This window comes from Streptomyces sp. PA03-5A, assembly GCF_033792725.1.
Taxonomy (GTDB): Bacteria; Actinomycetota; Actinomycetes; order Streptomycetales; family Streptomycetaceae; genus Actinacidiphila.
The window spans coordinates 1-57,671 of the sequence record NZ_JARAVL010000022.1 but is presented as its reverse complement, the minus strand read 5'-3'; the positions used below and the strand labels follow the sequence as shown (position 1 = coordinate 57,671).

Annotated in this window: 42 protein-coding genes and 1 riboswitch (1 of these 43 running past the window's edge); of the genes, 25 read left to right on the top strand and 17 right to left on the bottom strand. The window is 71.9% G+C overall.

What is annotated here, in order from left to right; all coding sequences use genetic code 11:
• The 4 genes from guaB to PV410_RS26270 form a co-directional block, all read left to right on the top strand.
• Positions 1–1,446: the 3' portion of an IMP dehydrogenase gene (guaB, locus tag PV410_RS26285; protein ID WP_500328102.1), read on the top strand. The gene continues 57 nt to the left of window position 1, outside the view; only the last 1,446 of its 1,503 coding nucleotides appear in the window; the start codon falls outside the window, past its left edge; the stop codon is at positions 1,444–1,446.
• A gap of 109 nt (positions 1,447–1,555) precedes the next feature.
• Entirely contained in the window at positions 1,556–2,677 is a 1,122-nt protein-coding gene (locus PV410_RS26280; RefSeq protein WP_499513468.1) for a GuaB3 family IMP dehydrogenase-related protein, read from the top strand.
• A gap of 369 nt (positions 2,678–3,046) precedes the next feature.
• Complete coding sequence (locus tag PV410_RS26275; protein ID WP_500328100.1) at positions 3,047–3,880, top strand: glycosyltransferase family 2 protein; 834 nt, start codon at positions 3,047–3,049, stop codon at positions 3,878–3,880.
• Positions 3,881–3,934: 54 nt separating this feature from the next.
• The gene (locus PV410_RS26270; protein ID WP_500328099.1) at positions 3,935–5,149 is read left to right on the top strand and encodes a cellulase family glycosylhydrolase; all 1,215 of its coding nucleotides are present in this window, start codon (positions 3,935–3,937) and stop codon (positions 5,147–5,149) included.
• A gap of 22 nt (positions 5,150–5,171) precedes the next feature.
• On the opposite strand, the gene PV410_RS26265 is transcribed toward PV410_RS26270, so the two are convergent.
• The 8 genes from PV410_RS26265 to PV410_RS26230 all read right to left on the bottom strand — a co-directional run bounded on the left by PV410_RS26265 (position 5,172) and on the right by PV410_RS26230 (position 15,782).
• A complete protein-coding gene (locus tag PV410_RS26265; protein WP_500328098.1) occupies positions 5,172–6,341 on the bottom strand; it encodes a glycosyltransferase family 4 protein in 1,170 nt (389 codons plus the stop codon).
• Positions 6,338–7,627, bottom strand: a complete 1,290-nt coding sequence (locus PV410_RS26260) for a polysaccharide pyruvyl transferase family protein (RefSeq protein ID WP_500328096.1) — start codon at positions 7,625–7,627, stop codon at positions 6,338–6,340. Before PV410_RS26260 ends, PV410_RS26265 begins: the two co-directional genes overlap by 4 nt.
• Positions 7,624–8,949: a lipopolysaccharide biosynthesis protein gene (locus PV410_RS26255; RefSeq protein WP_500328095.1), complete on the bottom strand. Its 1,326-nt coding sequence runs from the start codon at positions 8,947–8,949 to the stop codon at positions 7,624–7,626. Before PV410_RS26255 ends, PV410_RS26260 begins: the two co-directional genes overlap by 4 nt.
• A complete protein-coding gene (locus PV410_RS26250; protein ID WP_500328094.1) occupies positions 8,942–10,081 on the bottom strand; it encodes a glycosyltransferase family 4 protein in 1,140 nt (379 codons plus the stop codon). The genes PV410_RS26255 and PV410_RS26250 overlap by 8 nt, the downstream gene beginning before the upstream one ends.
• On the bottom strand, positions 10,078–12,633 hold the full coding sequence (locus tag PV410_RS26245) for a DUF2206 domain-containing protein (protein ID WP_500328092.1): 2,556 nt from the start codon (positions 12,631–12,633) through the stop codon (positions 10,078–10,080). Before PV410_RS26245 ends, PV410_RS26250 begins: the two co-directional genes overlap by 4 nt.
• Positions 12,630–13,739 (bottom strand): glycosyltransferase family 4 protein, encoded by a 1,110-nt coding sequence (locus PV410_RS26240; protein ID WP_500328091.1) that lies wholly within the window; start codon positions 13,737–13,739, stop codon positions 12,630–12,632. The genes PV410_RS26245 and PV410_RS26240 overlap by 4 nt, the downstream gene beginning before the upstream one ends.
• Before the next feature lie 6 nt (positions 13,740–13,745).
• Positions 13,746–14,333, bottom strand: a complete 588-nt coding sequence (locus PV410_RS26235) for a hypothetical protein (protein WP_500328089.1) — start codon at positions 14,331–14,333, stop codon at positions 13,746–13,748.
• Positions 14,334–14,684: 351 nt separating this feature from the next.
• Positions 14,685–15,782: a LamG domain-containing protein gene (locus PV410_RS26230; RefSeq protein WP_500328088.1), complete on the bottom strand. Its 1,098-nt coding sequence runs from the start codon at positions 15,780–15,782 to the stop codon at positions 14,685–14,687.
• Between the two features lie 702 nt (positions 15,783–16,484).
• Here PV410_RS26230 and PV410_RS26225 point away from each other — a divergent pair.
• The 5 genes from PV410_RS26225 (at position 16,485) to PV410_RS26205 (ending at position 24,189) form a co-directional block, all read left to right on the top strand.
• Positions 16,485–17,825: a glycoside hydrolase family 26 protein gene (locus tag PV410_RS26225; RefSeq protein WP_500328087.1), complete on the top strand. Its 1,341-nt coding sequence runs from the start codon at positions 16,485–16,487 to the stop codon at positions 17,823–17,825.
• Positions 17,826–18,176: 351 nt separating this feature from the next.
• Entirely contained in the window at positions 18,177–19,688 is a 1,512-nt protein-coding gene (locus tag PV410_RS26220) for a glycosyltransferase family 2 protein (protein ID WP_500328085.1), read from the top strand.
• Positions 19,689–19,708: 20 nt separating this feature from the next.
• Positions 19,709–20,947: a glycoside hydrolase family 113 gene (locus PV410_RS26215; protein ID WP_500328084.1), complete on the top strand. Its 1,239-nt coding sequence runs from the start codon at positions 19,709–19,711 to the stop codon at positions 20,945–20,947.
• Positions 20,948–20,963: 16 nt separating this feature from the next.
• The gene (gene manB / locus PV410_RS26210) at positions 20,964–22,064 is read left to right on the top strand and encodes a mannose-1-phosphate guanylyltransferase (RefSeq protein WP_500328082.1); all 1,101 of its coding nucleotides are present in this window, start codon (positions 20,964–20,966) and stop codon (positions 22,062–22,064) included.
• Positions 22,065–22,113: 49 nt separating this feature from the next.
• Complete coding sequence (locus PV410_RS26205; protein ID WP_500328081.1) at positions 22,114–24,189, top strand: acyltransferase family protein; 2,076 nt, start codon at positions 22,114–22,116, stop codon at positions 24,187–24,189.
• Between the two features lie 30 nt (positions 24,190–24,219).
• On the opposite strand, the gene PV410_RS26200 is transcribed toward PV410_RS26205, so the two are convergent.
• Positions 24,220–25,455 (bottom strand): nucleotide sugar dehydrogenase, encoded by a 1,236-nt coding sequence (locus PV410_RS26200; protein ID WP_500328079.1) that lies wholly within the window; start codon positions 25,453–25,455, stop codon positions 24,220–24,222.
• A gap of 413 nt (positions 25,456–25,868) precedes the next feature.
• On the opposite strand from PV410_RS26200, the gene PV410_RS26195 reads away from it, so the two are divergent.
• The 8 genes from PV410_RS26195 (at position 25,869) to PV410_RS26160 (ending at position 39,754) form a co-directional block, all read left to right on the top strand.
• Positions 25,869–27,575 carry a glycerol-3-phosphate dehydrogenase/oxidase gene (locus PV410_RS26195; protein ID WP_500328077.1) on the top strand — a complete coding sequence of 569 codons (1,707 nt, stop codon included), beginning with the start codon at positions 25,869–25,871 and terminating at the stop codon, positions 27,573–27,575.
• A 102-nt stretch (positions 27,576–27,677) separates the two neighbouring features.
• Complete coding sequence (locus PV410_RS26190; RefSeq protein WP_500328076.1) at positions 27,678–29,303, top strand: serine/threonine-protein kinase; 1,626 nt, start codon at positions 27,678–27,680, stop codon at positions 29,301–29,303.
• Between the two features lie 121 nt (positions 29,304–29,424).
• On the top strand, positions 29,425–31,290 hold the full coding sequence (locus PV410_RS26185) for a serine/threonine-protein kinase (RefSeq protein ID WP_500328074.1): 1,866 nt from the start codon (positions 29,425–29,427) through the stop codon (positions 31,288–31,290).
• Positions 31,291–31,371: 81 nt separating this feature from the next.
• A complete protein-coding gene (locus tag PV410_RS26180) occupies positions 31,372–33,249 on the top strand; it encodes a serine/threonine protein kinase (RefSeq protein ID WP_500328073.1) in 1,878 nt (625 codons plus the stop codon).
• An 85-nt stretch (positions 33,250–33,334) separates the two neighbouring features.
• A complete protein-coding gene (locus PV410_RS26175; RefSeq protein WP_500328071.1) occupies positions 33,335–34,708 on the top strand; it encodes a serine/threonine-protein kinase in 1,374 nt (457 codons plus the stop codon).
• A gap of 20 nt (positions 34,709–34,728) precedes the next feature.
• Complete coding sequence (locus PV410_RS26170) at positions 34,729–36,246, top strand: serine/threonine-protein kinase (protein ID WP_500328070.1); 1,518 nt, start codon at positions 34,729–34,731, stop codon at positions 36,244–36,246.
• 122 nt (positions 36,247–36,368) lie between these two features.
• Complete coding sequence (locus PV410_RS26165; RefSeq protein ID WP_500328069.1) at positions 36,369–37,970, top strand: succinic semialdehyde dehydrogenase; 1,602 nt, start codon at positions 36,369–36,371, stop codon at positions 37,968–37,970.
• A 14-nt stretch (positions 37,971–37,984) separates the two neighbouring features.
• Entirely contained in the window at positions 37,985–39,754 is a 1,770-nt protein-coding gene (locus PV410_RS26160; RefSeq protein WP_500328068.1) for a GMC oxidoreductase, read from the top strand.
• A gap of 506 nt (positions 39,755–40,260) precedes the next feature.
• On the opposite strand, the gene PV410_RS26155 is transcribed toward PV410_RS26160, so the two are convergent.
• The gene (locus PV410_RS26155; protein ID WP_500328066.1) at positions 40,261–40,563 is read right to left on the bottom strand and encodes a chorismate mutase; all 303 of its coding nucleotides are present in this window, start codon (positions 40,561–40,563) and stop codon (positions 40,261–40,263) included.
• A gap of 279 nt (positions 40,564–40,842) precedes the next feature.
• Between PV410_RS26155 and guaA the strand changes: the two genes are divergently transcribed.
• From guaA to PV410_RS26140, 3 genes are all read left to right on the top strand, one after another.
• A complete protein-coding gene (gene guaA / locus PV410_RS26150; RefSeq protein ID WP_499513496.1) occupies positions 40,843–42,426 on the top strand; it encodes a glutamine-hydrolyzing GMP synthase in 1,584 nt (527 codons plus the stop codon).
• A gap of 90 nt (positions 42,427–42,516) precedes the next feature.
• Entirely contained in the window at positions 42,517–43,308 is a 792-nt protein-coding gene (locus PV410_RS26145) for a class II aldolase/adducin family protein (RefSeq protein ID WP_500328065.1), read from the top strand.
• Between the two features lie 119 nt (positions 43,309–43,427).
• A complete protein-coding gene (locus PV410_RS26140) occupies positions 43,428–43,946 on the top strand; it encodes a DoxX family protein (RefSeq protein WP_500328064.1) in 519 nt (172 codons plus the stop codon).
• Here PV410_RS26140 and PV410_RS26135 read toward each other — a convergent pair.
• A complete protein-coding gene (locus PV410_RS26135; protein ID WP_499513499.1) occupies positions 43,884–44,147 on the bottom strand; it encodes a hypothetical protein in 264 nt (87 codons plus the stop codon). The genes PV410_RS26140 and PV410_RS26135 overlap by 63 nt on opposite strands.
• On the bottom strand, positions 44,144–45,397 hold the full coding sequence (locus PV410_RS26130) for a PspC domain-containing protein (RefSeq protein WP_500328062.1): 1,254 nt from the start codon (positions 45,395–45,397) through the stop codon (positions 44,144–44,146). Before PV410_RS26130 ends, PV410_RS26135 begins: the two co-directional genes overlap by 4 nt.
• Positions 45,398–45,506: 109 nt before the next feature.
• On the opposite strand from PV410_RS26130, the gene PV410_RS26125 reads away from it, so the two are divergent.
• Positions 45,507–46,808, top strand: coding sequence for a PspC domain-containing protein (locus PV410_RS26125; RefSeq protein WP_499513501.1), 1,302 nt, complete (start codon positions 45,507–45,509; stop codon positions 46,806–46,808).
• The gene (locus PV410_RS26120) at positions 46,805–47,476 is read left to right on the top strand and encodes a LuxR C-terminal-related transcriptional regulator (RefSeq protein WP_499513502.1); all 672 of its coding nucleotides are present in this window, start codon (positions 46,805–46,807) and stop codon (positions 47,474–47,476) included. Before PV410_RS26125 ends, PV410_RS26120 begins: the two co-directional genes overlap by 4 nt.
• Before the next feature lie 18 nt (positions 47,477–47,494).
• On the opposite strand, the gene PV410_RS26115 is transcribed toward PV410_RS26120, so the two are convergent.
• A complete protein-coding gene (locus PV410_RS26115) occupies positions 47,495–48,562 on the bottom strand; it encodes a C40 family peptidase (protein ID WP_500328060.1) in 1,068 nt (355 codons plus the stop codon).
• Positions 48,563–48,901: 339 nt separating this feature from the next.
• Here PV410_RS26115 and PV410_RS26110 point away from each other — a divergent pair, with 339 nt between their 5' ends.
• Positions 48,902–49,255 (top strand): hypothetical protein, encoded by a 354-nt coding sequence (locus PV410_RS26110; RefSeq protein ID WP_500328059.1) that lies wholly within the window; start codon positions 48,902–48,904, stop codon positions 49,253–49,255.
• A 31-nt stretch (positions 49,256–49,286) separates the two neighbouring features.
• Here PV410_RS26110 and PV410_RS26105 read toward each other — a convergent pair whose 3' ends face one another.
• Positions 49,287–50,399, bottom strand: a complete 1,113-nt coding sequence (locus tag PV410_RS26105) for a C40 family peptidase (protein ID WP_500328058.1) — start codon at positions 50,397–50,399, stop codon at positions 49,287–49,289.
• Between the two features lie 8 nt (positions 50,400–50,407).
• Positions 50,408–50,565: riboswitch (cyclic di-AMP (ydaO/yuaA leader) on the bottom strand.
• 258 nt (positions 50,566–50,823) lie between these two features.
• Here PV410_RS26105 and pcrA point away from each other — a divergent pair.
• Positions 50,824–53,259 (top strand): DNA helicase PcrA, encoded by a 2,436-nt coding sequence (pcrA, locus tag PV410_RS26100; protein WP_500328056.1) that lies wholly within the window; start codon positions 50,824–50,826, stop codon positions 53,257–53,259.
• A gap of 100 nt (positions 53,260–53,359) precedes the next feature.
• On the opposite strand, the gene PV410_RS26095 is transcribed toward pcrA, so the two are convergent.
• Positions 53,360–54,694 (bottom strand): M23 family metallopeptidase, encoded by a 1,335-nt coding sequence (locus PV410_RS26095; RefSeq protein ID WP_500328055.1) that lies wholly within the window; start codon positions 54,692–54,694, stop codon positions 53,360–53,362.
• 141 nt (positions 54,695–54,835) lie between these two features.
• Entirely contained in the window at positions 54,836–55,654 is an 819-nt protein-coding gene (locus PV410_RS26090) for an esterase/lipase family protein (protein WP_500328054.1), read from the bottom strand.
• A 241-nt stretch (positions 55,655–55,895) separates the two neighbouring features.
• Here PV410_RS26090 and icmB point away from each other — a divergent pair, with 241 nt between their 5' ends.
• The gene (gene icmB / locus PV410_RS26085; protein ID WP_500328053.1) at positions 55,896–56,309 is read left to right on the top strand and encodes a coenzyme B12-dependent isobutyryl CoA mutase small subunit; all 414 of its coding nucleotides are present in this window, start codon (positions 55,896–55,898) and stop codon (positions 56,307–56,309) included.
• Between the two features lie 74 nt (positions 56,310–56,383).
• On the opposite strand, the gene PV410_RS26080 is transcribed toward icmB, so the two are convergent.
• A partial coding sequence (locus PV410_RS26080) for a DUF5691 domain-containing protein (protein WP_500328051.1) occupies positions 56,384–57,671 on the bottom strand: 1,288 nt, incomplete at its 5' end.

Below are 57,671 nucleotides of genomic sequence, written 5' to 3'. Positions count from 1 at the left end.
GACGATGTGCTGCTGCTCCCAGGTGCGTCGGACGTCGTGCCGAACCAGGTCGACACCCGCTCGAAGGTCTCCCGGAACGTCAGCGTGAACATCCCGCTGCTGTCGGCGGCGATGGACAAGGTCACCGAGGCGCGGATGGCCATCGCGATGGCCCGCCAGGGCGGCGTGGGCGTGCTCCACCGCAACCTGTCCATCGAGGACCAGGTCAACCAGGTCGACCTGGTGAAGCGGTCCGAGTCCGGCATGGTGACCGACCCGATCACCGTCCACCCCGACGCCACCCTCGCCGAGGCCGACGCGCTGTGCGGCAAGTTCCGCATCAGCGGCGTCCCCGTCACCGACGCCTCCGGCAAGCTGCTGGGCATCGTGACCAACCGCGACATGGCCTTCGAGAGCGACCGCTCCCGGCAGGTCCGCGAGGTCATGACGCCGATGCCGCTGGTCACCGGCAAGGTCGGCATCTCCGGCGTCGAGGCGATGGACCTGCTGCGCAAGCACAAGATCGAGAAGCTGCCGCTCGTCGACGACGAGGGCCGCCTCAAGGGCCTGATCACGGTCAAGGACTTCGTGAAGGCCGAGAAGTACCCCAACGCCGCCAAGGACGCCGAGGGCCGCCTGCTGGTCGGCGCCGCGGTGGGCGTCGGCGACGAGGCCTTCCTCCGCGCCCAGCGGCTGGTCGAGGCCGGTGCCGACTTCCTGGTCATCGACAGCGCGCACGGCCACAGCCGCGGCATCCTCGACATGGTCGCCAAGGTCAAGGCCAACATCAAGATCGACGTGGTGGCCGGCAACGTCGCCACCCGCGACGGCGCCCAGGCGCTGATCGACGCGGGCGCCGACGGCATCAAGGTCGGTGTCGGCCCCGGCTCGATCTGCACCACCCGGGTGGTCGCCGGTGTCGGCGCGCCCCAGGTGACGGCGATCTACGAGGCCTCCCTCGCGGCCGGCCCGGCCGGTGTCCCGCTGATCGGCGACGGTGGCCTGCAGTACTCCGGCGACATCGCCAAGGCCATCGCGGCCGGCGCGGACACCGTCATGCTGGGCAGCCTCCTCGCGGGCTGCGAGGAGTCGCCGGGCGAGCTGCTCTTCATCAACGGCAAGCAGTTCAAGTCCTACCGCGGCATGGGCTCGCTCGGGGCGATGCAGTCGCGCGGGCAGGCCAAGTCGTACTCCAAGGACCGCTACTTCCAGGACAACATCCTCTCCGAGGACAAGCTCGTCCCCGAGGGCATCGAGGGCCAGGTGCCCTACCGCGGCCCGCTCTCCGCCGTGGCCCACCAGCTCATCGGCGGCCTGCGCTCCTCCATGGGCTACGTCGGCTCCCACACCATCCCCGAGCTCAAGGAGAAGGGCCGCTTCGTGCGGATCACCGCGGCCGGGCTCAAGGAGAGCCACCCGCACGACATCCAGATGACCACCGAGGCGCCGAACTACCACACCCGCTGACCGGTACGAGCGGATCACCCGGAGCCCGCGGCGCCGCACGGCCGCGGGCTTCCGGCTGCCCTGCCTGGGATACTGGACGGGCAGGCCACGAAGGAAAGGCATAGCGACAGTGACTGAGATCGAGATCGGGCGGGGCAAGCGCGGCCGCAGGGCATACGCATTCGACGACATCGCCGTCGTCCCGAGCCGCCGTACGCGGGACCCCAAGGAGGTCTCGATCGCGTGGCAGATCGACGCCTACCGCTTCGAGCTGCCCTTCCTGGCGGCACCGATGGACTCCGTGGTCTCCCCGGAGACCGCGATCCGCATCGGCAACCTCGGCGGCCTGGGCGTGCTCAACCTCGAGGGTTTGTGGACCCGCTACGAGGACCCCGAGCCGCTGCTCGCCGAGATCGCCGAGCTGGACGACGCCTCCGTCACCCGGCGCCTGCAGGAGATCTACGCGGCGCCGATCAAGGAGGAGCTGATCGGCCAGCGCATCAAGGAGGTGCGCGACGCCGGTGTGGTCACGGCGGCCGCGCTCTCGCCGCAGCGCACCGCGCAGTTCTCCAAGGCCGTGGTCGACGCCGGCGTGGACATCTTCGTCATCCGCGGCACGACGGTCTCCGCCGAGCACGTGTCGGGCTCCCACGAGCCGCTCAACCTGAAGCAGTTCATCTACGAGCTCGACGTCCCGGTCATCGTCGGCGGCTGCGCCACCTACACCGCGGCGCTGCACCTGATGCGCACCGGTGCCGCGGGCGTCCTCGTCGGCTTCGGCGGCGGCGCCGCCCACACCACCCGCAACGTCCTCGGCATCCAGGTGCCGATGGCGACCGCGGTCGCCGACGTGGCCGCGGCCCGTCGCGACTACATGGACGAGTCCGGCGGCCGCTACGTGCACGTCATCGCCGACGGGGGCTTCGGCTCCAGCGGCGACCTGCCCAAGGCGATCGCCTGCGGCGCCGACTCGGTGATGATGGGCTCCCCGCTGGCCCGCGCCACCGACGCACCCGGCCGCGGCTTCCACTGGGGCATGGAGGCCACGCACGAGGAACTGCCGCGCGGCAAGCGCATGAACCTGGGCACCGCCGGCACGACCGAGCAGATCCTGCTCGGCCCCTCGCACGCGCCCGACGGCTCCATGAACTTCTTCGGCGCGCTGCGCCGCGCGATGGCCACGACCGGCTACTCCGAACTGAAGGAGTTCCAGCGGGTCGAGGTCACCGTGTCGCCGACGCACCACCGCTGACCGCCGTTCCAGGCTCCAGGGGCCCGTACCGCCGCCCGGCGGTACGGGCCCCGGTGCGTTCCGTTGGTGACCGGCGGATGCCGCGCGGAGGAGGGGGTGTTCGGCCGAGCCGGTTCCGGATCGGTCGCCGGCGGACCGTCACATGTCGCTGTGGGCAAGGGACTTACGAGGGACGGGCGACAACCGGAAGGTTAAGCGCCGTGGATGAGCATGTGATTTTCGGTTACGATCGCGTATCCGTGGTTCTGCTGTGCTAACCGTCGTCTACAGTGTTCGATGCCATCGGACGGTCCGGCTGGGGGGTGGGAGAGCACGGAAGCCGGGTCTTGACTTGGCCTCTGCGCACACTGCCAGCTGGGGGAGCCTGCCGTGTCCACTCTGTCCATCGTCATTCCCGCCTTGAACGAGGCCGAGAACCTGCCGCACGTCTTCGGGACGATCCCGCTCGAAGAACTCGCCGCGGAGGGCTGGGGCGTCGAGGTGGTGATAGCGGACAACGGCTCCACGGACGGCACCGCCGAGATAGCCGCGTCCTACGGAGCCCGGGTCGTCCACCAGCCGTTGCGCGGCTACGGCAACGCCTACAAGGCAGGGATCGCCGCGGCGTACGGCAACGTGATCGCCACCGGTGACGCCGACTGCACCTACCCCTTCGACGACCTGCCCCGGCTGCTGAGGATCGTCGACGAGCACCAGGTCGAGTTCCTCAACACCAACCGGCTCGGCCCGGAGAACCGTGCGGCGATGAAGCCCTCCCACACCGTCGCGAACCACGCCCTCAGCCTCCTCAGCCGCGTGCTCTTCAAGAGCGGGATCCGTGACTCCCAGAGCGGCATGTGGGTGTTCCGCCGCTACATCTGGGAGACCCTCAAGGTCACTTCCGACGGTATGGGCTTCTCGCAGGAGATCAAGAACGCCGCCGTGCGGGAGGGCTTCCGCTGCATGGAGGTGCCCATCGAGTACCGGCCCCGCGGTGGCCAGGTGAAGCTCAACGCGCTGTCCGACGGCGTGGCCAACCTGGCGCAGCTGTTCCGCCACCGGCTGCGGGACAACGCCCTGCGCACCGACACCAGGGCCCAGTGGTACGACCGCTCCACGCGGCCCGAACCGGCGCCGTTGATGTCCGCGCAGCGGCAGGCGCAGTCGCCCCAGGTGGGTGACGCGGAGTGGGAACGAGTGCCGAGCGAGCACTACACCGCCTGACGGGTACGTCCTGGGGCGGGAGGACCTGATGAATGATTGGCCTACGCTGTGCGCATGGTGAAGGATCCCAGTCGACGGCAGCGCCTGCTCGTCGCCCTCGTGGCGTTCGTGGTGTCCGCGGTCGCGACCATCGTCGCCGCGTCCATGCCGTCGAAGAGCCCAGCGGCCTCGCCGCCCGTCACCGGCAAGCCGTCGTCGTCGCCTTCCGAGGCGGAGGCCGGCGGCGTGCGCGAGGTGAAGATGGGCATCTCGTACGGCGACACCCTGACGTGGAAGTCGGACGCGGACCTCGCACGGGGTCTGGACGACGCGGTCGCAGTCGGCGTCACCTGGGTCCGGATGGACCTGTCGTGGAACAACATCCAGCCGGATTCGCCCTACACCTACTCGTGGCACCGCTTCGACCGGGTCGCCAAGGCCGCCAAGGCCCGCGGTCTGAAGGTGCTCCCTGTGCTCGCCTACACCCCGAAGTGGGCGCGTGTGGCGGGCTGTACGTCCGGCCAGAGCTGCGCACCGGCCGACCCCGAGATCTTCGCCAGCTTCGCCAAGCTGGCCGCCGAGCGGTACTCCGCGATGGGGATCCACACCTGGGAGGTGTGGAACGAGGAGAACATCGGCTTCTGGAAGCCCGCCGCCGACCCGAAGGGCTACACCATCCTCCTCCGGGCGACGAGCCAGGCACTGCGGGCCGCGGACCCCAAGGCGTACGTCATCATGGGCGGCCTCGCGGTGGCCAAGACCGAGCCCGCGCGCCACAGGCTCTCCCAGACGGACTTCCTGACCGCCGTCTGCAAGCTCGGCGGCAATAAGTACGTGGACGCCGTCGGCTACCACCCGTTCAACTATCCCACCCTGCCCAGCGCGACACCCGGCACCGGGACCGCCTTCGAGCGGATCAGCAACTTCCGGGAGAACCTGGTGGGGATCCTGGACAAGTACGGCACCCCCGACATGCCCATCTGGCTCACCGAGACGGGAGCACCGACCAGCGGGCCCGGTGAGGTGTCGGACGGCAAGGTGGTCCCGCCGGGGACCACGCACGTCACGCAGGCCCGCCAGGCCGAGATCGCCACCGACACGATCCCGGCCGCGGTGGCGAACCCGTACGTCGAGGCGATGTTCTGGTACACCGACCAGGACCAGGCACGTCCCGAGGAGAAGAAGTCACGGTCGCTGTACTACGGGATGCGCAGCTACGACGGCACGAAGAAGCCGGCCTTCGAGGCGCTCAAGGCCGCGATAGCCGCCTACGAGCGCAAGAAGAAGTAGCGGCCCCGCGGGCCGGCCGTCGCTACAGCGCCAGGAACAGCCTGATGTAGCGCTCCATCAGGCCGTCCCAGGCGAAACGTCGTTCCGCCTCCTGCCGGCCCCGCGCGCCCAGCCGGTCGGCGAGCGCGGCGTCGGTCAGCACCCTGCGGCACGCGGCGGCCAGCGCGCCGGGATCGCCGGGCGGGACCAGGAGCCCGGTCTCGCCGTCCGTCACGACGTGCGGGATGCCCCCCACGGCGGCGCCCACCACCGGGGTGCCACAGGCCATCGCCTCGACCAGCACCATGCCGAAGGACTCCGCCTCGGTGCGCGACGGCAGTACCGCGAGGGCGGCCGTCCGCACCGCGTCGACCAGGGCGTCCCCGGTCAGTTCGCCGGCCGCCTCCACCCGTTCCGCGATGCCGAGTTCCGCCGCGAGCCGCAGATGGTCCGGCACCGCGTCGCCGCCGCCGACCAGGCGCAGCCGCGCATCGGGCACCTCTGCCGCCAGCCCGGCGAACGCCCTCACCAGGACGTCGACGCCCTTCCAGGCCGACGAGCGGTCCATGCGGCCGACGTATACGACCGTGCGGGGACGTTCCGCGGCGGGCCGCCCGGGGGTGAACCGCTCGACGTCGACGCCGGGGGTGATCTCGACCGCGTGCGGGTGCCCGGCGGCCAGCGAGACCGGCGACACCGCCACCAGCGTCCGCGCCCGCCGGAACACCCGCGGCAGCACGCGGCGTTCGTACAGGCCGATGAGCCGGTCCGCCGCACCACTGCCGGGCTCGCCCTTGTGCATCGAGCCCGCGTGGTAGGTGAGGACGGCCGGCCGCTTCCCGGAGACCGCCACCGCCAGGTCGGCCAATCCGGGGACCGGGGCGTGGGCGTTCACCACCTCGGCCCCGGTCCGGCGCAGCCAGCGGCGTAGTTGCAGCGGCCACAGGGGGCTGAGCGGGGTGTTGGACAGCTTCAGCCAGGCGCCGAGCCGGATGACCTGCACGCCCTCCTCGACGTCGACGGTGGTGCGGAGTCCGGAGAGCCGTGTCGTGATGACGACCGGACGCAGCCCGGGGGCCTCGGCGACCGCGCGGGCGATCCGGGCCGCGTAGTTCTCCACGCCGCCGACCTTGGGCGGGTAATACGGTGCGACCACCGCCACCGTGCGGGTCCGGCGACCGTGCTCCCCGAGCCGGTCCGTGCGTACCGTCACGCGACCTTGGCCGCCCGCTCGGTTCCCTGACGGGTGCCCGTGTCCGCGGCGGCGCGGAGCAGGGCGGGGAACTCCTCCGCCCGGGCGATGTACGCGGGCAGCCGCTGCTGGAGCACCGCACGGTACGCCTCGGGGTTCGCGCGGAGCTTGTCCACCAGGGCCCACAGGGCCGGGTAGGTGACCTCGGCGATCGGCACGACCCACTCACCGAGGCCGAGGTCGGCCATGATGCCCCGTGTCTTGTGCTCGTACTCGATCGCGACGCACGGGACACCACTGGTGAGCGAGAAGATCACCGAGTGGAAGCGGGTCCCGATGAGCAGGGAGCACTCGCCGTACAGACCCTTGAGGTCGCGGTAGTCGACGCGCTCCTCGATCCGCAGCGGCGCGGTCGCGCAGTAGTCCGCTATACGACGTTCGACGATGCGGTCGTCGTCGCCGAGGTAGTCCGTGGTCACCTGGGGGATGAGCACCACGCGGGCCCCGTCCGACTGGAGCGCGTCGATCGTCCGGGCGAGCGCCCGCTCGTAGAGCTCCTGGGCGGCCGGAGCGAGCCAACGACGCGCGGTGAGACCCACCAGCGGCTCCTGGGCCCCGACCTGGAGCCTGCCGCGCCAGTTGGAGGTGACCTCGGGCGCGAAGGCGAAGCCGGAGTCGATGGCACGCTGCACCTGCCGCGCGGACACGCCGCACTCCTCGAGCAGACCGACGCTCACGTCCTCGCGAGCGAGCACCAGCGCCGCGCGGCGCAGTACGCGGCCGACCAGCAGGCGCTGCGGCTTGCCGGGGAACGGGCCGAAGGACTGGGGCGCGAAGACCACGGGCACCCCCGCCTTCTGCGCCAGCAGCGCGGGCAGCAGGACGAAGAACACGTTCTGGTATCCGTCCAGCCCGGGCCGTGCGAGGAGGTACCCGCCGCCCATGGACACCACCATGTCCGCCTCGGACACGGCGTCGGCTTCCCGGCGCGCTTCCGCGGGGAGCAGCCTCAGCAGCACATTGGCGACGGCCCGTGGCAGCAGCAGGGCCGCCGTGCCCACAAGAGCCACCAGCAGCTTGCGCAGCAGGCGCCGGGACCGGGACACCCCGCCGTCGGCGACGTGGCGACGGATCGAGCCGAGGTTGTCCACCCCCTCGAACGAGGGGTGGGCAGCGGCGTCCTCCATGCCCGCGATGGCGAGCGTGGCGCCCGGGAAGGCCTCCTTGACATGGCGGAGGCAGACCGACAGCAGGGCGGCGTCCCCCGCGTTCTCCCGCACGTACGCGTTGATGACGACGATTCTCACCGGTGGTACCCCTCGACTGGGCTCATGTCGGGTTCTTCCATGGGGATGCCCGGTTCCGAAGCCCGCAGCTGCGGCACGGCCGCGCGCTTGCCGAACAGGGCGACGGCGGCGTAGAGACCGCTGGCGAGGTTGCCCACGCCCCAGGCCCAGCCGAGCCACACCAGTCCGCGAGGCGCCCACAGCGCGGCCAGACCGATGGTGACCACGGCGTAGACGACGTTGCTGAGGACCAGTTGCGTCATCTTCCGGGCGAGCTTGAGGGCGAAGCTGGCCCACGTGTTCAGTGCGACGGCGAGGGCTCCGCAGGCCAGCACGGTGAGCAGCGTCTGCGCGCGGTCCGCGTAGGGACCTCCGAACATCCGCAGGAGGAGTCCGCTGCCCAAGGCGACGACGAGGACCGAGGGCACCTGCACCGCGGCGATGATGCCGGCGGACCGGCGGAGCAGTACGGAGAAGCGCGAGGGATCGTACGAGACCTCGGCGAACACCGCCTCACCGACGGAGAACGACACGGAGTTGAGCAGGTTGGCGATCTGGAAGGCGATGAAGTAGTAGCCCGCCGCCGCCGCGCCCAACTGCCCCAGGACGATCAACGGGAGGACCAGCAGCGGCGCGAGGTTGAGCAGGCTGGAGACGTAGCTCGCGAGGGAGAAGCGGAACTGCTCCAGCATCCGGGTGCCGCGGGCGCGCAGGTGGAACCGGAAGCCGAGCCGGCGGCGCATCAGGATCAGCGAGACCAGCGCCGTCGCCACGTAGCCGCCGCCGTTGGCACCGAGGATGCCGACCGAGCCGTAGGCGGCGAAGGCGACCGGCAGGGCCAGCTTGACCAGCCCCTGGAGCAGGCCGTAGACCAGCGCGTTCTGATGGGCCATGCGGGCGCTGACGAAGACCGAGAAGGTCAGCTGGCTGACCGCCGCGCAGATGCAGAAGATCACGAACGCGGCGGCCGCCGACGCGTGGTCGCGGACGAAGACCAGCTTCTGCGCGTAGACCGGCAGGCCGAGCAGGTAGACGGCGGCGATCACGGACGAGACCGCGCCGACCAGCACGAGGGACTGGGTGAGCTGTCCGTTGCGGGAGGCGGCCGGCGCCGGGAAGCGGATCAGCGTGCTGTTCAGTCCGAACAGGCTCAGATAGGAGATCAGAGAGGTCGCCGATATGAGCGATGTGGCGAGTCCGACCTGTTCGGGGGTGTAGAAGCGGGCCACCACGACCCAGAAGACGAAGCCCAGTCCGGCCGTGGTCACCGTGGACGCCATCAGGAAGAAGGAGTTGCGGTACACCTGGTCCTGCGACAGGGCGCGCTTGCCGTTCCTAGCCATGGGTGGTCGCTCCCGCCGCCTCGCGGTAGCACTCGGACAGCGCGCTCACGTGCTCCTCCCAGGCGAAGGCCGTCGTCGCGAGCTCGCGCGAGTACCGGCCCATGCGCTCGCGCCGCCGCTCGTCCCCGGCGAGCGCGGACAACGCGGAACGGATCTCCTCGGCGTCCCGGTCCAGCAGTGTGACGCGCGACCGGTCCAGACCGTAGGGCGCGTAGCCGGGGTCGTCGGTGGTGACGACGGGCAGGCCGGAGGCCATGGCCTCCTGGACGGTGAGGGGGAAGCCCTCCGCGGTCGACGGCAGCGCGAAGACGTCGCAGGCCCGGTACGCCTCGGCCAGTTCCTGCGGGGGCAGCCCGCCCAGGTGGTGCACGCCCGGCCGGCCCGCCAGGGCGGCGGAGCCGCCGTCCCCGGCGAACACCAGGTCGTAGCCGGCGGAGGGGTCGTGGCCGGACAGCAGCAGGTCGTAGCCCTTCTTCGGCACCAGGCGCCCCACGAAGAGCACCAGCGGCCGGTCTTCGGGCAGCCCGAAGCGCTTGCGGGCCAGCGCCCGCTCCTCGACCGAGGCGGCCGGCCGGAAGAGGGCGGTGTCCACGCCGTTCGCGAGGTGGCGGGCCCGGGCGGGACGGGCGCCGTGGCGGAGTACGAAGTCCGCGACCGAGGCGTTGAGGGTGATCACCGTACGGGCCCGCCGCAGCAGGCCGCGTCCGGCGACGGCGTACACGGCCCGCTGCACCCCGCGCACCAACGCGGACGGGTGTTCGACCAGGGCGACGTGCTGGGTGACCAGGTGCGGGGTGCGGGTGAGCACGGAGGCGAGTCCGGCCGTCCACGAGGTCAGGTACAGGCAGTCGTGCACATGGACCACATCGGCCCGGCGGGCCCAGCGGAGTGCGGCCGTCAGCAGCCTGGGCGACAGGACGGGGAAGGGCACGCCGGCCCGCTCCGCACCGTTCCACGCCGCGACACGGACGACGCGTACGCCGTCCTCCTGGCTGATCGCGCTGCGCGTGCCGCTGGTGAGCACTGTGACGTCGGCACCGCGCGCGGCGAGGTGCACGGCCTCCATCCGGACGACGTTCTCGATGCCGCCGACGTGCGGCGGGTAGTAGTGGCTGACCAGGAGGACCCTCATCGGTAGATCCTCGCTCCCTCGCTGCTGTAGATCTCGTTCTTGGTCGTGTCGAGGAGGCCCGTGGGGTAGCGGAAGGTGACCAGGTCGCCCCGGTAGGAGAACGTCATGCGTCCGGTGCGCACGGTCGAAGTGCCCAGCAGGACGTAGGAGTCGGTGCGCAGCTTGGTCGGGAAGACGTCGCCCACGACGGGTCCGGTCAGGATGGTCTGCTGCCGGTTGAAGGTGAAGCGGTCCGTCTGCACCAGGGACGGTTTGCCCTCGGCCGCGAAGCGCTGCGACAGCCAGTAGGCGGCCATGCGCTCCTCGGCGCTCGGGTAGTACACGTCGTAGTACTGGCCGGCGTTGCTGAGCTGCAACTGCGGCGGATAGCCGCCCAGCAGCTTGGGCACCACGCCGGTGAGGTCCAGGAAGAGGGCCACCACCAGCGCGTACACCGTCACGGTCCGACGGCGCCCGGTCCAGCGCAGGGCGGAGAGCATGCCCGCCGCGATGAAGGGCGCGAAGAAGAACAGGCCCTGCTGGAAGGCGCGGAGCACGCCGTAGTCGACGGAGAGCTGGGGCACGACCGTGAGGACCCCGAGGAGGGCGATGGCGCCGATGGCCAGCGTGGTCTGCTCGCGCCGTGGGCGGAAGGCCCCGCGTCGCCCGACGTCGATGACGATGAGGCCGATGATCAGCAGGAGCTGCATCATGCCGGCGGTGAACTGGCGCAGCAGGGAGTTGACCGTGGTCGCCTTCAGGCCGATGCCTTCCAGCACCCGCCCCGCGGCGGTGGGGGCCATGTTCTGCTTGGGCACGACAGGGGTCGCGTAGGCGTCCACCGTCTCGAGGGGCAGGTACGTCCCCTTCGCCCGGTCGGCGGTCGTCTCCCGCACGGTCTCCTCGCGGTAGTCGCCCAGCCGCTGCTCGGCCGTCAGCGAGGGCCCGCCGCCGAAGAGGCTGTACGAGGTGTCGGACGAACCGACGCGCGCGTGCCCCGGGTTCTTGATCTCCTGCACGACCGCGCTCAGCGTGCTCCGCAGCTGCCCGCTCGTGTGCGTGACCGGGCCCGCCCAGGCCAGTGCCATGACCGCTGCCCCCGCCACGATCCACCAGGTCAGGAAGGGCGCGGCCTCGGTAGGGCGGTATTTGCGCTGGCGCGCGCGCCTGGACCTGTAGCGGTCCACCGTGCGCCAGATCACGTCGGCGACGAGGGCGACCCCGAGGACGACGATCACGACGTAGATCGTCGAGTAGTGCGAGAGCGTGATGCCGGCCAACAGCACCACGAAGGCGATCTGCCGCACGCGCAGGGGCCGCCCGGAGTCGGTGAGCACGACCATGCCGCAACCGAGCAGGACGAACGCGACCTCCTGGCGGCCCAGGAAGGTCATGTCGGACAGGAAGGTGGGGAAGAGCATGAAGAAGACGGCCGACAACAGCGACACCAGATGCGGTGCGACGTTGCGGACCGAGCGGTGGACGAGCACCGGAGTGAGCGCGAACAGCAGCGGCAGCACGATCTTGAAGATGTAGACGTCGGGGATCGCGGTGAGCCGGAACACGCTCACGGGCAGCAGCGTGATGCTCAGGCAGGCGTTGTAGGCGTCGGGGTACTTGGAGACGTCCCAGAGCGATCCGCCGAGCGTCAGCCGGTAGTACTCGTACTCGCGCTGGATGTCGTGTCCGGTGATGGACCAGCCGCGCAACGAGTTCAGCATGAGCAGCGCGGTCGCGCCGAGGAACAGGCCGGTCTCGAGGACGGTGACCGGGTAGCGCCGGCGGCGGACCATCAGCAGGACCAGCAGCGCGATGACGGCCGGCATCGCAGCCGTGCTGACCGCCCCGCCGTAGCCGTTGTTCAGCCTGATGGGCCCTGCGACCGACAGCACCAGGGCGACGCCGGCGAACGCACCCACGGGGATCGCGCCCGGGGGCAGTCCGTCGCGGAGCCAGGACCTGCTCTTGTCGGCCCGTTCCTCCTCCGGCACGAACGCGCCGATCACGATGAGCGTGAGCGCCGTGGCCCCGGCCAGGGACACCCTGGTCAGCGGGCGTTCCACCCCGGCCAGTGGCAGCACCGTGTTCACGGCGAGGGCGATCACGAGATCCGTGACGACCGCCATGCCGACGGCGAGCAGGAAGCTGCCGTCCCTGGTGGACACCACCCGGGAGGCGACGCCGCGCCACACCGCGACGGGCGCCCCGAACAGCAGCCACAGGCCGGCCACCGTCAGCAGCACCCCGGGTACGCCGGGCAGCATCTCCACGACACAGGCCACCGCGATGGCGAGCAGCACCCCGAGGCGCCCCCGTACGAGGTCCGCGAGCCGCAGGCCGGCGGCCTGGGCATCGCCCGCCGACGCCGCGTCACGGCGCGGACCCCGGCCCTGCCGCTTCCGTTCGTGCCCGGACCCGGCCGACGAGACGTCGCTCTCGGCCGGCTCCGGCTCCCGCTCCCGCTCCCGCTCCCGCTCCGGCTCCGGTTCCAGATCCGCGTCGTCCGCCTCGACGGCCCACGACGGGCGGGAGGCCGTGCGCCGACCGCTGCTTCCCGTGCCACGGGCCGTCATACGCCGGCCTCTGGGTAGACGTGGGCGTAGACCTGCTCGACCCGGGCTGCCACGGCCTCCCAGGAGTAGTCGGGGGCCGTCGCGGCACTCCTGCGGGCGAGCCGCAGGCGCAGACCGGGGTCGGCGGCCACCGAGTCGATGGCGGCGGCGAGCGCCGCCGGTTCGGGAGCGGCCAGCAGCCCGACGCCCTTGAGCAGTTCGGCGGTGCCGGGGACGTCGGTCGCGACGACCGGCAGGGCGGCGGCCATCGCCTCCAGCGCGACCAGCGGCATGCCCTCCCGGTCCGAGGGCAGCACGAAGACGTCGGCGTCCGCGTACGCCCGCACCAGGTGCTCGCCGAGGAGCCCGCCCGAGAACTCGACGTTCCGCAGCCCCAGTTCGGCCGCGTGCGCCTCCAGCTTCTCCCGCAGCTCGCCGTCGCCGACGATCCGCAGCTGCACCGGCTCCCGCAGCAGGGCCGTCGCCTCCAGCAGCCGCGCCACGTTCTTCTGCGAGCTCAGTCGGCCGACGAACAGCAACCGCAGGGGACGTTGCGCCGTCTCCCGCACCGGCATGAAGTAGCCGGCCCCCACGCCGTTGGGGACGACGAACACCCTGTCCGCCCGGACGCCGTACGTCTCGCGGACGAAGGCGCCCTGCTCCTCGGTCAGCACGATCACCCCGGCGGCGGCACGCATCGACCGTCCGAAGACGTGCTTCTTGTAGGCGGGCAGCAGCCCGCCCAAGCGCCCGGAGGCTTCGACGTCGAGGTGGAAGTGGAGGATGAAGCGCTGTCCGCGCACGCGGGCGATGACGGCGACGAGCTCGGGCATCAACGCGTGCGCACAGTGCACGTGCAGCACGGCGTCGCGCGGCGCGCGCACCGCCAGCGAGACGGGCAGGCCCGGTGCGACCGCGGTGTGCGCGACCTCGACCGCGCGGTGCCGCCGTATGGTGACCCGGCCGGCGCCGTAGCGGCGCGGTCCGCCGTCGGCACCGAGGGCGGTGGTGACGACCCGCACGTCGTGGCGCTGCCCGAGCTGGATGGCGAGGTGCTCCACCACGCGTTCGAGCCCGCCCAGATGGGGCGGGTAGTACGGGGTGATCTGCAGAATGGTGCGTCGCATCAGGCTTCAGTCTCGTACGTCAGGGGGCGGCGTACCGAGCGGCCCGGTCACGGCCTTCGGCGTCACGAAGTTGTAGTGCAATGTCTGCTCGTGGCCGACGAGGGCCACCCGTACGAGCGTCGTGCCCGTGGTCTTGGTGAAGCGCGTGACGACGGGCACGGCTTTGCCGTCCTTGGGTTTCAGCCCGACCGTCCTGGTGGCCACGACCTTGCCCTTGGCCGATTCCAGCGTCAGCTTCAGGCGCAGCGGTGCCGGGCCCGTGCCGTGGGCGTTCACGGCGACGGGGACGATCAGCGTGCTGCCGTCGAAGCGGGGCGCAGCCGTGAAGTAGATCTCGGTGAACGGGGCCGGCTGCCGGGTGAAGGACTCCAGCAGCACCGTGCGCACCGACGGCACCGACCAGAGCCCGGCTCCCAGAGCGACGGCGACCACCACGGCCACCGCCGCACCGGCGATCCTGCGTCGCGGCGAGGCCGGGGGACGGCGTGTCTCAGGGTCCTGCTGGTCCACAGGTGCCTGGCGGGGTGACGGCTGATCCGCTTCGGGGTCCGGTTCCGGAGCGTGGTCGTCGGGCTCGTCGGTCGGCTCGGTCATGGCGTTCCGCACCGCTCTGCGGTCTCCCGGCCCTCGGCCGCCGGGGCCGTGCCACCGGGCAGGGGGGACACCTCACCGTACGCAGGGATGACTCCGGACAGGCTTCTCATGTGTCATCCCCCCCGGGCGCTCGTCGGGGCGGCAAGCCCGTATGAGTTTCTCCGCAAGGCATCTCGGTGCATGGGAAGGATCGCCGACGCTTGGTGGCGATGACGGGGAACTCCGGCCAACGAAGCTCGCCGCTCACCCGGCAGTCAATGAAGTGCGGAACGGATGCGACTCTAGTCGAATACCGCGAACCACTGTCGATGGTGTGACCAACTCGTGATGGCGAACGGGCAAAAGCGCTCGTCAGCCGACAAGCCAGGAGGCGATGGGCTTGGCGTCCCCGCCCGCCCCACCCTTCTTGAGGCCCGCCACCTGGTCCGGTGTCAGTGCCTTGTCCCAGACCATGACGTGACCGAGGACGCCGGCCCAGTAACCTCCCCACACCCCGTGCGTACGGACGCGGCCGAGTTGCAGCGGACCCTTTCCGGCCCAGATCCCGGGGACCTTCGTGGAATCGGCCGGATTCCCGTCCACGTAGAGCGCGATCGTCTTCTTCCCGGCGTCGTACGTGCCGGTGAGCAGAGCCCACTGGCCGACCGTGTTGACGTTCGCGGCCGCCTCGGCCTGCAGGATCGTGCTGTCCGCCCCGCCGTCGGCGGTCTGCACCTTGAAGACCCACGTGCGGTCGGCGCCCGAGGCCTCCCGGCCCAGGCTGAACGAGGGCGAGACCCCGTCACCCTGGCTGATCGCGGAGCGGGAACCGCCCGGGGCCTCGTTGTAGACCCATGCCGAGATGCTGAAGCTCTTGGTGACGTCGATCAGTTGCGAAGCTGACTGGGCGTAGGAATTGCCGTTGCTCCTGAGCCTGACCACGAAGCCGTTGGTCACCTTGCTCACCCCGGCGTCCGGCCCGAGGATGAGGTTGTTCTGCCCGGACTTGTCCGCGAGGGCGTTGTCCTCCCCGGGGACCGTCGGCGAATCGGCCGTGGCGGTGGAGGAGACCGACGCGCTGGGGGAGGGCGACGGGGCGGCCGCGTCGTCCGTGTCCTTCGTGTAGTGGAGTGCGACGACGCCCGCTCCCACCCCGAGCACGCACGCCACCAGGACGATCAGACCCGTCCTGAGTCTGTGGCGGCGACGCTGCCTGTTCTCGTTGGCGTCGGCCAGGGCCTGCCAGTCGGGCTGGGGCGAGTAGGAGGGCTGCTGGTAGCCGGTGGCCGGCCCGAAGCCGGGTTGCCGGTACCCGGGCTGCTGCTCGGGTATGTGGTGCTGCGGGTACCCGTAACCGCCCGGTGCCGCGGACGGCTCGGGAGCGGACGGCTCGGGAGCGGACGGGGTGTTCCAGGGGCTCCGCCCAGGAGCGGCAGCCGCGTCTTCCGGGTTTTCCACGGGGTCAGTCACATCACGGATGCTAGAGCAGCACCGTGGTGTCCCGTAAAGCTACTTCGCGAGCGTTCCTGGTCCGGTTCCTCACCCGGAACGGCGAGCCGCCGGAGGAGCACCGTCTCCGGTCCGGGTGCTCTTGATGACCTTGTGCACGCCCAGGGGGAACCTCCCTGCCCGGCGAACACCACGATGCCGATCACGACGGGGGCCCACAGCCGCGAGGCGTACTTCGTCCGGTCGGCCAGGGACACGGCGACGCCGGCCGTTGGTGGTCCGGGCCCTTCGTCATGCGCGGACGCCGCGGACCGGCTCACGTGACGTCGGACACGTCACGCCGTTCTCCGGTCCGGCCGCCCTCGCCGGGAACGTGCAGCCTGGGCCGATCAGTTCGAGCCATCCCCGGAGGCAATCGTTCCGTAACCAAAGGTTTCTCTTTCTACTGATAGGCAAGATGCAGATAACGGACAGTCGGTGCCCCTCGGGCATCTGGCGTCGCCGGGAGTCTCATATATGCTTCCGATGCTCGGCTGCGTGTTCGACTCGACCGGGTGCTCCGAGCTCAAGAAGTTCCAGCGCGTCGAAGTGGCGGTGTCGCCGACGCGCCACCGCTGACGGCGCGGCACCTGCCCGCAGCGTGAACAGTGGCGCCGGCGGGCCGGAAAACGAGCGGGCCGGCGCCTCGGTGCCGGCCTCGCACTGCCTGGGGGACTTCTCCTGATGTGTAAAGGGTGGATCCGATATGCCCTGTTCGGCGCGGTACTGGGGGTATTGCTGCCGCTGATCGTGCCGGACTCGGCGCAGATGGGCACAGTCGCCGCGCAGCGCATCGGGACGGATGTGCGAACCCGGGACCCCGAGGCGTCTTCGTCGGCTCGTGCGGTGTACGCGATGCTCGCCGGGCTGGAGAACGACGCCCGCGCCGGCCGGCCCACCCGCACCGTCATCGGCCAGCACGACGAGCTGCAGAACGAACGCTACAACGGCACCTACGGCGACTACCCGGGGCGCAAGCAGCCCGGCTACTACTACCGCAAGCCCGCCGACATCACCGGGCGCCTCCCGGGTTTCCTGGAGGTGGACCTGGGTCCCGGATACGGACAGTCGTCCTGGGGTGTCGGTGAGCCGCGCCCCTACTCCGCCGCGTGGCCGAGTTGCCGCCCGTACTGGGGCTACACCAACGACGCCACGGACTTGGCCGTCGGTGTGTGGGAGGGGATGGACGCCGGTTCCCACTGGGACTGCTCCGGCGGCCGCACGGTGACGCTGCCGGGCAACGGCGGTCGCCCGGCCGGCATCGTCGGCATGTCCTTCCACGAGCCCTATCCGGGCAGCCCGGTGAAGGGCTATGCCGACACGCTGTGCCGTAACTCACCCGCGGCGCACGACCCGAAGTGGTTCGCCCGGGTGGTGACGCCCGGCACGGCCGAGCAGCACGATCTGCTGGTCGACCTGTCCTTCCTCGCCGACCACCTGGCCTACCTCGCCGCTCGTGATGTACCGGTGCTGCTGCGGCCGTACCACGAGATGAACGCGAGCGGCTGCTCCGGCGGGTTCTGGTGGGCCGGCCAGCGCCCCGAGTTGTACCGGAAACTGTGGCAGACGATGTACGACTACCTCGTCGGCACCAGACGCCTGCACAACCTGATCTTCGTCTGGTCGCCCAGTCCGTGGGAGGGGAAGCACGGCACCGATCCCTGGGCGTACTACCCGGGCGGTGAATACGTCGACGTGGTGGGAGTCGACGACTACAGCGACACGCCGGAGCGGCCGTTCCGGGGGGAGCCGTGGACTCAGATCTGGTACCGGGGGTTGGCGCACTACGACAAGCCGCGCATGATGGCGGAGTCCTTCCACGTCCCGCTCTCCGCCGCGCAGCCCGCCACGCTCACGGCGGCGCCATGGGTGATCTGGAACGTATGGGGAAGCGGACTGACGGACCACAACTCGCCATCGGATGTGCGGCGGACCTACTATGCGCCAGCCGTCCTTACCGGCGGCACTTCGACACAAGGCGGACGTTTCGACTGGGGATCACTGCACAAGCCGCCTGATCGCTGATCGAACGCACTCGCGCTCCTGCGCGACGAGCCGCGCAGCCGCAACCGTAAAAGGGTTGTACGGACGCGGTGTGAAGGTTCTCACGGCCCGGCGAAGTTGATCACCGGAGATCTAAAAGTCCAGGTCAGCGCCTGGCCTCTGGAGTAACACGTGTACCGTACGGTTAACTTTTGAACACAAGTTCTCCATGGGATTCCCTTGTATGGCGCAAGCGTGCGAGGATCGTGCTCCTGTTCGGTCAGTGGTTTAGGCGCCTGGGGGGCATCTGAGCGCCACTGGCCAAAACGTCCGAAAGTCGTTGAGGGGTAGGGGCCCGGGACAGGACGTTGTCGTGGTAGGCCCAGCCGTGCCATGACCGGGATTCTCGCTGGCTCAACGCATTGTCATCTGCAGGGGAGTTCAACAGTCGCCATGGCCGTCACACAGGTCGATGGGGTTGTGCCGCACTCGCGGCACAACGCCAAGTTGGCACAACGCACCGCCGCTTGGAAGCCGGGGATGCTGCCGTTCCTGATTCCCTTCACGCTGCTGCTGGCTTTCGGTCTGTGGTCGTACTCGCCCAGCCGGACCCCGCTCAGCTGGGCGCTGAGCATCGTCTGGTCGCTGCCCGTCGTGGGTGTGCTGGTGGGTATCCAGGGCGCGTGGCTGATCCGCCGCAGGATCAAGCGCAGCGTCAACATGGTGCCGCCGGCCCCTGTCGAGCAGGACTTCCTCATCGTGCTGGTGCCGACCATCGGACGCCACGACACCTATCCGGCGCTCGAGCGCTCCGTGCTCTCGTATGTCGAGCACCTGCCGGAATGGTTCCCGTACATGCGCGTGGACGTCCTCACCGAGGAAGGCTGCGAGGCCGCGGCGGACATCGACCGGCTGGCCACCGTCCACCCGCTGATCCGTGTCGTCACGGTGCCCAAGGCGTACGCCACGGCCAACGGCACCCGCTTCAAGGCACGCGCCAACCACTACGCGCACGAGCTGCGCATCGCCGAGGGCGAGGCGCTCGACGACGTGTGGGTGCTGCACATGGACGATGACACCGGGGTCGGCCCCGACACCGCGGCGGCGCTCGCGCAGTTCATCAACCGCCAGCGGCGCGCCTCGCCCGAAGAGGCCAAGCACATGGCCCAGGGGATTCTCACCTACCCGCGCGAAAGCGCGGTCAACATGTTCACCTGGCTCGCCGACGCCGTGCGCCCCGCGGACGACATCGCGCGATTCCGGGCGCTCACCGGAATGGGAACCCCGGTGGCCGGCGTGCACGGCGAACTCCTCGTTCTCCGGGCTTCGATCGAGGCGACGATCGGCTGGGACTTCGGGCCGAAGGCAATTGTCGAGGACGCACAACTCGCCCTCTCGTTCTGCCGTCGTTATCCGGGACGCAGCGACTGGTTCAACGGCCGTTGCTACGGCGCTTCTCCCGCCACCGCCAAGGATTTCGTGAAGCAGCGCGACCGGTGGGCCTGGGGTCTGGTCGCCCTGTGCTTCAACCGGACGATCCCGCTCCGCTACCGGTGGTTTCTCGCCATCTGTGTGGCGACCTGGATCCTCGGTCCGCTCCAGCACATCGGCGCCGTGCTGCTGTTCGGCTGGCTCATCAACGACATGAACACCTCGCCCGTGACCCAGTCCGTGGTCATCCTGTGGGCCCTCAACTTCGCCTACGTCATCTGGACCTACTGGGAGGGTCTGCGGCTGAACGCGGTCGCGTCGGCCAGCGGCCGGCGCAAGTGGTGGGAGCCGATCGTCGTGGTCGCTCTCATCCCCGTCTTCTCCGTGATGGAGGGACTCGGCGGCTTCAAGGGCTTCCTGAGGTTCGTCCGGCGCGAAGAGAACAAGTTCGTCGTCATCGCCAAGCCCGCCTGACCGCCCGGAAGACAACTGACATGCGCTCGCGCCTTCCCCTGCTCGCCGTCTTTCCGGTGAGCGTCCTCAGCATCGTGCTGGGCACCCCCTTCGTCCTCGGCGACCACCCGGTCCGCTGGGTGTCGGGCTCGGCGATACCCAAGATCGTCGTTGGCGACGCCGGGGACTCCGCCACTCCGAAGGGCGACGTCACCGACACACCGTCGGCGTCCTCGCCGTCCGATTCCCCGTCTTCCCCCGCCGAGGCCCTCCAGGTCGCCAAGCCCTGGAAGAAGGGCATGGCCCAGTGGGGCGTACAGCTCTACTGGGAGGAGGAGAAGCGGAAACGATCCGACACGTTCATCGAGGCGCAGGCCGGCAAGCAGGCGAAGTACCTCATCGGCCTGGGCGCGAACTCGGTGTCGGTCTCGTTCCCGTTCTTCATCGAGAACTCCACGTCCAACAAGCTCTCGGCCGGTGCCAAGACCCCGTCCCCGGAACGTCTCGAGCGCGTGCTGAAGGTCTTCAAGGACGCCGGGTTCCGCACCACGATCCGCCCGATCCTGGACGAAGGCACCCTGGAGCAGTCGAACGGCTGGCGCGGAAACATCGAGCCCGACTCGCGGTCCGCCTGGTTCGCCTCGTACAAGCAGTTCCTCACCCCGTACCTCAAGGTCGCCGACGACACGAAGGCGGACACCTTCGTGATCGGTACCGAGCTGAACTCCCTCGAAGGCGACACCGGCTGGGACAGCCTGGTCACCTACGCCGAGAAGGACTTCTCCGGGGAGGTCGCCTACGACGCCAACTGGGACAACTACGTCTCCGGCCGGATCAACATGCCGGTCAACCACCTCGGCGTCGACGCCTACTTCCCCATCAAGGTGCCGGACACCGCTCCGGTCCAGGACCTGGTCGAGGGCTGGAACGACTGGCTGGACAAGAAGGCCACCGGTCCGCTGCCGAACATCCTCGTCTCCGAGACCGGCATCGGCGCCATGGACGGCGCCTACCACGCCCCCGGTGACTTCTACGTCAAGCGGGCCGTCAACCCGCAGGTGCAGGCGCATTGGTACGACGCCGTCTGCCAGGTGGTGCAGGAGCGCAAGATGCAAGGCATCTACTGGTGGTCGCTCTGGTTCGACGACGACCCGAACACCAAGCCCGACGACAAGGTCGCCTCCCGGCTCGACTTCGCCGGGCGCCCCCTCTCGGAGAAGGCCATCAAGTCCTGCTTCACCTCTGACTACGCGGGACCCGGTACCACCCCCACCAGCTGACCGAGCGGAGGCAATCATGCAAGAAGCCATCATCCTGGTGGGCGGCAAGGGAACCCGCCTGCGCCCGCTGACGAACCACACCCCGAAGCCGCTGCTCAATGTGGCGGGCTCGTCCTTCATCCGGCACCAGATCGCCAAGCTGATGGACGCGGGGGTCGAGCACGTGGTGTTCGCCACCTCGTACCTCGCCAGCCTCTTCGAGGAGGAGTTCAAGGACTTCTCCCGGGATCTGCGGATCTCCTACGCCGTCGAGGACGTCCCGCTCGGCACCGGCGGGGCCATCCGCAACGCCGCGCGCCTGCTGCGCGGCGGCCCCGCCGACGCACCGGTCCTCATCCTCAACGGCGACATCCTGTCCGGCGTGGACCTGCGCGCCATCCTGGCGCGGCACGAGGAAAAGGACGCGGACGTCACCCTGTACCTCACCCGGGTCGCCGACCCGCGCGCCTTCGGCCTCGTCCCCACCGACGAGGACGGCCGGGTGCTGTCCTTCCTCGAGAAGCCCAAGACGGCCGAGGAGTGCGTCACCGACCAGATCAACGCCGGCTGCTATGTCTTCGGCCGGTCCGTGCTGGACACCATCCCCGCCGGCCGCGAGGTCTCGGTCGAGCAGGAGACCTTCCCGCAGCTCGTCGCGCAGGGACGGCGCGTGTTCGGCCACACCACGGATGACTACTGGCGCGACCTCGGTACGCCGCTGGCCTTCGTCCACGGCTCGGCCGACCTGGTCACCGGCAAGGCGCCCTCCCCCCTCGTGGAGACGCCCGCCGACAACCTGATCCATCCCACGGCCTCCGTCGACCCGACCGCCCTCGTCACGGGCGGCTCGACGATCGGCCCGCATGCCCTGATCGGTCCGCACGTGGTCGTCGATCGCTCCATCCTCGGTGCGAACGTCACCGTGGCCGAAGGCGCCCGCATCCGCGAGTCCGTGGTCGACCACGACTCCTCGATCGGCAGCGAATCGTTCCTTCACGAGGTCGTCGTGGGCTGCCACGCCCACATCGGCGCGCAGAACGAGCTGCCCGCCCAGCTGCGGCTGTCGTGCGGCATCCGCATTCCCGCCCAAGGGGTGCGCGTCAGCGGAACGGCTGTCGCCTGCCCGACGGTCCACTGAAGCAGCCGGTCGGCCCCCGCGGGCCCAACCGGGCATTTTCTGGAGAATCGTGACCACCCACGCCTCAACGGCCGTCAGTCCGCAGCCTTCGCACCGGCACCGGCCGGAGCCCCAGCCGGAGAAGACGGACCGCCTGCGCAAGTACCGCCCGGACCTCCAGGGTCTGCGTGCCGTCGCCATCATGATGGTGGTCGCGATGCACTGCGGCATCGTCGACATCCACGGCGGCGTCGACATCAGCTTCGTGCTGAGCGGCTTCCTCATCGGCAGTCAGCTCCTCGGTGAGATCAGCCGGACCGGCAAGGTCTCGCTGGGCAAGTTCTGGGCCCGGCGCTTCCGCCGGCTCGCGCCCGGCGCCTCGCTCACCATCGTGGTCACCGCGGTCTTCGCCTGGTTCTTCGCCGGTCCGTTCTCCTTCCGCGACTACATGAAGGACGGCTTCGCGGCCTCCCTGAGCTTCATCAACTGGCGGCTCGCCGAGAACGGCACCGACTACTTCGCCAACGACGGAAGCCAGTCCCCCTACCAGCACTTCTGGTCGCTCGGCATCGAGGAGCAGTTCTACGTCGTCGCGCCGATCGCGCTCGTCATCGTCGCCTGGCTCAGCCGGGTGCTCACCCGCAGCCGCTTTCTGATAGGACTCTTCCTCGCCGCGGCCATCGCCGGCTCGCTCTACCTGTCGGTCACCCAGACCAAGTCGGACCAGCCGCTCGCCTACTTCGGCACCCAGACCCGGGTCTGGGAGCTGGCCCTCGGCGTCTTCGTCGCTCTCAACGCCAGGCTCCTCTCCCGTATGAACCTGTGGTTCGCGGGCTTCCTCACCTGGGTCGGCATCCTCGGCGCGGTGGGCACCGCGCTGCTCATCAACGAGCACACCCCGCTGCCCGGCTACGCGGTGGCCGGGCCGGTGGTGGGCGCCGCACTGGTGATCGCCGGCGGTTGCGCCGCGCCCCGCCTCGGTGCCGAAAAGCTCCTCGACAACCCGGTCTTCGACTTCATCGGCAATGCCAGCTACAGCTGGTACCTGCTGCACTGGCCGCTGCTCATCCTGTTCCCGGAGATCATCAACCGGGAGTTCGGCTATTCCGACCGCTGGCGGGTGGCGGTGCTCTCCTTCCTCCTCGCCGTCTGCATGCACTACCTCGTCGAACGGCCCTTCAAGGCGAACGTCCGGATGGTCCAGATACCGTGGCGCGGCATCCTCATGGGGGTGTCCCTGACCGCCGCCGCCGCCGTCGTCATGACTCTCGCCGTGCGTGTGGTGCCGCTCAATCTGTCCATCACCCTGTCCGGGAACAGCGCGGCGGCCGTGGGCTTCAGCGGCACCGACTCGGTGAAGGCTGCGGTGGCCGAGCGTGCCAGGCCCGAGCTCAGCGAGGAGTACCTGCTGAAGTCACCGAAGGATCAGACCGGGCACGGGTGCATCGACAACATCGACGTCGCGACGTTCGTCATGCGTGACGACTGCGTCATCGGCGACCCGGACGGGAAGGCCACGGTCGTCGTCTTCGGAGACTCCCACTCCTGGCAATGGGGCAACGCCTTCGAGGAGGTCGGAAAGAACCTCCACGCGAAGATGGTGACCATCGCGAAGGGCGGCTGCAGCCCGGAGGCCTACGAGATCACCCGCGAGGATCTCGGGCGCGACTACAGCGAATGCACCAGCTGGCGGAAGTCCGCCATGGACTACATCGCCAAGATCAAGCCGGACGTCATCGTTGTCACGGACCGCGCCCAGCCGACCGCCACACGCGACGGCGCCGAGGAGACGTTCGACGCGCTCAAGGCCACGGGTGCGCACCTCATCTTCCTGACGGACACCCCGTATCCGGGCTTCAGCGTCCCTGACTGTCTGGCAGGAAGCTCGGGCAAGATCTCGTCCTGCAGCCCGAAGGCCGAGAAGATCCTCGACCACCCGGAGATCCGTGCCATGGAACGCGAAGTGGCCGAGGAACACGGAGCCGAGGTCATCGACTCCACACCCGCCCTCTGTGCGGACGGATACTGTCCCGCCGTGATCGGCGGAAGGGTCGTCTACTTCGACTACAGCCACATGACGGGCAGCTACGCCCGCTCCCTGGCCCCCTATCTGGAGCCGACCTTCAAGAAGGTCCTGGCGAGCTGATCGCGTCGGCCCGATCCCACCCCGGGCGGCTCACAGCCGCGCGGCCGCCCCTACCGGGGTGGCCCCGCGGGTGTCCAGCATCAGCTGGGCCTTCACCGCCAGGCCCTGCATGTCGTAGGTGCGGTGGTGCTGGAGCAGGACTGTCAGGTCGGCGTGCGCCGCGGCCTCCCACAGGGAGTCGGCGCGGGGGACCGGGCGGTCCAGCACCCGCCACTGCGGGGCGTACGGGTCGTGGTAGCTCAGCTGCGCCCCCAGCTCGACGAGCCGGGCGCCGATCTCGCCGGCCGGCGAGCGCTCCTGGTCCGGCAGGTCCGGCTTGTACGTCACGCCCAGCAGCAGCACGCGCGCCCCGCGCAGCGACTTGCCGTGCTCGTTCAGCAGGGCGGCGGCGCGCTGCACCACGTAGCGCGGCATGCGGGCGTTGACCTCCTGCGCGTACTCGACCAGGCGCAGCGGATGGCCGCCCACCCGGCCCTGGTACGGCCGGTGACCGGGGTCCAGCGGCATGGTGTGGCCGCCGACCCCGGGGCCGGGGCGGAAGGCCTGGAAGCCGTGGGGGCGGGTCTCGGCGCAGCGGATGACGTCCCAGACGTCCACGCCGATGTCGTGGCAGAACACGGCCATCTCGTTCGCCAGGGCGATGTTGACGTGCCGGTGGTTGGTCTCCAGCAGCTGCACGGTCTCCGCCTCGCGCACCCCCCGGGCCCGGACGATCCGCTCGGTGAACCGGCCGTAGAAGACGGCCGCGGCCTCCGTGCAGGCGGGGGTGAGCCCGCCGATCACCTTCGGTGTGCCGGGGTGCCGCGCGGGGGCGTACGCCAGGTGGAAGCCGTGGCCGGCCCGCAGGCCGGAACCCTCCTCCAGCAGCGGACGCAGGAAGTCCTCCGTCGTCCCCGGGTACACCGGCGACTCCAGGACGACGGTGCTGTGCGGCCGCAGCTGTCCGGCCAGCGCGCGGGCGGCCTCCGCCAGCGCCGTCAGGTCCGGCTCCCCGCCTTCCCCGAGCGGGGTCGGCGCGCACAGCACGGCCGCCCGCACCCGGCCCAGGGCGGCCGTGTCCGCGGTCGCGCGGAAGCCGCCGGCGAGCATCCGCCGCACGTCGGCGGCGGCCAGCGCCCCGCAGGGCACCCGGTTGCCTGCGTTGATCGCCTCCACGACGTGCTCGTCCGGGTCGTACCCGATCACCCCCAGCCCGGCGGCGCTGGCCGCCTGCGCGAGGGGCAGCCCGGCGTGGCCGAGTCCGATGACTGCGAGGTCTGCGGGCATGGGGGTCCTCTCCGGCGGCGGGGTGCGTCCTGGTACGTCCTGGTACCCAAATGGCGCGAAATCAGGCTAACCAGACAGGTAGCTGATATGACTGCACGCCACGCGGTCCGGCCCCCTCCTGTGGAGCCCGCCCCTCGTGCGCGAGTGCGTTGCGCCTGCGCCGGGCTGCCCGGTTGTTGTGTGCGGCGCCCTTGTGGTTGCTGTTGGGGGGTTTCCCGCCGCCCGCCCTCCCCCCGGCCGAAGGCTGGGGGAGGGCGGGCGGGTGGGGGATGCCCGCCGCAGGCGCAAACAACCCGCACGGACGAACCGGGGACCGGCGGAGCCCGAAGTAGCCGGGGGCCACGACACGGGTAACGATCGTGGGGACGGGGAATGCGCTGAGGCGCGACCCCGCGTCACGACGGGAGGCCAGGATGCTGACGGCGACACTGGGACCGGCGGAGCGTTCCTCCGCGCTCGCCCGGATGGCGGAGCAGGAACTCGACGTACTCGTGGTGGGCGCGGGCGTCGTGGGCGCCGGGACGGCGCTGGACGCCGCGACGCGCGGGCTGGCGACCGGCATCGTGGAGGCCCGCGACTGGGCGTCCGGGACGTCGAGCCGGTCGAGCAAGCTGATCCACGGCGGGCTGCGCTACCTGGAGATGCTGGACTTCGCCCTCGTCCGGGAGGCCCTCAAGGAGCGCGGTCTGCTGCTCCAGCGCCTGGCGCCGCACCTGGTGAAGCCGGTGCCGTTCCTGTACCCGCTGCAGCACCGGGTGTGGGAGCGCTTCTACGCGGGCGCCGGTGTGACGCTGTACGACACGATGGCGTTTTCCTCCGGGCACGGCCGCGGTCTGCCGCACCACCGCCACCTGAGCCGGAAGAACGCGCTGCGGGTGGCGCCGTGCCTGCGGAAGGAGGCCCTGGTCGGGGCGCTGCAGTACTACGACGCGCAGATGGACGACGCCCGGTACACGATGACGCTGGTCAGGACGGCCTCCGCGTACGGCGCGCTAGCCGCGAACCGGGCCCGCGTGATCGGCTTCCTGCGCGAGGGCGAGCGCGTGGTGGGCGCCCGGGTCGAGGACGTGGAGGCCGGGGGCGTCTACGAGGTGCGCGCCCGGCAGATCGTGAACGCCACCGGGGTGTGGACGGACGACACGCAGGCGCTGATCGGGGAGCGCGGCCAGTTCCACGTGCGGGCGTCCAAGGGGATACACCTGGTCGTGCCGAAGGACCGGATCCACTCCTCGACGGGGCTGATCCTGCGGACCGAGAAGAGCGTGCTCTTCGTGATCCCGTGGGGCCGGCACTGGATCGTCGGGACCACGGACACCGACTGGAGCCTGGACAAGTCGCACCCGGCCGCGTCCAGCGCGGACATCGACTACCTGCTGGAACACGTCAACTCCGTGCTCGCCGTGCCGCTGACGCGGGACGACGTGGAGGGCGTGTACGCGGGCCTGCGGCCGCTGCTGGCCGGGGAGTCGGAGGCCACCAGCCAGCTGTCGCGCGAGCACACCGTGGCGCACCCGGTGCCGGGCCTGGTGGTGGTCGCGGGCGGCAAGTACACGACGTACCGGGTGATGGCCAAGGACGCGGTGGACGCGGCCGTGCACGGTCTGGCGCACCGGGTCGCCGAGTGCGTCACCGAGGAGGTCCCGCTGGCCGGTGCGGAGGGCTACCACGCCCTGTGGAACGCGCGGGCCCGGATCGCGGCGCGCACCGGCCTCCACGTGGCGCGGATCGAGCACCTGCTCAACCGCTACGGCTCGCTCTGCGAGGAACTGCTGCAGCTGATCGAGGACGACCCGTCGCTGGGCCGCCCGCTCGGCGCGGCCGACGACTACCTGCGTGCCGAGGTCGTCTACGCCGCCTCGCACGAGGGGGCGCGGCACCTGGACGACGTGCTCACCCGGCGCACCCGCATCTCCATCGAGACCTTCGACCGCGGCACGCTCAGCGCCCGTGAGGCCGCCGAGCTGATGGCCCCCGTCCTGGGCTGGGACAAGGAGCAGGTGGAGAAGGAGGTCGAGCACTACGAGAAGCGGGTCGAGGCCGAGCGGGAGTCCCAGCGCCAGCCCGACGACCAGACCGCGGACGCCGCCCGGCTGGGCGCCCCGGACATCGTCCCGCTGTAGCCGCCGCCGGTACGCCGCGCGAGGCGTGGGCCACGGCTTTGGCGGTTCCCGTGGCCCGGCCGGATATCGTTCCTTCTCGTAGGTTGCAGGAAGGGGCGCGCGATGTCCGAGCTCGGACGCCTGGTGGCCGGGAGATACCGGCTGGTCGAGCGGATAGGCCGTGGCGGCATGGGTACGGTCTGGCGGGCCGAGGACGAGCTGCTGGGCCGTGCGGTGGCGGTCAAGCGCCTCCACCAGCCCCAGCCGCACCTGCAGGACGACGAGCTGGAGACGTTGTTCGAGCGGACCCGGCGGGAGGCGCGCAGTGCGGCGCGGATCAGTCATCCCAATGTCGTGGTGGTGCACGACGTGGTGGACGACGAGGGTCTGCCGACGATCGTGATGGAGTACGTGCCGTCGACGACCTTGGGCGATCTGCTGAAGGAGCGGGGTCCGGTGGCGCCGGGGGAGGCGGCCCGGATCGGCCGGGGGATGGTGGCGGCGTTGCGTGCGGCGCATGCGGCGGGGGTGCTGCACCGGGATGTGAAGCCGGGCAACGTGTTGTTGTCGGCGTCGGGGCGGGTGGTGCTGACGGACTTCGGGATCGCGCAGGCTTCGGGGACGTCGACGCTGACGCGGACGGGTGAGCTGATCGGTTCGATCGACTTCCTGGCTCCGGAGCGGCTGACCGGTGGTGCTCCGGGTCCTGAGGCGGATCTGTGGGCGTTGGGGGCGACGTTGTTCCAGGCGGTGGAGGGGCGTTCGCCGTTCCGCCGGGACACGGCGATCGAGACGGCGTACGCGATCGCCACCGATGAGGTGCCGGTGGCGGGCCGGGCGGGGCCGTTGGCGCCGGTCATCGCGGGGTTGCTGGTGCGGGAGCCGGAGCGGCGTCTGTCGGCGGCGGAGGCCGAGCGGGTGCTGCGGGCGAGCGCCGCCGAGACCGAGACCGCCAGCGTCCCCCGCGAGAGCCTCACCCTGTTGCACACCGCGCCGACCGCCGTCGTCCGGCCCCCGGCACCGGCCGCGCAGCCCGCGCCGTCGCCCGCCCCCACGGTCCCCTCGGGGGTCCCGGTCCCGCCGCCCGCCCCGGAGCGGCGTCGCCGCACCGGCGTACGGGTGCTGGTGGCCGTGGCGCTGGCCGCCGCCCTCGCGGGCGGCGGGTTCTACGCCGCCGAGCACTTCGGCAGCGCCGGCGGCGCGCAGGGCGACGGGGCGCGGCCGAGCCATTCCGCGACGTCGTCGCCCCCCTCACCCTCCTCGCCATCCTCGCCCGCACCGTCCGTGCCGGGCCCGTCGCCCGTGCCGGCCGGCTACCACCTGGCGGAGGAACCGGACCGCGGGTTCTCGGTCCCGGTGCCCGACGGGTGGACCCGCAAGGTCAGCGACGACGGCCAGCAGGTCATCTACGTCGACCCGACCGGTCTGGCCGGCATGCGGATCGGCACGCTGGACTACGCGGCCAACGACCCGCTGGAGCACTTCGAGGAAGAGGAACAGCAGACCATCCCCAAGCTGCCCGGGTACGAGCGGCTGCGCATGCAGAGCACCCGCTGGCGCGAGCGCCCGGCGGCCATCTGGGAGTTCAGCTTCGAGGGCAAGGCCCGCGACTTCCGCGCCATCGACCTGGGCTTCGGGGAGCCCGGTGAACGCGAGTTCGCCGTCTACCTCTCCGCGCCGACGGCTCAATGGGGTGATTTCCGGCCGGTCTTCGACAACGCGGTGGCCGGACTCGTCGTCCACGACTAGCACACGTCGGGGCCGGGGTGGGACCACGGCCCCGAGTCAGGGATGATGGAGGTCTCCATCCCCCGGTCGCCGACAGCAGGCGATGAGGGAGCTTCATCTTCAGCGACGGCAGAGGGAATTCATGGGCCAGGCGCACGACACCGACCAGCGTCTCATCGCCGACCGCTACCGTCTCGGCGCCGTCCTCGGCAAGGGCGGCATGGGTACCGTCTGGCGGGCCGTCGACGAGACGCTCGGTCGCACGGTCGCCGTGAAGGAGCTGCGCTTCCCGCACAACATCGACGAGGACGAGAAGCGCCGCCTGGTGACCCGCACCCTGCGCGAGGCCAAGGCGACCGCCCGGATCCGCAACACCGGGGCCGTGACGGTCTTCGACGTCGTCGAGGAGGACGGCCGGCCCTGGATCGTCATGGAGCTGGTCGAGGGCCGCTCGCTGTCGGACGCGATCCGCGAGGACGGACCGCTCACGCCCAAGCGGGCCGCCGAGGTCGGGCTGACCGTCCTGGACGTCCTGCGGGCCGCCCACAAGGAGGGCATCCTCCACCGCGACGTGAAGCCGTCCAACGTCCTGATCGCCGACGACGGCCGCGTCGTGCTCAGTGACTTCGGCATCGCCCAGATCGACGGCGACCCGTCGGTCACCTCCACCGGCATGCTCGTCGGCGCTCCCTCGTACATCTCGCCGGAGCGGGCGCGCGGCCAGAAGCCGGGCCCGCCGGCCGACCTGTGGTCGCTGGGCGCCCTGCTGTACGCCTCGATCGAGGGCCGGCCGCCGTACGACAAGGGCTCCGCCATCGCCACGCTCACGGCGGTCATGACCGAGCCGCTGCGCACCCCGCGCAACGCGGGCCCGCTGGCCGACGCGATCCAGGGGCTGCTCAACAAGGACCCCGAGCTGCGGCTGGACGACGCGGGTGTGCGCCCGCTGCTCACCGGCGTCGCCCACGCGCCGGACGTCCCGGTCGCGGAAGCCACGCGCACCATGCCGCTGCCGCCCTCCGACCCGCAGCCGACGCCCACCGACGCGCCGCCGGCCACCCGGGCCGCCGCCGCCGACCAGGCGGCGCTGCGGGCCGCCAAGGCCAAGCCGGAGCCCGAGACCGCCCCGGCGGCCGCGGTCACCCCGGCGACCGCGTCCGCGCCGGTCGCGCCGGTACCGGTCCCCGCCCCAGCCGCCGCCCCCCGGGTGCCGCTCCTGGCCTCGCTGGACGAGCGCCGCCGCCGCGGACTGCTCTTCGCGGCGGTCGTGCTGGCCCTCGCGCTGCTCGGGACCGGGATCGGGTTCTGGGCCGCCCAGGGCGACGACGACCCGGGCGCCAGGCAGCCCGCCAAGCCGCCCTCCTCGGCGAGCCCCAAGTCCGGTGACGACGGCGTCCAGGACGGCAAGGGCGGCGACGACCAGGGCAAGGGGAGCGAGGACGGCTCCGGCAAGGGCGGCGACGACAAGGGGAACGACGACAACTCCGGCAAGGGGTCGGGCAGTTCCTCCTCCGGGTCCTCGGGCGGCTCCGGCAGCGGGAAGGACGGCGCCGCCGCCGTTCCGGCCGGCTGGAAGACCTACACCGACTCCGAGGGCTTCTCGATAGCGCTGCCGGCCGGCTGGGCCGCGAACAAGGAGCGGGCCGGCAACGGCTGGATCTTCAACGCCCGCCACAGCCCCCGGGTCCAGGTCGACTACACCCACAGCCCGGGCAAGAGCGCGGCGGACGCCTGGCGCCAGAACGAGTCGGGTACCGCGGCCAGGTTCCCCGGTTACCAGCGGGTGTCCATAAAGGACGTGGACTACCGCGGCTACCGCACCGCCGCCGACTGGGAGTTCACCTACACCTCCGGCGGCACCAAGATGCGCGCCGTCAATCGCGGCTTCGTCGTGGACGACGGTCACGGATACGCCATCCTCTTCATCGCGCCGGACGCCGGGTGGAACGGCAAGAAGACCACGGAGATGCGTGAGGCGCTCTACAAGACCTTCAAACCGGCCAAGTGACGCCGCTCGAGCACGTATCGTGAGTCATTGCGGACTGTCCGCATCCAGAACGGATCGGATCTGACGCTTTGGGGAGGCGTCGTGGACGACTACGCGGGACGCGTACTGGCCGACCGCTACCGCCTGCCGCGGCCGCCCGCCGACGAGTTCGAACTGGTGGAGACCCGGGCCTGGGACACCTTCAGCAACCAGGAGGTGCTGATACGCCAGGTCCTGCTCCCCGAGGTCGTCAGCGCCGAGCCCGAGCCCCAGCACGGTGACGGCGGGGACACCGCCCGCCGGGCCCTGGAGGCGGCGCGGGCCGCGGCCGCGATACCCGATCACCCCCGGCTGGTGCAGGTCTTCGACATCTTCGTCGAGGACGGCAGCGTGTGGATAGTGAGCGAGCTGGTCGCCGCCCGCCCGCTCGCCGCGGTCCTCGCCGACAAGCGGCTCAGCCCGTACCGTGCCGCCGAAGTGGCCTCCGACGTGCTGACCGCGCTGCGCGTGCTGCACACGCAGGGCTGGGTCCACCGCAACGTCACCGGCCGGACCGTGCTGGTCTGCGACGACGGCCGGGCGATGCTCTCGGGCCTGGCCGTGGGCGCCGCCCAGGAGGCGCTGTGCGGGTACAACCCGGTGCCGGTGCCCGCCATGGCCGGGGGCGGTGAGGCACCCGGCGGCAGCTGGGACGGCCCGCACTCCGCGCTGGAGCTGGAGCGCGCCCGGCAGGCCCGGCTCACCGTGGTCGGCCCGGTCACCGAGCGGTGGGCCCCGGAGCAGGCCACCGAGGTCCACGAGAACTGGCAGCTCGCCCCGCCGGTCGGCCCGGCCGCCGACCTGTGGGCGCTGGGGTCCCTGCTGTTCCGCAGCGTCCAGGGGCATCCGCCGTTCCCGGAGGAGAGCACGGCGGAACTGGTCCAGCTGGTCATCGCCGAGCCGCCCGCGTACGCCGAGGAGTGCGGCCCGCTGCGGCCCGTCGTGGAGTCCCTGCTCCGCCAGGACCCGGAGGAGCGGCCCGACGCGGAGGAGCTGCGCGGCTGGCTGCGCTCGCTCGTCCGGTCCGCGCCCGAGCCGGACCTGGGGCTGAGCACGGTGCCCGTGCCCGCCGACGATCCGCACAAGCTGCCGGTCGTACGGCGCCGCGGCGAACTGGTGCGCCGCCGCAAGGCCGCCGCCGACCCCGTACCCGCCCATCCCGCCCACGGGCGCCACAAGCGCACCAAGGAGCGGCGGCAGGGGACGGCACGCGGCCCGCGCAGCCTCGGGGTCACCCTGGTCGCCCTGGTGCTGCTCCTGATGGTCGCCGCCGTGCTGTACGCGGTGCTCTTCATGCCGCGCGGCGGGGCGGCGGACGACCGGGGCGCGGCCGGCGCCACGCGGACCCTGCCCGCGCAGGTGCCCGGCGGCGACGAGCGGCCGCAGACGACCAAGCCGTCGGGCACCAAGGCCCCGCGGAGCACGGCCCCCGCCACGAGCGCCCCGCCGCCCACGCGGTCCGCCCCCGCGGACGACGCCGCCACCACGGGCCTCGGCGGCGACTTCCGGCTGCGCACCGACCCGGCCGGCTTCAGCCTCGCCGTCCCCAACGGCTGGCAGCGGACCGGGAGGAACGCCGACGGTCAGGTCCGCTACACCGGCGGCGACTACCAGCTGCTCGTCGTACCCGGCCGCGACTCCGTCGCCGACAAGGGCGGCGACCCGATCGTCTACCAGAACGACGAGCCGGAGCTGGCGGGCTTCCGCGCCTCCGGCTGGTCCTCGGCCTCCGGCCTGCGCCGCCTCGACATGGGCGGGATCGCCGCCGCCGAAGGGGAGTTCAGCTGGAGCGACGGCTCCGGGCGGCAGCTGTTCGCGCGCAACCTGGTGATGATCCGCGACGGCAGGTACCACGTGGTCCTGGTCATCGGGCCGGACGGCCGGCGCGCCGACGTCAAGCGGTACTTCGAGAAGGCCGCGGAGACCTACCGCACCACCTGAGTGCGGCCGGCCCGGACCGGAACCGCGCGGCTGCGGCGCGCGTCGCTGAAGCCGTGGGGGCAGGGGTGTGAGCGGGAGCGGAAGCGTGCTGGCCGGACGGTACCGGCTCGGCGACGTCATCGGCCGCGGCGGCATGGGCCGGGTGTGGGAGGCCCAGGACGTCGTGCTGCGGCGCACCGTCGCCGTCAAGGAGCTGACGCCCGGCGCCCACCTCGCCGAGGACGACCGCGCCGTGCTCCAGGAGCGCATGAAGCAGGAGGCCCGCGCCGCCGCCCGGATCAACCACCCCAACGTGGTGACCGTCCACGACGTCGTGGAACAGGACGGCCGGCCCTGGATCGTCATGGAACTGGTCGACGGCCGTTCCCTGGACGAGGTGGTGCGGCGGGACGGCCCGCTGCCGCCGCGGCGGGCGGCCGCCGTGGCCGCCGCCGTGCTGGAGGCGCTGCGCGCGGCGCACGCCGCGGGGGTGCTCCACCGGGACGTCAAGCCGGCCAACGTGCTGCTCGCCCGCGACGGCCGGGTCCTGCTGACGGACTTCGGCATCGCCGTCGTCGAGGGTGACTCGGCGATCACCCGGACCGGCGAACTCGTCGGCTCCGTCGACTACCTGGCGCCCGAACGGGCCCGCGGCGGCCGTCCCGGGCCGGAGTCCGACCTGTGGTCGCTGGGCGCCACGCTCTACGCGGCGGTCGAGGGCCGCTCGCCGTTCCGCCGCACCTCGCCGATCGGCACCCTGCAGGCCGTGGTGTACGAGGACCTGCCCGAACCCCGGGCGGCCGGGCCGCTGCGGCCGGTGATCGCGGCGCTGCTCGCCAAGGAACCGGCCGCGCGGCCGGAGGCCGGGCACGTGGCGACCACCCTTGCGGCCATCGCGGCCGGTGGTCCCCGGCGCCGCCCCGGCGGGCGGCGTACCGCCCTCGTGGCCGCCGCGGTCGCGGTGGCGCTGCTCGCGGGCACCGGAGCCGTCCTGGCGGTGGTGAAGCGGCACGGCGACGGCCCCGGGGTCCCGGCCGGCTACGTGCGGGTCCACGACCCGGCGGGGTTCAGCCTGACCGTGCCGCGCGGCTGGAAGCGGCAACTGGACGGCGACCAGATCGACTACACGCCCGACGACGGCGCCCACCGGCTGCGCATCGGCGTCGGCCGCGCGGCGCCGGGGCTCAATCCGTACATGCACCTGCTCGAACTGGAGAAGAGCGTCCGGGCGCTGCCCGGCTACACCCGGGTGCGGCTGCACCAGAACACCTTCCGGGGCGGTGACGGCTGCCTGTGGGAGTTCAGCTGGACCGACTCCAAGGAGCACCCCGGCCCGCGCCGCGCCGTCGACCAGGCGTACGTCGCGGCCGACGGCAGCGAGTACGCCCTCTACATGGGGGCGCCGGCGGGCGACTGGGCCGCCGCCTCCGCCGTTTTCCAGGTGGCGTTGCAGACCTGGCGACCGGATCCGGGGAACTGACGGTGCGGCATCATGGCCCCATGACGGGCGACGGGGGGCGGCTGGTCGCCGGGCGCTACCGGATCACGGGGCGGCTCGGGCGCGGCGGCATGGGCACGGTGTGGCGGGCCGACGACGAACTGCTGGGCCGCCGGGTGGCGGTCAAGGAGTTGCACGCCGACGGCGAGGAGGACCGCGCCCTGCGGGAGGCCCGCACGGTCGCGCAGATACGGCATCCCCATGTGATCGTCCTGTTCGACGTGGTCGAGGAGGACGGCCGCCCCTGGATCGTCATGGAACTCGTCGACGGCCGCTCCCTGGCCGAAGTCCTCGCCCAGGACGGCCCGTTGGCACCGCGCGAGGCCGCCCGCGTCGGCGCCGCCGTCACCGGTGCGCTGCGGGCGGCGCACGAGCGCGGGGTCCTCCACCGCGACATCAAGCCCGGCAACGTCCTCGTCGAGCACGGCACCGGGCGGGTCGTGCTGACCGACTTCGGCATCGCGCGGGTGGCGGGCGCGACCACGCTGACCAAGGCCGGGGACTTCGTGGGCTCTCCGGAGTACACCGCCCCCGAGCGCATGTCCGGGCAGGCCGCCGGGCCCGCCTCCGACCTGTGGTCGGTGGGCGTCCTGCTGTGCGCGGCCGTCGTCGGGCGGTCGCCGTTCCGCCGCGACTCCCTGGGGGAGGTGCTGCACGCCGTCGTCTTCGACGAGATCCGGCCGCCGGAGCGGACCGGGCCCCTGCTGCCGGTGGTCGAGGCGCTGCTGCGCCGCGAGCCGGGGCGGCGCCCGACCGCGGAGGAGACCGAGACCCTGCTCGCCGCCTACGCGGAGACCGGCGTGCCGCCCACCGCGGTGCCCGCGCCGGCGCCCCTCCCGGAGGCGGAGCGGCAGGACGCGCCGCTTCCCCGGGCCCGGCGCAGGCGGGCCCCGCTCGCGGCCGCGCTGGGCGTGGCGGTGCTGGCGGGGGCCGGTGTCGCGGCGGCGTCCCTGCTGCCGGACGGGGGATCGCCGGGGGGCGGCGCCTCCCCGGTCCGCACCGTCGCCACGAGCGGCAAGGCCACGCACGCCACCCCGTCCGCCGCGTCCACGCCGTCCGCCCCGGCGCCGTCCGCCCCGGCGCTCCCCGCGGGCTTCCGCACGGTCGACGATCCCGCCGGTTTCTCGCTCGCCCTGCCGGAGGGCTTCCGGCGCTCCCTGGAACCGCCGCGGATCTTCTACTACTCCGCCGGCGAGGAGTTCCGCGTCGGCATCCGCAGCCAGCCGCCGGACGCCCGCGGCCCCGAGGCGGTCATGCGGGCCCAGGACGCCTCGGGCCCTGCGGCGTACCAGGGCTACCGGGACGGTTTCGTCACCCCCACCACGCAGAACGGGCACCCGGCCGCGCTGTGGCAGTTCACCTGGGACGGCTTCACACCCGGCGAACCGCGCCGCACCTTCGACCTGTGCTGGGAGGAGGGCGGCCGCCAGTACGACCTGTGGGTCTCCTCGCCCCTCCAGCTGGCCGAGCGGGGACGGGACTACTTCGACACCGCCCGCGTCACCTTCCGCACCGGATGAGGTCCCGGCGCGGGCGGGCCGGGGACGGGTCGCGGCGTTCCTGCCAGCTTTTGCTGGCGTAATTGTGAAAACTGGCTACTGACGGGTATGCACGCGGTGTCACCGCGTCGTACGCTCCCGCCATGACGGACTCTCCTACTGCCGGTAACGGCAATCCGGTCGCCCCCTCCGGCAGCAGGACCGCCGCGGACGTGGTGACACCGGACCTCGTGGCGCGGCTGACGCGGGGCGTCGCCGGCAGCGGCCGCACCGTGAACCACACGCCGCTGACCGGCGAGAAGCTGGCGGAGCTCCCCGAGTCGACGCCGGAGGACGTGGCGGCGGCCTACGACCGGGCGAGGGAGGCGCAGAAGGCGTGGGCGGCGACGCCGGTGCGCCGCCGCGCCGCGGTGCTGCTGCGCTTCCACGACCTCGTGCTGGCCCGCCAGTCCGAGGTGCTGGACCTGATCCAGCTGGAGACCGGCAAGACGCGGCTGCACGCGCACGAGGAGGTGCTCGCGGTCGCCGTCGCCGCGCGGCACTACGGCGTCAAGGCCCCGTCGTACCTGAGGTCCAAGCGGCACACCGGCGCCATCCCGGCCCTCACCAAGGTGCGGGAGCTGCGGCACCCGCGTGGTGTCGTCGGCCAGATCGCGCCGTGGAACTACCCCCTGGAACTCTCCATCGGCGACGCGCTGCCCGCCTTTGCGGCCGGCAACGCCGTGGTGATGAAGCCCGACACCGAGACCGCGCTGACCGCCCTGTGGGCGCGCGAGCAGCTGATCGAGGCCGGACTGCCCGCCGACGTCTGGCAGGTCGTCATCGGGGAGGGCCCGGTCGTCGGCCCGGCGGTCGTGGAGCACGCCGACTACGTGTCCTTCACCGGCTCCACCCGTACCGGCCGGGACGTGGCCGCGCGGGCCGCGGCCCGCCTGATCGGCGCCTCCCTCGAACTCGGCGGCAAGAACGCCCTGCTGGTGCTGGAGGACGCCGACCTCGACAAGGCGGCCGAGGGCGCGGTCCGCGCCTGTTTCTCCTCGGCGGGCCAGCTGTGCATCTCCATCGAGCGGCTCTTCGTCCACGCGTCCGTCGCCGACGCCTTCCTGGAGCGCTTCACCGCGCGCGCCGGCGCCCTCAAGCTCGGCACCGCCCTCGCCTACGGCGCCGGGATGGGGTCGCTGGCCGGCGAGCGCCAGCTGGAGACCGTCACCCGGCACGTGGAGGAGGCCGTCGCCAAGGGCGCCACCGTCCTCACCGGCGGCAGGGCCCGGCCCGACGTCGGCCCGTACTTCTTCGAGCCGACCGTCCTGGACGGCGTCGAGCCGCCGATGGCCGTGTGCGCGGAGGAGACCTTCGGCCCGGTGGTGTCCGTGTACCGCTTCACCGACGAGGACGAGGCGGTCGAGCGCGCCAACGCGACGCCGTACGGCCTCAATTCCAGCGTCTGGACCAAGGACACGCGCCGCGGCGCCCGCATCGCCGCGCGTCTGCGCAGCGGCACCGTCAACGTCAACGAGGGCTACGCGCCGGCGTACGGCAGTGTGCAGTCCCCGATGGGCGGCATGAAGGACTCCGGGCTCGGCCGCAGGCACGGCTCCGAGGGCATCCTCAAGTACACCGAGGCGCAGACGGTGGCGACGCAGCGCCTGCTGCCGATGGCCCCGTCATTGGGCATGGACGACGCGGCGTACGCGGCCTTCATGAGCCGCAGCCTCCGGCTGATGAAGGCGCTGAGGCTCCGCTGATGGAGGGGGAGCGGATGTCCTACGACTACGACGTGATCGTGATCGGGTCCGGCTTCGGCGGATCCGTGTCGGCGCTGCGCCTGACCGAGAAGGGCTACACGGTCGGCGTCCTGGAGGCGGGCCGCCGCTGGACGCGGGAGTCGCTGCCGAAGAACTCCTGGCACATCAAGGACTACCTGTGGGCCCCGGCACTCGGCCTGTACGGGATCCAGCGCATCCACCTGCTCGACAACGTCATGATCCTGGCGGGTGCGGGGGTCGGCGGCGGTTCGCTCAACTACGCCAACACCCTCTACGTCCCGCCGAAGGCCTTCTTCGAGGACCGCCAGTGGGGCCACATCACCGACTGGCAGGAGGAACTGGCCCCCCACTACGACCAGGCCAAGCGCATGCTCGGGGTGCGGCTCAACCCGACCATGACCCCCTCGGACGTCCACCTGAAGGCGACCGCCGAGCGGATGGGCGTCGGCGACTCCTTCCACATGGCCCCGGTCGGCGTGTTCTTCGGCGACGGCCAGGACGCCTCGGGCGACGCCAGGGCCACGCCCGGCGGCGAGGTGCCCGACCCGTACTTCGGCGGCGCCGGCCCCTCCCGGCGGGCCTGCACGGAGTGCGGGGAGTGCATGACCGGCTGCCGCCACGGCGCCAAGAACACCCTCAACGAGAACTACCTCCACCTCGCCGAGAAGGCGGGCGCCGAGATCCACGCGATGACCACCGTCACCGGGCTGTCGGAGAACGCCGAGGGCGGCTACGACGTCACCGTCGTCCCCACCGACCGCCGGCGCAAGGCGAAGCCGCGCGTGCTGCGTGCCGGGCACGTGGTCGTCGCCGCCGGCACCTACGGCACCCAGACGCTGCTGCACCGCATGCGCGACGCGGGCCGGCTGCCCGGCCTGTCCGCGCGGCTCGGCGAGCTGACCCGCACCAACTCCGAGGCGCTGGTGGGCGCCCAGACCAACAGCCGCCGCTACCGCCGGCGCACCGGCGAGCAGCGGGTGGACTTCACGCGGGGCGTGGCCATCACGTCCTCGATCCACCCCGACGGGAACACCCACATCGAGCCGGTCCGCTACGGCAAGGGCTCCAACTCGATGGGCGGCCTGTCCATCCTGCAGGTCCCGCACGGCACGCGGCTGCCGCGCGGGCTGGCCTACCTGGCGCACTGCGCCCGTCACCCGGTCCTGCTGATGCGGTCGCTGTCCAACCGCCGCTGGTCCGAGCGCACCATCATCGGCCTGGTCATGCAGTCCCTGGACAACTCGCTGACCACCTACCGCAAGCCCAAGGGCCTGGGGAAGGGACTGCTCACCGCCCGGCAGGGGCACGGCGCGCCCAACCCCTCCTTCATCCCCGAGGGCGCCGAGGCCGCGCGCCTGCTGGCCGAGGAGATCAACGGCTTCGCGGGCAGCAACGTCGGCGAGTTGATGGGCACCCCGCTCACCGCCCACTTCCTGGGCGGCTGCGTGATCGGCGAGGACGCCGGGCACGGTGTGATCGACCCGTACCACCGGCTGTTCGGGCATCCGGGCATCCATGTGGTGGACGGTGCCGCGGTCTCCGCCAACCTGGGGGTCAACCCCTCGCTCACGATCACCGCGCAGGCCGAACGCGCCATGTCCCTGTGGCCCAACAAGGGCGACGCCGACCCGCGTCCGGCCCAGGGCGAGGCCTACCGGCGCGTCGCCGCGGTCGAGCCCAAGCACCCGGTCGTCCCGGCGGACGCGTTCGGTGCCCTGCGGCTGCCGGTGCTGCCCGTCCCGCCGGTCCCGCCCAAGGCCTGATCCCGCCGGACGCCGAGGGGGCCCGCACCCGTCCGGGTCGCGGCCCCCTCGGCCGTGCTCCATACGGGTCCCGGACCGCGCGCGGGGCGCGATGCGGGGTCCGACTCACTCGATCGAGGGTCGGATACCTGCCCAAGTGCCGCGAAATGAGTAGTGTGTTCCTCGCAGAGCGGCCGGTCCCGGGCGTCCCCGGAACCGACCGCCACTTTGAGTCGTGACCGGGCTGCTGTCCCCTGCTGTCCGGTCACCGGATCACCGGAGCGAGGTCCCACGGCGCGCCGCATTGCTTCCACTCGCGCGGGCGCGCCTCATCGCTCCGGTGGCACCCCGCCCAGCTGCGTCTGAGCGGTGTCCACGCGTGGTGTTCGACGTCCTTGCTTCCCTGGCCCGGGGTGACCGCGCCTGGCTGGCACGGACACCGGATTCAACGAAGGCGCCCGTAGGCGGTCACGTGCCGTACGGGTGATGCCCCCCGAACGGGTCACGGGGCCGGTGCCACGGGGGTTTCAGACCCGTCCGCGGCACAGTTCCAGCAGGGTCATGGCGAGGGTCGTGCCGGGCTTGCCGAGCCGGTCGCTGTAGCGGCGCAGGATGTCCATCTCGCGGGAGAGGTGCACCCGGCGGCCGCCGGACTCGATGCGGGCGCGCTGGATGCCGGCCGAGACGGTCATGCGTTCCCCCACCAGCGCGATGATCCTCGCGTCGAGGTCGTCGATGCGCTCGCGGGCGTCCGCGATGACGGCGGCGGGGTCGGTGGCGGGGGCGTTTGCAGGGCCGGTCGTCCGCGGTGCTGCCGGGGTGCCGCTCATGGGGTTCCTCCTCGGGGGCCGGGCCTCCGGGGCCGCACGGGACGGGAAACGCCAGGCGCCCCGGGCCGTGTGGCCCGGGGCGCCTGGTGACGTCTGGTTGCGTTTCCTCGCTCAGACAGCACGACCATGGCAGCCGGACCAGCCGGTGCCATAGGTAAACGCGAAGCGCGTGCCGTGGAGCATGCGGCACAGTCTGCGCCCCCGGGCCGGGGAAGTAAAGCCGTGGGCCCCGGTAGAATCGGCAGGGACCCCACGTTCGACACCGCCGGAAGGCCCACCGTGGCATCAGCGACCCCAGCCGCCCCCGACACCGTCCTCGTCGTTGACTTCGGGGCGCAGTACGCCCAGCTCATCGCCCGCCGCGTCCGTGAGGCCCGGGTCTACAGCGAGATCGTGCCCAGCACGATGCCGGTCGAGGAGATGCTGGCCAAGCGGCCCGCGGCGATCATCCTGTCGGGCGGCCCCTCGTCCGTGTACGCCGAGCACGCCCCGCGGCTGGACCGCGCCCTGTTCGAGGCGGGCGTCCCCGTCTTCGGCATGTGCTACGGCTTCCAGCTGATGGCGATCACCCTCGGCGGCACCGTCGACAACACGGGGTCGCGCGAGTACGGCCGTACCCCGCTGCACGTGGGCAAGACCGGTTCCACGCTCTTCGAGGGCACCCCGGCCGAGCAGTCGGTGTGGATGTCGCACGGCGACACCTGCTCCGCCGCCCCGGAGGGCTTCACCGTCTCCGCCTCCACCGACCTGGTGCCGGTGGCCGCGTTCGAGAACGACGAGAAGAAGCTCTACGGCGTCCAGTACCACCCCGAGGTCCTGCACTCCGACCACGGCCAGCAGGTGCTCGAGCACTTCCTCTACCGCGGCGCGGGCATCGCCCCCGACTGGACCACGCACAACGTGGTCGAGGAGCAGGTCGCCGCGATCCGCGCCCAGGTCGGCGACAAGCGCGCCATCTGCGGCCTCTCCGGCGGCGTGGACTCCGCGGTCGCCGCGGCCCTGGTCAACAAGGCCATCGGGGAGAAGCTGACCTGCGTCTACGTGGACCACGGCCTGATGCGCAAGGGCGAGTCCGAGCAGGTCGAGAAGGACTTCGTGGCCGCCACCGGCGTGCAGCTGAAGGTCGTCGACGCGCAGGAGCGCTTCCTCACCGCGCTCGCCGGGGTCTCCGACCCCGAGGAGAAGCGCAAGATCATCGGCCGGGAGTTCATCCGGGTCTTCGAGCAGGCCGCGAGCGAGATCGTCGCCGAGGCCGGCGCCCACGGCGAGTCGGTGGAGTTCCTGGTGCAGGGCACCCTCTACCCGGACGTCGTGGAGTCCGGCGGCGGCACCGGCACCGCCAACATCAAGTCCCACCACAACGTGGGCGGCCTCCCCGAGGACCTGCAGTTCCAGCTCGTCGAGCCGCTGCGCAAGCTGTTCAAGGACGAGGTCCGCATGGTCGGCCAGGAGCTCGGCCTGCCCGAGGAGATCGTCCAGCGCCAGCCCTTCCCGGGGCCGGGCCTGGGCATCCGCATCGTCGGCGAGGTCACCAAGGAGCGCCTGGACCTGCTGCGCGACGCCGACGCGATCGCCCGCGAGGAGCTGACCGCCGCCGGTCTCGACCGCGACATCTGGCAGTGCCCGGTGGTCCTCCTCGCCGACGTCCGCTCGGTGGGCGTGCAGGGCGACGGCCGCACCTACGGCCACCCCATCGTGCTGCGCCCGGTCTCCAGCGAGGACGCCATGACCGCGGACTGGTCGCGGCTGCCGTACGAGGTGCTGGCCCGGATCTCCACCCGGATCACCAACGAGGTGGCCGACGTCAACCGCGTCGTGCTGGACGTCACCAGCAAGCCCCCGGGCACCATCGAGTGGGAGTAGCCCCCCGGCGTGGGGCAGGCTTGGGGCGATACCGGGGAAACCTGGTATCGCCCCTGTTCATCTGCGGTACCTCGGGGTAACTTCCGCGCCATGACCGACACCGTGCCGCAGCCCGTACCGCCCGATCGGCTCCATTTCGCCCTCCCGCCGACCTTCGAGGACCCGGCGGAGGAACGCCGCCACCGCAAGGAGCGGCTGGTGGTGGCGCTGCGGGCGTTCGCGGAGCTGGGGTTCGAGGACGGGGTGTCGGGGCACATCACCGTGCGCGATCCGGAGCTGCCGGACCACTACTGGGTGAACCCCTTCGGGGTGCCGTTCCGGCACCTCACCGTGGGCGAGGTGATCCTGGTCAACCAGTACGGCGCCGTCGTCGAGGGCCGGCACCACGTCAACCAGGCGGCCTTCACCATCCACGCCCACGTGCACACCGCACGGCCCGACGCGACGGCCGTCGTCCACAGCCATTCCACCTACGGCCGGGCGCTGGCCGCGCTGGGGGAGCGGCTGGAGCCGATCACCCAGGACGCCTGCGCCTTCTACGAGGACCACGCCCTGTTCGACGCCTACACCGGGGTCGTCGTGGACGAGGCGCAGGCGCGGCGCATCGCGGTGGTCCTGGGGGCGCACAAGGCGGTCGTGCTGCGCAACCACGGGCTCCTGACGGTCGGCGAGACCGTGGACGCGGCGGCGTGGTGGTTCATGACGATGGAGAAGTCCTGCCAGGTGCAGCTGAGCGCGAAGGCGGCGGGCAAGCCGGTGTGGATCGCGCACGAGGACGCGATCGCCACGCGTGAGCAATTGGGACACGATCTGGTCGCCTGGATCAACTACCAGCCCACCTATGAACGGATGGCCCGCGATAATCCAGAGCTTTTTGATTGAACGACGGCCGCTTCGCCTACGTATCTCCTAGGGCGCTCCTGGAGAATCGGTCCGGGAGGGGATCCACGGCGGGTGTGTGCGAGAGGGCGGACGTCATGAGCGTGACGGGCACAACGGGCATGAGCGGAACGAGAGACACGGAGCGGTACCCCAGTCAGGGACCGTGGCGGGACACGGCACGGCGTTACGCCCTGCTGCCGCTGCGCATCTTCCTCGGCGTGACCTTCGTCTACGCCGGCTTCGACAAATTGATGTCCGACAGCTTCTTCACCGACGGCGCCCCGGGCTCGCTCGTCGGCACCCTGAACGCGGTGCGCGACAGCGCCGCGATCCCGGCCATGGTCGACCTGGCCCTGAAGAACCCGCACGGCTTCGGCTACGCGATCGCCTTCGGCGAGATCGCCGTCGGCGTCGGCACGCTGGTCGGCCTGCTCAGCAGGATCGCCGCCCTCGGAGGGGCGCTCATCTCGCTGAGCCTGTGGCTCACCGTCAGCTGGGCCACGCAGCCGTACTACTACGGCAACGACCTGGCCTACCTGATGGCCTGGCTGCCGCTGGTCCTCGCCGGCGCCCCGCTACTGTCCGTCGACGCGATGATCGCCGGACGCCGCGGCCGGGGACGGCGCGGCCTGGCCTGAGCGCCGGGCGCTCCGCCCCCGGAGCATCCGGGAGGTGACCGCGCCGAGCGCCGCGAGCCCCAGACCCGCACAGGTCAGGGGCACCGCGGCGTGCGGGGACAGCGACACCTCGCCGGCGGCGTCGAGCAGGAACACCGCGGCCAGTCCCAGCAGGACCAGGCCGGTCAGGAGCGCCGAGGGCGCGAACCGATGCCGTCTCACGGGAACTGCACCACCTTCACCTGTCCGACGCCCACTTCCACGTCGAGTTCCACCGTGCCCGCGGACTTCCGGCCGTCCACCGGGTCCAGGGTCACCTTCCGGTCCAGCCCGGGCTGGACGTCGATGTCCTTCTCCTTCTCGCCGGGCAACTGCACGTCGCCCACGCCCACCTGGACGTGCATCCGCAGCGTGACGTCCTCCGGGATCCTGACCACCAGCTGTCCCGCCCCGACCTCGGCCCGCGTCGTGACGGTGCGGCCGCCCGGCTGGAGCCCGGACAGGTCCAGCGTCGCCCGGCCCGTGCCCAGCTCGTACGAGTCCTGCACCGCCGAGAGCGTGGCGGGGGTCCAGGTGCGCTGCTTCCAGTCGGTGCCGACCGACCGCGGCAGCGTCGTGGAGCCCACCAGCAGCGCGGCGGTCAGCAGCACCGTGAAGACGGTGCCGCCGCCGAGCCGCCCCCACCAGGTGCTGATCACGAAGCCCAGGCCGAAGACGGCCAGCGCCGAACCGAGGCCGATCTGCACGCCGGTGGCCAGCGGCTGGGACGACCAGGACGCGGCCAGGCCGGCCGCGGCCGCCGCCGTCGCCGCGAAGAACACGACCACGCCCAGCCAGGCGCCCTCGCGCCGCACCGCCCGGCGCCGGTCCCGCCACTCGCGGCGGTCGCGCTCCACGTCCGCGGGACCGTCGTCCGGCCCCCACAGGTAGCCGCCCGGCCCCGGCACGGCCGGCGCGTCCTCGACCGAGGTCTCCTTCCACCACGCCGCCGTGGCGGGCTGCGGCGGCGGCTGGGTCGGTGGTGGCGCGACCGGCTGGGCGGGCGCCTCGGTCGCCTGGCGCCGGTGCACCGACCAGTACACGGCACCGGCGAAGGCCGCCAGCAGTCCCAGGGAGAAGGCCAGGTTCCCGCCGCTGCCCAGCATCGACAGGAACAGCCCGCAGCCGACCAGCGCGACCAGCACCGCCGTCAGCGCGGTCCCCTCCACCCGGCCGGACAGCAGTCGGTGCGCCTCGCTCTCGGTCTCCCCCTCCAGCGGGACGAGCAGCCACGCCAGGCCGTAGGCCACCAGCCCGAGGCCGCCGGTGAGCGCCAGCACGCCGAGCACGATCCGGAAGACCACCGGGTCGATGTCGAAGTACCGTCCCGCGCCCTCGCAGACGCCGGCGACCACCTTCCGTTCGCGGCACCGCGCCAGCCGCCGGCCCGGCGGTGCCCCGGCCGCCTCCGTCTCCGTGTGCTGCTCCGTCATGGCTCCATGGTGGCGGGCCGGGACGTGTGCCGGTATCCGGAACGACCCTGACCCCGCATGGGGGCCAACCCTGATACCCACCGTGCGCGAAACGTGTGACGATCGGGACATGCCAGCCGCCGGACCACCGACCAGCCCACCCAACGGGGCGTCGTACTTCGCGCCGCCGGACCCGGCCGGATCCCCGGTCCGCAAGCTCTACCGCAGCTCCGAGGGCCGGATGATCGGCGGCGTCGCCCGGGGGCTGGCCGGGCACCTCGGACTGCCCGTGGCCTGGGTGCGCGTCGTCTTCGTCGTCCTGGCCACCATCCAGGGCCTGGGCATCCTGCTGTACGCGGTCTTCTGGTTCGTGGTGCCGCTGGGCGTCGGCGGGGTGGTCGAGGCCAAGGAGCCGCGCGACGCCCGCTCCTGGCTCGCCGGGCGCAGGCCGGACCGGGGCCAGATCGTCGCGCTCATCGCGCTCGCCATCGGCCTCGGCATCCTGCTGGACAACCTCAACCTCGGCAGGGCCAACGCCTACGTCTGGCCGCTGCTGCTGATCGGGCTCGGCGTCGCCCTGGTGTGGCGGCAGGCCGACAACGCCCGCCGGGCCCGCTGGGCCGAGCTGAGCCGCCGCAGGAGGCTGCTGCCGTTCGCGCGCGGCGCCGCCGGGGTGATCCTCGTCGGCGTGGGGGTGACCGGCTTCCTCGTCGTGCAGGGCTCGGTCAGCCACCTGGGGACCATCCTCCAGGCCGCGCTCGCCGTCCTGGTCGGCGTGGCGCTGATCGCCGGACCGTACCTCGTGCGCATGACCCAGGACCTGTCGGCCGAGCGTCTGGCCCGCATCCGCGCGCAGGAGCGGGCCGAGGTCGCCGCACACGTCCACGACTCCGTGCTGCACACGCTGACCCTCATCCAGCGGCACGCCGAGGACCCGCGCGAGGTCGCCCGGCTGGCCCGCGCACAGGAACGGGAGCTGCGGGCCTGGCTCTACCGGCCCGAGGGCAACGGCAAGGAGGACGAGCCGGCCACCCTCGCCGAGGCGGTGCGCCGTGCCGCGGCCGAGGTGGAGGACGCGCACGGCGTCCCCGTCGAAGTGGTGTGCGTGGGCGACTGCCCGCTCGACGAACGCCTGGTGGCGCAGATGCAGGCGGCCCGCGAGGCCATGGTCAACGCCGCCAAGTACGGTGGGGACGAGCCCGTGCAGGTGTACGCGGAGGTCGAGGAGAGCAGGGTCTTCGTGTCGGTCCGCGACCGCGGACCCGGCTTCGACCTCGACGACGTACCGTCGGACAGGATGGGCGTCCGGGAGTCCATCATCGGCCGGATGCGGCGCAACGGCGGCGAGGCGCGGCTGCGCTCGGCGCCGGGCGGGGGGACGGAAGTGGAGCTGGAGATGGACAGGGCCCAGGGACCAGGGAGGTCGTCATGAGCACGGAACGACGCGTGAGGGTCGTCCTCGTCGACGACCACCGGATGTTCCGCACCGGGGTGCAGGCCGAGATCGGCGAGACCGAGCGGACCGGGGTCGACGTGGTCGGCGAGGCCGCCGACGTGGACCAGGCGGTGTCCGTCATCACCGCGACGCGGCCCGACGTCGTCCTGCTCGACGTCCACCTGCCCGGCGGCGGCGGGGTCGAGGTCCTCAAGCGCTGCGCGGGCCTCATGGTCGGCGCCGAACACCCCGTGCGCTTCCTGGCGTTGTCGGTCTCCGACGCCGCCGAGGACGTCATCGGGGTGATCCGCGGCGGCGCCCGCGGCTACGTCACCAAGACCATCACCGGCCCCGACCTGGTCAGTTCGGTCTTCCGGGTCGCCGACGGCGACGCCGTCTTCTCACCCCGGCTGGCCGGCTTCGTCCTGGACGCCTTCGCCTCCACCGACGCCCCGCCGGTCGACGAGGACCTGGACCGGCTGACCCAGCGTGAGCGCGAGGTGCTGCGGCTGATCGCGCGCGGCTACGCGTACAAGGAAGTCGCCAAGCAGCTCTACATCTCGGTGAAGACGGTCGAGTCGCACGTCTCGGCGGTGCTGCGCAAGCTGCAGCTCAGCAACCGGCACGAACTCACCCGCTGGGCGACCGCGCGCCGGCTGGTCTGAGGTCCCGCGGCGCGGGCGTCACGCCGGACGCGTGGCGCCCGCGAAGGGCATCTGGTCGACCGGGGCGAGTTTGACGACGTCACCGGTGCGGGGGGCGTGGATCATCATGCCGTTGCCCACGTAGAGGCCGACGTGGCTGATCCCCGAGTAGAAGAACACCAGGTCGCCGGGCTCCAGTTGGGAACGGGAGATCCGGGTGCCCGCGTTGATCTGGGTGTACGTCGTGCGCGGCAGGGAGACCCCGGCCGACCGCCAGGCGGCCTGCGTGAAGCCCGAGCAGTCGTACGCCGAGGGCCCGGTGGCGCCCCAGACGTAGGGCAGGCCGAGGGAGCCGTAGGCGAAGGAGACGGCACGGGCGGCGCGTGCGTTGGGGGCGGCCGCGGGCGCCAGCCCGGCGCGGGAGCCGGTGGCGCTGCGGCCGGCGCGGGCCGGGTCGGCGGAACCGTGGCCCCCGGAGGACAGCACCTCGGCGCGCTCGGCGGCGGTGAGACGGCCGAGCAGCTGCCGCGCGGAGGCCAGGCGCTGCTCCACGGTGTGCTTGTGGCGGGCGAGTTCGGCGCGGGTGCCGCGCAGTTCTGCCAGCTCGCCCTCGGTCTCGGTGCGCAGCTGCTCGATGCCCCGCCGCTGGGCCGACAGGGCGCGCAGCGCGGCGTTCTGGCGGCTGCTCATCCGGTCCAGCATCCCGGCGCGCTCCAGGTAGTCGCCGGGGGAGGAGGCGAGGGCCAGCTGGACGGCGGGGTCGATGCCGCCGCTGCGGTACTGGGCGGTGGCGAGGGAGCCGAGGCCGTCGCGGGTGACGTTGAGCCGTTCGGTCCTGCGGGCGAGTTCGTCCTGGAGGCGCTCGATCCGCCCGGTGGCCGTGTCCGCCTTCTCCTTCGTTCCGTTGTACCGCTCGGTGGCCTGCTCGGCCTCCTCGTACAGCCGGTCCACCCGGGCCCTGGCCTCGTCCGTGGTCAGCCGGGGTTCGGCGTGCCCGGCCTCCCCGAACACCGTCACGGAGGCCGCGCCCGCCAGGGCGAGACCGGCTGCGGTGCGCGCGGTCGTGCCTGCCAGGCCGCGTTCCTTGGGCCTTCTGTGCGACGCCACGCGCCGTCACTCCTTCCGGGCTGTCCGTACGCCCCCCTGCGGTCCGGCGGCGGGCGGACGGGGAGCCGTCCACCGCCGGACCTTCGGCGGGGGCGGCCGTGCCGGGGACGGGGTCCTCGCGGCAGTGGGGATCGGCCACCTGGGGCAGGACGCTAAACCTGGACGCCGTGAGCGGGCTCCGGACTGTGCGGGACTGGTCCGATTCGGCCGCGGACTGCCCGCGGATGACCGCTGTTCGACGGGTGACCTGGTCACTTGCGGTCCGGCCGTGACCGATATGACGGAAGAGGGCGACCTCGGTGCCGAGTGCTGGTACGAGCCTGACTAGGGTCCTGAGCCATGGACGTACTCATCAACCTGATCGTCGGCCTGCACATCATCGGCATCGCCGCGCTGCTGGGCGGCTTCCTCACCCAGATGAAGGCCATGGGCCGCGGCGAGGCCCGGTTCGTGCCGGGCATGCTGCACGGCGCACTGACCATGCTGGTCACGGGCGCGCTGCTGGTCGGCCTCAACCAGGCCGACGACCAGCCGGTCAACAACGTCAAGATCGGCGTGAAGCTCGCGATCCTGGTGGTGATCCTCGGCCTGGTCTACGTCAAGCGGGACGAGGAGAAGGTGCCGGCGGCGGCCTTCGGCACCGTGGGTGCGCTGACCACCGCCAACATCTTCATCGCGGTGCTGTGGACCTGAGCCCGGCCGAGGCGACGGGCCGGGCGGGGGCTCAGGCCATCCGGGCGTAGCCGTAGATCGGCATCTCCGTGATCGGGGCGATCTTCACCACGGTCCCGGTGTGGGGGGCGTGGATCATCTGGCCGCCGCCGATGTAGAGGCCGACGTGGGTGACGTCCGAGTAGAAGAAGACCAGGTCGCCGGGTTGCAGCTGGTCGGCGGTGACGCGGCTGCCGAAGTCGACCTGGTCGTAGGTGACGCGGGGGATCGAGACGCCCGCGGCGCCCCAGGCGGCCTGGGTCAGGCCCGAGCAGTCGTAGGAGTTGGGGCCGGTGGCGCCGTACACGTACGGCTTGCCCAGCTGGGCGCGCGCGAACTCGATCGCCTTGGCCGCCTTGGCGGCGTAGGTGCCGGACACCGGGGCCGTCGAGCCCGACCCCCCGGCCGCCTCCTGCGCGGCCTTCTCCTTGGCGGCGATCTCCGCGGCCTTCGCGGCGGCCTCCTCCTGCCGCTTCTTCTCCAGCGCCGCCAGCCGTGCCTTCTCCTGGGCGGTGAGGCTGTTCAGCAGCTTCTGCGCCGCGGCGAGCTTCTGCTTGACCGTGGTCTTCTCCGCGTTCAGCCGCCGCTGCGCGTCCGTCAGCTTCTGCAGGCTCTCGACCGCCTCGGCGCGCTTGGCCGTCGTCTCCGCCTGTTCGGAGCGGAAGGTCTCCAGCGCGTGCTCCTGGCGGTCGGACAGGCGGTTCATCAGGTGCGCCTGGTCCAGGAACTGCTGCGGGTCGGAGGTGAGCAGGAAGCTCGTCGTCCCGTCCAGGCCGCCGCCCCGGTACTGGGCCGCGGCGTACTCGCCGATGGTGCGGCGGGCGGAGTTGAGCGTCTCGGTCCTGCGGGCCACCTGGTCCAGCAGCGCGTCGGCGCGCGCCCGCTGCTGCTCGGTCTGCTCCTTGGCGCCGTTGTAGCGCTCGGTGGCGGCCTCGGCCTGGTGGTGGAGCTTGTCGACCTGGGCCTTGACCTCGGTGATGGAGGGCTTGTCGGGTGAGGCGGGCGCCGCGCTCGCGCTCTCGCCGAAGAGGGTGACGGTCGCCAGCGCGGCGGTCGTGAGCCCCACCGCGGCCCGGGGGCCGGGGACGGTCAGCGCGCGCGGGCGCGGCTTGCGGTGCGTCGCCAAGTCAGGCGGCTCCTTCCGTGGACCGCCTACCGGGTTAGCTGTCGGGTTCGGGCTTCGGAAGGCCGCCCTACGGGCCGTGCGGGCGCGCTGCGCTCGTACGGACCGATTCACCCCAAGGTCGTGGGTCCCCGGCTCCGGCGGTCGCCGGACTCAGCGGAGGCGGCCCGTGACGGCACGGTCGCCGCCGCATGGAGCGGACCGCCTGATGCGGCACGGTAGTCAACTGCGGGGGTCCGTGGGAACCCTGGTGTTCGAATTGTCCGCAATCATTTCGTGACCTTCACCATGCGGGGCCGCCACGGGCCGCCACGGACGGCCACGGGCGGCGACGGGCCGTGCCGCGGAGGGCTCGGGCTCGGGCTGGGGCGCGGGCTGGGGCAAGCGGCGCACCGCTGTCCGTCCCACGCCCTAGACTCGGGAGGCAATGAGCAGCCTCTTTGACGACAGCTTCCTGGCCGGCCTCGAACCGAGGGAGGAGGAGCCCCCGCCGCCTCCCGAGGACGAGCCCGACACGGCTCCCGACGACCTCTTCGAGGGGCGCTTCGACGCGCCCGTCGACCGGGACGCGTACTACCGGGACGGCGCCCCCCGCCCGGTCGTCGACCCGTCCGCGCTGCTGGAGGGGCTCAACGAGCAGCAGCGTGCCGCCGTCGAGCACACCGGCTCCCCGCTGCTCATCGTCGCCGGTGCCGGCTCGGGCAAGACCCGGGTGCTCACCCACCGCATCGCGTACCTGCTGGGTGCCCGCAAGGTGCACCCCGGCCAGATCCTGGCGATCACCTTCACCAACAAGGCCGCCGGGGAGATGAAGGAGCGGGTCGAGCAGCTGGTCGGCCCGCGCGCCAACGTGATGTGGGTCTCCACCTTCCACAGCGCGTGCGTCCGCATCCTGCGCCGGGAGTCCAAGAGGCTCGGCTTCACCTCGAGCTTCTCGATCTACGACGCGGCCGACTCCAAGCGGCTGATGGCCCTGGTCTGCCGCGACCTGGACCTGGACCCCAAGCAGTTCCCGCCGAAGTCCTTCAGCGCCAAGGTCTCCAACCTCAAGAACGAGCTCATCGACGAGGAGACCTTCGCCGACCAGGCCGAGAACCCCTTCGAGAAGAAGCTCGCCGAGGCCTACGCGATGTACCAGTCGCGGCTGCGCGAGGCCAACGCGCTCGACTTCGACGACATCATCATGACCACGGTCAACCTGCTCCAGGCCTTCCCGGACGTCGCCGAGCACTACCGGCGCCGGTTCCGGCACGTCCTGGTCGACGAGTACCAGGACACCAACCACGCCCAGTACACCCTGGTGCGCGAGCTGGTCGGGACCGGTGACGCGGACGAGGGCGGCGAGGGGCCCGCCGAGCTGTGCGTGGTCGGTGACGCCGACCAGAGCATCTACGCCTTCCGCGGTGCCACGATCCGCAACATCCTCCAGTTCGAGGAGGACTACCCGCAGGCCCGCACGATCCTGCTGGAGCAGAACTACCGCTCCACCCAGAACATCCTGACCGCCGCCAACGCCGTCATCGAGCGCAACGCCTCCCGCCGCCCCAAGAACCTGTGGACGGAGGCCGGCCAGGGCCCGGTCATCACCGGCTACGTCGCCGACCAGGAGCACGACGAGGCGCAGTTCATCGCCGACGAGATCGACCGGCTCACCGACGCCGGCGACGCCCGCCCCGGCGAGGTCGCGGTCTTCTACCGGACCAACGCGCAGTCCCGTGTCTTCGAAGAGGTCTTCATCCGCGTCGGCCTGCCCTACAAGGTCGTCGGCGGTGTCCGCTTCTACGAGCGCAAGGAGGTCCGGGACGTCCTGGCCTACCTGCGCGTGCTCGCCAACCCCGAGGACACCGTCCCGCTGCGCCGCATCCTCAACGTGCCCAAGCGCGGCATCGGGGAGCGCGCCGAGGCCATGGTCGACGCCCTGGCCTCGCGCGAGCGGATCTCCTTCGCCGCCGCGCTGCGCCGGGTCGACGAGGCCTTCGGCATGGCGTCGCGCTCGGTCAACGCCGTCAAGCGCTTCAACGAGCTCCTGGAGGAGCTGCGCACGGTCGTCGACTCCGGCGCCGGCCCCGCCACCGTCCTGGAGGCCGTGCTGGAGCGCACGGGTTACCTGGCCGAGCTGCAGGCCTCCACCGACCCGCAGGACGAGACCCGCATCGAGAACCTTCAGGAACTCGCGGCGGTGGCACTGGAGTTCGAGCAGGAGCGCACCGAGGAGGAGCCCGGCACGCTCGCGGAGTTCCTGGAGCGGGTCGCGCTGGTCGCCGACTCCGACCAGATCCCGGACGACGACGAGGGCGGCGGCGTCATAACGCTGATGACCCTGCACACCGCCAAGGGCCTGGAGTTCCCGGTGGTCTTCCTGACCGGCATGGAGGACGGGGTCTTCCCGCACATGCGCGCGCTCGGCCAGACCAAGGAGCTGGAGGAGGAGCGGCGGCTCGCCTACGTCGGCATCACGCGGGCGCGGCAGCGGCTGTACGTGACGCGGTCGACCATGCGCAGCGCCTGGGGCCAGCCCTCGTACAACCCGCCCTCGCGCTTCCTGGAGGAGATCCCGGAGCCGCTCATCGACTGGAAGCGCACGGGCGCCTCCGCGGCACCCTCCGCCTCGGTGTCGGCGGCGGCCTCGATGCTGTCGCGTTCCCCGTCGAAGAGCGGGCCCTCCGGATTCGCGACGCGGCGCACCCAGGACCGCCCGGTCATCTCGCTGGCGGTCGGTGACCGGGTCACGCACGACACGTTCGGGCTGGGCACGGTCGTCGCGGTCGACGGCAGCGGGGAGAAGGCCAAGGCCACCATCGACTTCGGCGACGAGCGGCCGAAGGTGTTGCTGCTGCGGTACGCGCCGGTGGAGAAGCTCTAGCGGGCTTCAGGAACGGTCCTCGCCCGGGCCTCGTCCGGGCCGGGCCCGGTTCCGGGACCGCTTCCGGCCCCGGTCCCGCTCCGGCGGGGCCCGCCCGGGCTCAGCGCGGGTCGATCCCGTGCTTCAGCAGCCACTGCAGCGGGTCGATGGCCGCGCCGCCCGCGGGACGCACCTCGAAGTGGAGGTGCGGCCCGGTGGAGTTGCCCGAGTTGCCGGAATAGGCGATGACCTCGCCGGCCTTGACCGAGCCCGAGCGGATCTTGGTGCTGCTCAGGTGGCAGTACCAGGTCTCGGTGCCGTCGGGGGCGGTCACTATCGCCATGTTGCCGTAGGCGCTGTTCCACTGGGTGCGCACGACGCCGTCGGTCGCGGCCATCACCGGCGTGCCGTAGTCCACCGGGAAGTCGATGCCGGTGTGGACCGACATCCAGTTCACGCCCGCCTGACCGAAGTAGGCGCTCAGGCCGTGCTGCTTGACCGGGAGCAGGAACTTGGGGCGCAGCTGCTCCTTGAGGGCCGCCTCCGCCGCCTTCTTCGCGCGCTCCAGCGCCTGGCGCTCCTTGAGGTCGATGCGCTCCTGGTTGCGGCTGGCCCGGTCGGTGAAGTCGTCGACGTCCCGGTTCACCCCGGCGAGCTGCTGGTCGAGCTTCGTGGTCGGGGCGTTGGCCGCCTCGGGCACGCCGTCGGCCTGGGTGCGGCTGCTGTCGGGGTCGTCGGTGTTGACGGTGACGGCGGCCGCGCAGGCGACGCCCATCACCGCCACGGAGGGGACGGCGACGGTGAGCAGGGCGGAGCGCCGGGCCGGGCGGCGCCGACGGCTCCCGACGCCGTTCCCGCTGCGCGGGCGCGGCAGGGCGGCCGGGGCGGCGCCGTCCTCGGCGTCGTGCTCCGGGTCCGCCTCCGCGTCGTCCTCGGCGGTGTCGTGGGCGTCGGGCTCGTAGGGCTCGTACTGCTCGGCCTCGTACGACTCCGGCTCGTACTGGTCGGCCTCGTAGTGCTCCTGGGTGTACGTCCCGGTCCCGTACCGGTCCGGCTGCTCGTAGGCGGCGGGCTCGGGAGCGTGGGCGTGAGCGGCCTCGGGCTCCTCGTAGGCGGTGTGGACGGCCGTGTGCTCGTACTGCGGGTAGTCGTAGGCCGCCGCCTGCTGCGCCTGCGTGGCGTCCGGGTACCAGGTGCCGGTGGCCGTGCCGACGTGGTCGCCGTAGGCGGCGGTGCCGGCGGCCTGCCCCGAGGGCCAGTAGCCGGTCGCGGTGGTGTCGTACGAGACGGTGGCGTAGGACCCCGTGTCGTAGGCGGGGTAGCCCTGGCAGGAGCCGAAGAGTGGATCGTCATCCGCGTGAGCGGCGCCCATGGGCGCGTAGGAGGCGTCGGAATGCCCCTCGTACCCATAGCCGCTGTACTCGGGGGCGTACCCCGCCGGATGACGGTCGTTCACCGCTTCTCTTTCGCCTCGGCAGCAGGAGAATTAGCGGCGACTGTATCCCCCAGCGGGCGACGCCCACAATCTTCGGCGGGATTCGGGTATCCCCGATGCCTTGTGTTCGATGGCCTTTCGATGCTTATGGGGGCAAGGCCGTCAGGCGGCGTCCACGGCGCCCGACGCCAGCTCCTCGCCCAGCAGCGCCTGCCGGATGCCGGCGGCGATGGCCGCGTGGACCGGCATGGTCAGATGCCCGACCCCCGCGACGTGGACGTTGCGGGCGATGAGGTCCGGGTGGTCGAGGCGGGCGGCCTCGACCGGGCTCATCAGCTCGTCCAGATCGCTCCAGAACGCCACGAAACGGGTACGGCAGCCGGTCGCCGGCTTGGCCAGTTCCTCGATGAGGTCGGAGTTGGGCCGCATCTGGCGGACGATCGGGTGCGGGTTCAGTAGGGGCGCGGCGCGGGTCCCGGCGTGCGGGGTGCCCAGGGTGACCACGGTGCGCACCCGTGTGTCGCCGCCCAGGCGCTGGGCGTAGTAGCGGGCGATGAGCCCACCGAGGCTGTGGCCCACGATGTCCACCTGGCGGTGCCCCGTCTGCTCGCAGATCTGTTCGACGTGGCGTCCGAGGAGGGCCGCCGCCGTACGGATGTCGCAGGTCAGCGGCGAGTAGTTGAGCGCCTGCACATGCGGCCAGCCGTGCCGTCGCAGCGACCGGCGGAGCATCGCGAACACCGAACGGTTGTCCACGAAGCCGTGCAGCAGAAGCACCGGGGGATGGCTGCGGCCGGCGGTGGGGAGGCGTGGCGGCGCCTCGGAGTCGCCGGCCGCCGACTGCGGCCCGCGCTCCTGGAAGATTCCGGTCGGGTAGAGGAAAACGTGACCGGTCAGGATGGCGATCTCGATCGCCGCGGCTCGTACGTAGGCCGCCTGGCGCACCAAGCGGTCTCCGACACCGAAAGACAGGACGCCCATGGCCTACCTCCCGTGGGCACACGGAGACGGCCCTGTCCCCCGTGCGCCGAGAACGCGACGGCCCGTGTCGCCTGCTGAACGAAGGACGGCCACGGGCCGAACGCGTTTCTAACGTGAACGTGTCCCATGTGTGATTTCCCCCTCGGGGCCCTTCGTGAAACTGTCCGCACGGGGGATGCTGGCGATAACGTTCGTTCACACATGTGCCCGCTGAGCGCAGCAATCGTGTATGGAGGCAGCGATGGGAGTGTCCGGACCGATCCGTGTGGTGGTCGCCAAGCCGGGCCTGGACGGCCACGACCGCGGGGCCAAGGTCATCGCGCGAGCGCTGCGGGACGCCGGCATGGAGGTCATCTACACCGGTCTCCACCAGACGCCCGAGCAGATCGTGGACACCGCGATCCAGGAGGACGCCGACGCCGTCGGGCTGTCCATCCTCTCCGGAGCCCACATGACGCTGTTCGCCAAGGTGATCGAGCTGCTCCGGGAGCGTGACGCGGAGGACATCAAGGTGTTCGGCGGCGGGATCATCCCCGAGGACGACATCGCCCCGCTGCGGGAACTGGGCGTGGCCGCGATCTTCACCCCGGGCACGTCGACCGGCGACGTCGTCACCTGGGTGAACGACAACATCCGCCATCCGGCCGAAGCCTGATCGTCACGGGCGGCGGTGCGGGCCCTTCGCTCGGACCGCCGCCCGCTCCCGGTAGCCCGCTCCCGGTCGCCGGCTCAGGCGAGCTCCGCCAGCATCGCGGCCCGCAGGCGCAAGGTGCCGACCAGTCGCTGGAAGGCCTCCGCCCAGTACGCCCCGGCGCCCGGTGAGGTGTCGGCCGACTCGGCCGGCATCGCGGCCAGCGGGGCTGCCCGGTCGGCCTCCGCGGGGTCCATGCACCGTTCGGCCAGGCCCATCACCCCGCTGAAGCTCCACGGGTAGCTGCCCGCGTCCCGCGCGATGTCCAGCGCGTCCACCACCGCCGCCCCCAGCGGCTCGGCCCAGGGCACGGCGCAGACCGCGAGCATCTGGAACGCCTCCGACAGGCCGTGCGCCGCGATGAAGCGGGCCACCCACTCCGCCCGTTCCGGGGCCGGGAGGATCGACAGCAGCTTCGCCGGGTCCCCGACGGGGCTGACCGCCGTCGCGGGCGCCGGGGTGGGCCCCAGCAGGGCGCGTGCCCAGGCCGTGTCCCCCTGGCGCACCGCGGCCCGGCACCACGCCGCGTGCAGATCCGCCTGCCAGTCGTCCGCGACCGGCAGCGCGATGATCTCCTCCGGCGTCCGGCCGGCGAACCGCTCTCGCCACGTGACGAGCGGCGCCGCGTCCACCACCTGGCCGAACCACCACGCCCGCTCTCCGCGCCCGGCGGGCGGTATCGCCACCACGCCGTCGCGCTCCATGGCCGCGTCGCACTCGTACGGCGCCTCCACCCCGATCCGGCCGCCTCCCGGGTCCCACGCGACGCACGTCCTGGCCCGTGCGGCCATCCGGGCGGCGAGGGCGGAGCCGGGGAGGGCCGACAGCAGTTCCGCGGCGGTGGCCCGCACGTTGCGGCTGCGGTCGGTGAGGGCCTGCTCCAGGAACGGCTCGTCCTGCGGCGACAGGCCCTCGCGGAGCGAGTCCAGGAACATCAGCCGGTCCTCGGCGCGCTCCGCGGCCCATCCCGAGCGCAGCAGCTCCAGCGCCTGCCGCGGATCGCGGGCCCGCAGCCGGGACAGCAAGGCCACCCGTTCGGCGAACAGCCCCTCCTCCCACAGCGTCCGCACGGCGCCCGGGTCACCGGTGTCCGGCACGACGCCCGGCGCCCCGGCGCGCAGCGCGAACCGCCAGTCGGCGTTCAGCTCCGCCAGCCACAGCCCGCGCGGTCCCGCCAGCGCCAGGGCGTCCGGCCGCAGGTCGGTGCGTGCGCGGGCGGCGTCCAGCAGCGCGGGCAGCAGCTCCGGCGGGGCCGCCCAGCCGCGGGCGTTGGCCACGGCGAGCCACTGGGGCAGCAGCTCGGCGAGGTTGGGGGCGGCGCCACGC

Coding starts and splice junctions, on each gene's coding strand:
- PV410_RS26245 (WP_500328092.1), bottom strand. CDS start 12,633: ATGACGGCCCGTGGCACGGGAAGCAGCGGTCGGCGCACGGCCTCCCGC.
- PV410_RS26235 (WP_500328089.1), bottom strand. CDS start 14,333: ATGACCGAGCCGACCGACGAGCCCGACGACCACGCTCCGGAACCGGAC.
- PV410_RS26165 (WP_500328069.1), top strand. CDS start 36,369: ATGACGGACTCTCCTACTGCCGGTAACGGCAATCCGGTCGCCCCCTCC.
- PV410_RS26120 (WP_499513502.1), top strand. CDS start 46,805: ATGAGCACGGAACGACGCGTGAGGGTCGTCCTCGTCGACGACCACCGG.
- PV410_RS26130 (WP_500328062.1), bottom strand. CDS start 45,397: ATGACGGAGCAGCACACGGAGACGGAGGCGGCCGGGGCACCGCCGGGC.
- PV410_RS26185 (WP_500328074.1), top strand. CDS start 29,425: ATGGGCCAGGCGCACGACACCGACCAGCGTCTCATCGCCGACCGCTAC.
- PV410_RS26255 (WP_500328095.1), bottom strand. CDS start 8,949: ATGGCTAGGAACGGCAAGCGCGCCCTGTCGCAGGACCAGGTGTACCGC.
- icmB (WP_500328053.1), top strand. CDS start 55,896: ATGGGAGTGTCCGGACCGATCCGTGTGGTGGTCGCCAAGCCGGGCCTG.
- PV410_RS26225 (WP_500328087.1), top strand. CDS start 16,485: ATGTGTAAAGGGTGGATCCGATATGCCCTGTTCGGCGCGGTACTGGGG.
- PV410_RS26270 (WP_500328099.1), top strand. CDS start 3,935: ATGGTGAAGGATCCCAGTCGACGGCAGCGCCTGCTCGTCGCCCTCGTG.
- PV410_RS26195 (WP_500328077.1), top strand. CDS start 25,869: ATGCTGACGGCGACACTGGGACCGGCGGAGCGTTCCTCCGCGCTCGCC.
- pcrA (WP_500328056.1), top strand. CDS start 50,824: ATGAGCAGCCTCTTTGACGACAGCTTCCTGGCCGGCCTCGAACCGAGG.
- manB (WP_500328082.1), top strand. CDS start 20,964: ATGCAAGAAGCCATCATCCTGGTGGGCGGCAAGGGAACCCGCCTGCGC.
- PV410_RS26140 (WP_500328064.1), top strand. CDS start 43,428: ATGAGCGGAACGAGAGACACGGAGCGGTACCCCAGTCAGGGACCGTGG.
- PV410_RS26160 (WP_500328068.1), top strand. CDS start 37,985: ATGTCCTACGACTACGACGTGATCGTGATCGGGTCCGGCTTCGGCGGA.
- PV410_RS26190 (WP_500328076.1), top strand. CDS start 27,678: ATGTCCGAGCTCGGACGCCTGGTGGCCGGGAGATACCGGCTGGTCGAG.
- PV410_RS26110 (WP_500328059.1), top strand. CDS start 48,902: ATGGACGTACTCATCAACCTGATCGTCGGCCTGCACATCATCGGCATC.
- PV410_RS26200 (WP_500328079.1), bottom strand. CDS start 25,455: ATGCCCGCAGACCTCGCAGTCATCGGACTCGGCCACGCCGGGCTGCCC.
- PV410_RS26155 (WP_500328066.1), bottom strand. CDS start 40,563: ATGAGCGGCACCCCGGCAGCACCGCGGACGACCGGCCCTGCAAACGCC.
- PV410_RS26220 (WP_500328085.1), top strand. CDS start 18,177: ATGACCGGGATTCTCGCTGGCTCAACGCATTGTCATCTGCAGGGGAGT.
- PV410_RS26125 (WP_499513501.1), top strand. CDS start 45,507: ATGCCAGCCGCCGGACCACCGACCAGCCCACCCAACGGGGCGTCGTAC.
- PV410_RS26215 (WP_500328084.1), top strand. CDS start 19,709: ATGCGCTCGCGCCTTCCCCTGCTCGCCGTCTTTCCGGTGAGCGTCCTC.
- PV410_RS26240 (WP_500328091.1), bottom strand. CDS start 13,739: ATGCGACGCACCATTCTGCAGATCACCCCGTACTACCCGCCCCATCTG.
- PV410_RS26090 (WP_500328054.1), bottom strand. CDS start 55,654: ATGGGCGTCCTGTCTTTCGGTGTCGGAGACCGCTTGGTGCGCCAGGCG.
- PV410_RS26145 (WP_500328065.1), top strand. CDS start 42,517: ATGACCGACACCGTGCCGCAGCCCGTACCGCCCGATCGGCTCCATTTC.
- PV410_RS26170 (WP_500328070.1), top strand. CDS start 34,729: ATGACGGGCGACGGGGGGCGGCTGGTCGCCGGGCGCTACCGGATCACG.
- PV410_RS26250 (WP_500328094.1), bottom strand. CDS start 10,081: ATGAGGGTCCTCCTGGTCAGCCACTACTACCCGCCGCACGTCGGCGGC.